Annotated in this window: 51 protein-coding genes and 2 pseudogenes (1 of these 53 running past the window's edge); 26 read left to right on the top strand and 27 right to left on the bottom strand. The window is 38.2% G+C overall.

The window, feature by feature from the left end:
* Positions 1–165: 165 nt before the first annotated feature.
* Both ligA (HC728_RS06640) and HC728_RS06635 read right to left on the bottom strand, forming a co-directional pair.
* Positions 166–1,170: pseudogene (ligA, locus tag HC728_RS06640) on the bottom strand (NAD-dependent DNA ligase LigA); the annotation flags it as partial.
* Positions 1,171–1,253: 83 nt separating this feature from the next.
* On the bottom strand, positions 1,254–1,676 hold the full coding sequence (locus HC728_RS06635; protein ID WP_190395225.1) for a hypothetical protein: 423 nt from the start codon (positions 1,674–1,676) through the stop codon (positions 1,254–1,256).
* 454 nt (positions 1,677–2,130) lie between these two features.
* Between HC728_RS06635 and HC728_RS06630 the strand changes: the two genes are divergently transcribed.
* The 3 genes from HC728_RS06630 to HC728_RS06620 are packed head-to-tail and all read left to right on the top strand — an operon-like array spanning position 2,131 to position 5,614.
* The gene (locus tag HC728_RS06630; RefSeq protein WP_065639950.1) at positions 2,131–3,348 is read left to right on the top strand and encodes a hypothetical protein; all 1,218 of its coding nucleotides are present in this window, start codon (positions 2,131–2,133) and stop codon (positions 3,346–3,348) included.
* Entirely contained in the window at positions 3,345–3,782 is a 438-nt protein-coding gene (locus HC728_RS06625) for a three component ABC system middle component (protein ID WP_065639951.1), read from the top strand. Before HC728_RS06630 ends, HC728_RS06625 begins: the two co-directional genes overlap by 4 nt.
* Complete coding sequence (locus HC728_RS06620; protein WP_065639952.1) at positions 3,779–5,614, top strand: DUF3732 domain-containing protein; 1,836 nt, start codon at positions 3,779–3,781, stop codon at positions 5,612–5,614. The genes HC728_RS06625 and HC728_RS06620 overlap by 4 nt, the downstream gene beginning before the upstream one ends.
* Positions 5,615–5,693: 79 nt before the next feature.
* Here the strand turns inward: HC728_RS06620 and HC728_RS06615 are convergent, their stop codons facing one another.
* The 3 genes and pseudogenes from HC728_RS06615 to zipA all read right to left on the bottom strand — a co-directional run bounded on the left by HC728_RS06615 (position 5,694) and on the right by zipA (position 9,871).
* Positions 5,694–7,640 (bottom strand): BRCT domain-containing protein, encoded by a 1,947-nt coding sequence (locus HC728_RS06615; RefSeq protein ID WP_065639953.1) that lies wholly within the window; start codon positions 7,638–7,640, stop codon positions 5,694–5,696.
* Between the two features lie 129 nt (positions 7,641–7,769).
* Positions 7,770–8,777 (bottom strand): annotated as a pseudogene (gene ligA / locus HC728_RS06610) (NAD-dependent DNA ligase LigA); the annotation flags it as partial.
* A 92-nt stretch (positions 8,778–8,869) separates the two neighbouring features.
* Positions 8,870–9,871, bottom strand: coding sequence for a cell division protein ZipA (gene zipA / locus HC728_RS06605; protein ID WP_190395224.1), 1,002 nt, complete (start codon positions 9,869–9,871; stop codon positions 8,870–8,872).
* Between the two features lie 284 nt (positions 9,872–10,155).
* On the opposite strand from zipA, the gene cysZ reads away from it, so the two are divergent.
* The 5 genes from cysZ (at position 10,156) to crr (ending at position 14,950) form a co-directional block, all read left to right on the top strand.
* Positions 10,156–10,908: a sulfate transporter CysZ gene (gene cysZ / locus HC728_RS06600; RefSeq protein WP_017020321.1), complete on the top strand. Its 753-nt coding sequence runs from the start codon at positions 10,156–10,158 to the stop codon at positions 10,906–10,908.
* Positions 10,909–11,038: 130 nt separating this feature from the next.
* Entirely contained in the window at positions 11,039–12,007 is a 969-nt protein-coding gene (gene cysK / locus HC728_RS06595; protein ID WP_017020322.1) for a cysteine synthase A, read from the top strand.
* 320 nt (positions 12,008–12,327) lie between these two features.
* Positions 12,328–12,585: a phosphocarrier protein Hpr gene (gene ptsH, locus HC728_RS06590; protein ID WP_005420435.1), complete on the top strand. Its 258-nt coding sequence runs from the start codon at positions 12,328–12,330 to the stop codon at positions 12,583–12,585.
* A 55-nt stretch (positions 12,586–12,640) separates the two neighbouring features.
* Positions 12,641–14,365, top strand: coding sequence for a phosphoenolpyruvate-protein phosphotransferase PtsI (gene ptsI / locus HC728_RS06585; protein WP_005420436.1), 1,725 nt, complete (start codon positions 12,641–12,643; stop codon positions 14,363–14,365).
* A gap of 75 nt (positions 14,366–14,440) precedes the next feature.
* A complete protein-coding gene (gene crr, locus HC728_RS06580) occupies positions 14,441–14,950 on the top strand; it encodes a PTS glucose transporter subunit IIA (protein WP_005420437.1) in 510 nt (169 codons plus the stop codon).
* A 138-nt stretch (positions 14,951–15,088) separates the two neighbouring features.
* Here crr and HC728_RS06575 read toward each other — a convergent pair whose 3' ends face one another.
* The 3 genes from HC728_RS06575 to HC728_RS06565 all read right to left on the bottom strand — a co-directional run bounded on the left by HC728_RS06575 (position 15,089) and on the right by HC728_RS06565 (position 16,935).
* Positions 15,089–15,994, bottom strand: coding sequence for a Dyp-type peroxidase (locus HC728_RS06575; protein ID WP_005420439.1), 906 nt, complete (start codon positions 15,992–15,994; stop codon positions 15,089–15,091).
* Between the two features lie 82 nt (positions 15,995–16,076).
* Positions 16,077–16,469: a hypothetical protein gene (locus HC728_RS06570; RefSeq protein WP_005420441.1), complete on the bottom strand. Its 393-nt coding sequence runs from the start codon at positions 16,467–16,469 to the stop codon at positions 16,077–16,079.
* A 16-nt stretch (positions 16,470–16,485) separates the two neighbouring features.
* Positions 16,486–16,935: a DUF2919 domain-containing protein gene (locus tag HC728_RS06565; protein WP_017020323.1), complete on the bottom strand. Its 450-nt coding sequence runs from the start codon at positions 16,933–16,935 to the stop codon at positions 16,486–16,488.
* A 204-nt stretch (positions 16,936–17,139) separates the two neighbouring features.
* Between HC728_RS06565 and HC728_RS06560 the strand changes: the two genes are divergently transcribed.
* Positions 17,140–17,499, top strand: coding sequence for a DUF2956 domain-containing protein (locus tag HC728_RS06560; RefSeq protein ID WP_005420444.1), 360 nt, complete (start codon positions 17,140–17,142; stop codon positions 17,497–17,499).
* An 88-nt stretch (positions 17,500–17,587) separates the two neighbouring features.
* On the opposite strand, the gene HC728_RS06555 is transcribed toward HC728_RS06560, so the two are convergent.
* The 6 genes from HC728_RS06555 to napF all read right to left on the bottom strand — a co-directional run bounded on the left by HC728_RS06555 (position 17,588) and on the right by napF (position 22,174).
* Entirely contained in the window at positions 17,588–17,719 is a 132-nt protein-coding gene (locus tag HC728_RS06555; protein ID WP_005420446.1) for a TIGR02808 family protein, read from the bottom strand.
* 9 nt (positions 17,720–17,728) lie between these two features.
* Positions 17,729–18,304, bottom strand: coding sequence for a NapC/NirT family cytochrome c (locus HC728_RS06550; protein ID WP_005420448.1), 576 nt, complete (start codon positions 18,302–18,304; stop codon positions 17,729–17,731).
* 32 nt (positions 18,305–18,336) lie between these two features.
* Positions 18,337–18,810 (bottom strand): nitrate reductase cytochrome c-type subunit, encoded by a 474-nt coding sequence (locus HC728_RS06545; protein ID WP_012533234.1) that lies wholly within the window; start codon positions 18,808–18,810, stop codon positions 18,337–18,339.
* Positions 18,811–18,885: 75 nt separating this feature from the next.
* Positions 18,886–21,375 (bottom strand): periplasmic nitrate reductase subunit alpha, encoded by a 2,490-nt coding sequence (napA, locus tag HC728_RS06540; RefSeq protein ID WP_012532927.1) that lies wholly within the window; start codon positions 21,373–21,375, stop codon positions 18,886–18,888.
* Positions 21,372–21,656: a chaperone NapD gene (locus tag HC728_RS06535; RefSeq protein WP_005420454.1), complete on the bottom strand. Its 285-nt coding sequence runs from the start codon at positions 21,654–21,656 to the stop codon at positions 21,372–21,374. The genes napA and HC728_RS06535 overlap by 4 nt, the downstream gene beginning before the upstream one ends.
* Complete coding sequence (gene napF / locus HC728_RS06530; RefSeq protein ID WP_005420459.1) at positions 21,650–22,174, bottom strand: ferredoxin-type protein NapF; 525 nt, start codon at positions 22,172–22,174, stop codon at positions 21,650–21,652. The genes HC728_RS06535 and napF overlap by 7 nt, the downstream gene beginning before the upstream one ends.
* Positions 22,175–22,361: 187 nt before the next feature.
* On the opposite strand from napF, the gene narQ reads away from it, so the two are divergent.
* From narQ to HC728_RS06515, 3 genes are read left to right on the top strand one after another with little or no spacing between them, the layout of a single operon-like run.
* Complete coding sequence (narQ, locus tag HC728_RS06525; RefSeq protein ID WP_012533876.1) at positions 22,362–24,053, top strand: nitrate/nitrite two-component system sensor histidine kinase NarQ; 1,692 nt, start codon at positions 22,362–22,364, stop codon at positions 24,051–24,053.
* A 20-nt stretch (positions 24,054–24,073) separates the two neighbouring features.
* On the top strand, positions 24,074–24,685 hold the full coding sequence (locus tag HC728_RS06520; RefSeq protein WP_005420464.1) for a response regulator: 612 nt from the start codon (positions 24,074–24,076) through the stop codon (positions 24,683–24,685).
* A 1-nt stretch (position 24,686) separates the two neighbouring features.
* The gene (locus tag HC728_RS06515; protein WP_017020324.1) at positions 24,687–25,016 is read left to right on the top strand and encodes a DUF4156 domain-containing protein; all 330 of its coding nucleotides are present in this window, start codon (positions 24,687–24,689) and stop codon (positions 25,014–25,016) included.
* 120 nt (positions 25,017–25,136) lie between these two features.
* Here HC728_RS06515 and HC728_RS06510 read toward each other — a convergent pair whose 3' ends face one another.
* Together HC728_RS06510 and HC728_RS06505 are read right to left on the bottom strand one after the other, a co-directional pair.
* Positions 25,137–25,418: a helix-turn-helix domain-containing protein gene (locus tag HC728_RS06510; protein ID WP_005420468.1), complete on the bottom strand. Its 282-nt coding sequence runs from the start codon at positions 25,416–25,418 to the stop codon at positions 25,137–25,139.
* Between the two features lie 166 nt (positions 25,419–25,584).
* Entirely contained in the window at positions 25,585–25,869 is a 285-nt protein-coding gene (locus HC728_RS06505) for a type VI secretion system PAAR protein (RefSeq protein WP_005420470.1), read from the bottom strand.
* Between the two features lie 197 nt (positions 25,870–26,066).
* Here HC728_RS06505 and HC728_RS06500 point away from each other — a divergent pair, with 197 nt between their 5' ends.
* From HC728_RS06500 to HC728_RS06485, 4 genes are read left to right on the top strand one after another with little or no spacing between them, the layout of a single operon-like run.
* Positions 26,067–26,414: an ArsC family reductase gene (locus HC728_RS06500; protein WP_012533673.1), complete on the top strand. Its 348-nt coding sequence runs from the start codon at positions 26,067–26,069 to the stop codon at positions 26,412–26,414.
* A gap of 34 nt (positions 26,415–26,448) precedes the next feature.
* Entirely contained in the window at positions 26,449–27,582 is a 1,134-nt protein-coding gene (gene dapE, locus HC728_RS06495) for a succinyl-diaminopimelate desuccinylase (RefSeq protein ID WP_017020326.1), read from the top strand.
* A gap of 58 nt (positions 27,583–27,640) precedes the next feature.
* On the top strand, positions 27,641–28,309 hold the full coding sequence (locus HC728_RS06490) for a M15 family metallopeptidase (RefSeq protein WP_012532882.1): 669 nt from the start codon (positions 27,641–27,643) through the stop codon (positions 28,307–28,309).
* Between the two features lie 2 nt (positions 28,310–28,311).
* Complete coding sequence (locus HC728_RS06485) at positions 28,312–28,521, top strand: DUF2897 family protein (protein WP_012534030.1); 210 nt, start codon at positions 28,312–28,314, stop codon at positions 28,519–28,521.
* 28 nt (positions 28,522–28,549) lie between these two features.
* On the opposite strand, the gene bamC is transcribed toward HC728_RS06485, so the two are convergent.
* Both bamC and dapA read right to left on the bottom strand, forming a co-directional pair.
* Positions 28,550–29,602 carry an outer membrane protein assembly factor BamC gene (gene bamC, locus HC728_RS06480; RefSeq protein WP_054775448.1) on the bottom strand — a complete coding sequence of 351 codons (1,053 nt, stop codon included), beginning with the start codon at positions 29,600–29,602 and terminating at the stop codon, positions 28,550–28,552.
* Between the two features lie 11 nt (positions 29,603–29,613).
* Positions 29,614–30,495, bottom strand: coding sequence for a 4-hydroxy-tetrahydrodipicolinate synthase (gene dapA, locus HC728_RS06475; RefSeq protein ID WP_017020330.1), 882 nt, complete (start codon positions 30,493–30,495; stop codon positions 29,614–29,616).
* Between the two features lie 271 nt (positions 30,496–30,766).
* On the opposite strand from dapA, the gene HC728_RS06470 reads away from it, so the two are divergent.
* A complete protein-coding gene (locus HC728_RS06470) occupies positions 30,767–31,294 on the top strand; it encodes a glycine cleavage system protein R (protein ID WP_065595200.1) in 528 nt (175 codons plus the stop codon).
* Positions 31,295–31,395: 101 nt separating this feature from the next.
* Positions 31,396–31,863: a thioredoxin-dependent thiol peroxidase gene (bcp, locus tag HC728_RS06465; RefSeq protein ID WP_161484862.1), complete on the top strand. Its 468-nt coding sequence runs from the start codon at positions 31,396–31,398 to the stop codon at positions 31,861–31,863.
* Positions 31,864–31,920: 57 nt separating this feature from the next.
* Here bcp and HC728_RS06460 read toward each other — a convergent pair whose 3' ends face one another.
* Together HC728_RS06460 and HC728_RS06455 are read right to left on the bottom strand one after the other, a co-directional pair.
* Positions 31,921–32,985, bottom strand: coding sequence for an AI-2E family transporter (locus tag HC728_RS06460; protein WP_190395223.1), 1,065 nt, complete (start codon positions 32,983–32,985; stop codon positions 31,921–31,923).
* 8 nt (positions 32,986–32,993) lie between these two features.
* Positions 32,994–33,215, bottom strand: a complete 222-nt coding sequence (locus HC728_RS06455; protein WP_012533142.1) for a sulfurtransferase TusA family protein — start codon at positions 33,213–33,215, stop codon at positions 32,994–32,996.
* 158 nt (positions 33,216–33,373) lie between these two features.
* On the opposite strand from HC728_RS06455, the gene HC728_RS06450 reads away from it, so the two are divergent.
* From HC728_RS06450 to HC728_RS06440, 3 genes are all read left to right on the top strand, one after another.
* The gene (locus HC728_RS06450) at positions 33,374–34,828 is read left to right on the top strand and encodes a M48 family metallopeptidase (RefSeq protein ID WP_065621960.1); all 1,455 of its coding nucleotides are present in this window, start codon (positions 33,374–33,376) and stop codon (positions 34,826–34,828) included.
* A gap of 15 nt (positions 34,829–34,843) precedes the next feature.
* A complete protein-coding gene (gene arsC / locus HC728_RS06445; protein ID WP_065604805.1) occupies positions 34,844–35,194 on the top strand; it encodes an arsenate reductase (glutaredoxin) in 351 nt (116 codons plus the stop codon).
* Between the two features lie 63 nt (positions 35,195–35,257).
* Positions 35,258–35,686, top strand: coding sequence for a DUF2069 domain-containing protein (locus HC728_RS06440; protein WP_190395222.1), 429 nt, complete (start codon positions 35,258–35,260; stop codon positions 35,684–35,686).
* 76 nt (positions 35,687–35,762) lie between these two features.
* On the opposite strand, the gene HC728_RS06435 is transcribed toward HC728_RS06440, so the two are convergent.
* Positions 35,763–36,938 carry a DUF2066 domain-containing protein gene (locus HC728_RS06435; protein ID WP_005420491.1) on the bottom strand — a complete coding sequence of 392 codons (1,176 nt, stop codon included), beginning with the start codon at positions 36,936–36,938 and terminating at the stop codon, positions 35,763–35,765.
* Positions 36,939–37,144: 206 nt separating this feature from the next.
* Between HC728_RS06435 and HC728_RS06430 the strand changes: the two genes are divergently transcribed.
* A complete protein-coding gene (locus HC728_RS06430; RefSeq protein WP_072055121.1) occupies positions 37,145–38,395 on the top strand; it encodes a uracil-xanthine permease family protein in 1,251 nt (416 codons plus the stop codon).
* 152 nt (positions 38,396–38,547) lie between these two features.
* On the opposite strand, the gene upp is transcribed toward HC728_RS06430, so the two are convergent.
* Positions 38,548–39,174: a uracil phosphoribosyltransferase gene (gene upp / locus HC728_RS06425; RefSeq protein ID WP_005420493.1), complete on the bottom strand. Its 627-nt coding sequence runs from the start codon at positions 39,172–39,174 to the stop codon at positions 38,548–38,550.
* Between the two features lie 225 nt (positions 39,175–39,399).
* On the opposite strand from upp, the gene purM reads away from it, so the two are divergent.
* Positions 39,400–40,440: a phosphoribosylformylglycinamidine cyclo-ligase gene (gene purM / locus HC728_RS06420; RefSeq protein WP_005420494.1), complete on the top strand. Its 1,041-nt coding sequence runs from the start codon at positions 39,400–39,402 to the stop codon at positions 40,438–40,440.
* Positions 40,441–40,566: 126 nt separating this feature from the next.
* Entirely contained in the window at positions 40,567–41,205 is a 639-nt protein-coding gene (gene purN / locus HC728_RS06415; protein WP_170618919.1) for a phosphoribosylglycinamide formyltransferase, read from the top strand.
* A gap of 58 nt (positions 41,206–41,263) precedes the next feature.
* Here purN and HC728_RS06410 read toward each other — a convergent pair whose 3' ends face one another.
* Both HC728_RS06410 and lpcA read right to left on the bottom strand, forming a co-directional pair.
* Positions 41,264–42,097 (bottom strand): class II glutamine amidotransferase, encoded by an 834-nt coding sequence (locus tag HC728_RS06410; RefSeq protein WP_190395221.1) that lies wholly within the window; start codon positions 42,095–42,097, stop codon positions 41,264–41,266.
* Positions 42,098–42,169: 72 nt separating this feature from the next.
* Positions 42,170–42,751, bottom strand: a complete 582-nt coding sequence (gene lpcA, locus HC728_RS06405; protein WP_005420499.1) for a D-sedoheptulose 7-phosphate isomerase — start codon at positions 42,749–42,751, stop codon at positions 42,170–42,172.
* Between the two features lie 342 nt (positions 42,752–43,093).
* Between lpcA and fadE the strand changes: the two genes are divergently transcribed.
* Positions 43,094–45,541: an acyl-CoA dehydrogenase FadE gene (gene fadE, locus HC728_RS06400; RefSeq protein ID WP_005420500.1), complete on the top strand. Its 2,448-nt coding sequence runs from the start codon at positions 43,094–43,096 to the stop codon at positions 45,539–45,541.
* 68 nt (positions 45,542–45,609) lie between these two features.
* Here the strand turns inward: fadE and HC728_RS06395 are convergent, their stop codons facing one another.
* The 3 genes from HC728_RS06395 to dnaQ all read right to left on the bottom strand — a co-directional run bounded on the left by HC728_RS06395 (position 45,610) and on the right by dnaQ (position 47,963).
* Positions 45,610–45,786 (bottom strand): hypothetical protein, encoded by a 177-nt coding sequence (locus HC728_RS06395; protein WP_011262411.1) that lies wholly within the window; start codon positions 45,784–45,786, stop codon positions 45,610–45,612.
* 172 nt (positions 45,787–45,958) lie between these two features.
* Complete coding sequence (locus HC728_RS06390; RefSeq protein ID WP_065597981.1) at positions 45,959–47,221, bottom strand: TIGR03503 family protein; 1,263 nt, start codon at positions 47,219–47,221, stop codon at positions 45,959–45,961.
* A 10-nt stretch (positions 47,222–47,231) separates the two neighbouring features.
* Complete coding sequence (gene dnaQ / locus HC728_RS06385) at positions 47,232–47,963, bottom strand: DNA polymerase III subunit epsilon (protein ID WP_011262413.1); 732 nt, start codon at positions 47,961–47,963, stop codon at positions 47,232–47,234.
* Between the two features lie 37 nt (positions 47,964–48,000).
* On the opposite strand from dnaQ, the gene rnhA reads away from it, so the two are divergent.
* Positions 48,001–48,063, top strand: partial view of a ribonuclease HI gene (gene rnhA / locus HC728_RS06380; protein ID WP_081248912.1) — the beginning only. 411 nt of this gene lie beyond the right edge of the window; 63 of the gene's 474 nt are visible here — the first part of the coding sequence; it begins with the start codon at positions 48,001–48,003; its stop codon lies off the right edge, out of view.

Genomic DNA, 48,063 nt, shown 5'->3' with positions numbered 1-48,063 from the left:
AAGCGGAAAGCGTCTAATCCTGCCAAAGAAAAGAAAGCGAAAACCATTTCCGCGACAAGTGCTTTATAAAGCACCGCGCTACCCTTATAAAAAAAGAGCCACTAGCTGTTAAGCGAGCGGCATTAGCCATATAAGGCTCCTTTTTAATAACTAAAATTATTAGTCTTAATTTAATAATTCAATTAACTGTTCTTCGTTCATCACTTCAACTCCAAGCTCCTCGGCTTTCGCTAATTTAGAACCAGCTGCTTCACCAGCAAATAGAATATCTGTTTTCTTAGAAACACTACCAGTCACTTTTGCGCCTAGCTCTTGTAAAGCAGCTTTAGCTTCATTACGTTTTAATTTATGTAATGTTCCAGTAAGAACAACAACTTTGCCCGCTAATGGTTGTGGTACTGATTCATCAAGCGCTTTAATCTCAGGCCAATGGATACCCATCTCTTGTAAATCATCAATAACAGTTTTGTTATGCGGCTCTGCAAAGAAGTTTAAAACGTGTTTAGCGACGATATCACCAACATCACTCACTTCAATAAGTTGTTCAAATGTAGCTACTTGAATCGCTTCTAATGTATAAAAATGCGCAGCTAAGTTTGCTGCTGTCGCCTCACCAACCTCTCGAATACCTAACGAGTATAGAAAACGCGGTAATGTCGTCGCCTTTGCTTTATTAAGCGCATCCACTACATTTTGCGCAGATTTAGGTCCCATGCGCTCTAATACTGTCAATACACCCGCTGAAAGTTTAAATAAATCCGCAGGCGTCTCCACCATTTCTTTATCTACAAGCTGCTCTACAACTTTATCGCCTAAACCATCAACATCAAGTGCTTTACGAGACACAAAATGCTTTAGTGCTTCTTTACGTTGTGCTTGACAAACTAACCCAGCTCCACAACGAGTAACAGCCTCACCTTCTACTCTTTCAAGGTTAGAACCACATACAGGGCAATGGGTTGGATAAACAATGGCTTTACTGTCTGTAGGACGACGAGCTTCTACCACTGATACGATTTGTGGGATCACATCCCCCGCACGGCGAATAATAACTGTATCACCAATATGAACACCTAAACGTGCAATTTCATCTGCATTATGCAATGTGGCATTACTTACGGTTACCCCACCAACAAAAACAGGTTCAAGTTTCGCTACCGGTGTAATAGCGAAGTGTCACCATGCATTATCTATTTCATTTATATAAAACCCTTTAAAACTTGGAGTTAGTCGAAATTGTAATCTACCCATTCCTATATGAACTGCAGCGCATTCCTAGAATAATCTAACGAACCTAGCTTCTTTGCTGCTTGATAAATAACATTCGTTCTTTCATCAGGTTGCAATTGATCGCATGAAATCCATAACTTATTGAAAACTAGCCCAACAGCTTGAACTAGAGTTGTTACTAGTTGAAATCCATTTCGATCCTCTGAATACGATTCACCTTGGTGCTCAATCCAAGCACCAAAAAACATGAGCAAATCGCTTCTCACTTCGTCAATATGCTTGGATGTTGGGATCGAACCATCAATCATTTCCCTCACGCCCCTGACTTTTGTTTGTAGTTTGTAACCTCCAACAGCCCCTAAAACGAAACGAGTGAGAGTATTTAAAGTTATAATAAAGTCACTTTTTTCAGTGACTCGACTTGAATCTTTAACACTCCCTATCATAATTAGTTTCTTCTATGGATGGCTAAATGGACTTGAGAAAGAGTTCAAGCAAGATACAAGTGGCTTTCATCGTTCGATGCAGATTTGGCAAGCTTTAGGGTTAGTGATCTTTCATGCAAGAACACGTCTAGACTACACGCTAGAAGACTACTACGAGGCTGGTTCAGCCCTGTCAAACTTGGATTACAGCAAAAAAGCTAGTCATTGGGGACAATGCTTTGCCTTTAAAAAAGATGCAACAAACACATATTGGATAAACGCCACTGGAGGCGGTAGGACTCTTCAAGACAAGGTTGCTGAGTACTTCATCAAGATACTAAACAAAGATGACAACACAAAGAGCCTACCGTGAGATTGCATCAACTGATATTTTGATTCACATATTAAATTAGTTCCACATGCATTATTGCTTAAGGTGCAGTAATATATGCATTTTTACCTTGAGGGCTAATAGATGTGTTCAGCTAGTACGGTATCAGATGCTACTTCTGCTGATAAAAGCAGTATTGGTTTTGACTATCAATACTACTTTTTTCTATGGAAGGTACTTTGTCTTCATCCAGGCCAGAGCGCAGGCTTAGAGTACAAAGACGATGTCCATACAGATTTGGATAATGACATCCAAGTTCTCTATCAATTAAAACATACGGTTCAAAAATCAAAAGCAACTGGTAAACCAAGTAACCTCACCAGCTTAGACTTAGATCTATGGAAAACGCTCTTCAACTGGGCACAACTAATTCAAGACGAGAGCGCTGGACGAGCCCTACCTAATGAGCAATTAAATTTCCTCCAAAAAACTATTTTTGTACTGGCATCTAATAAATCTGAAACTAGAAACAATACTGTCGCATCATTTATTGATGATATAACTAATGGTGAAATACATCCTTCAAATATTAAGAATAAATTTAGTCAGCTTACTAAGGACTCAAAATCTAAAGATATAGGAAAGTATTCAGAAAAAATCCTCTCACTTTCAAACGATGTTTTATATAACTTCTTTAAGTGCGTAAAATTCGAGTTAGAACAAGACGATATAATCAAAAAATGTCATGATGCTATAAAATCCAAAATGATTGAGGATAGGCATATTGAAAGTGTTTTTAAACTCATTGACTCTTCAATAAAAGAAAGCAACTTCATTACAATAAAAGCAAACAGTAAAGTAGTTATATCATTTGATGAATTTCACAAGAGATATAGAAAGTATTTTCAACAGTTCCAAAATTCCGATTTGAAAATTTATGAATTCGAAGAGAGCCTACCTAGCGGTATGGAAAGTCTTACATTCATTAAGCAATTAATAGAAATAAACGATTTTGATACAGATGATTTAGACACCATTGTAGAATTCACTTCACTAATGCTAAAGGCACAGAAGAATATTAATAATTGGTACTCTAATGGTGAGTTAACCGATATAGAGTTAAGCTCTCTAAAGCAAAATACGCTAACAGATTGGAAAAATTCATGGCGAAGGAAATATAGAAATTTTGATGAATCATCTCACAATACCCTCGCTCTAGATCTGGTTGACAGTATGCGTTCTAAAACTATTACATATGATGTGCTACCAAACGATATAACCATATCAAACGGATACCTATATTCTTTATCTGAAACACCAGATATCGGATGGAGAAAAGACTGGGAAAAGTATAAGAAATGAGAAATCAAATAAACATGGCTAATTGTATTCTTGCTATACATTCAGTATTAGCTATATCGAGAGAAATGTCGATTGACAAGGTTTTATTGATATACCCTTTTGTCTATCAGAAACCAATGCTAAGTGCGTTGGCAAGCAAGAAAAGCAATTATAAGTCATTGGAAAAGTTATTGATTGACCACCCTGAATGGTTTTCTAATTTCGACAATATATATTACAGCACCCTGTCTTTATCAATTAACTCAATTCAATACATGAATGAAATGGAGCATATTGAAGTAAATAACGGAGTTATAACTCTAAAAAAAGAAATTCAATATGATAAAAGAATGGGCTTAGATGCGGAAAAATTATTTTCTGCTTCTAGCTTTATATCCGATTTATTAACTAAACCATCCGACCACCTCTACTTAAATTTAAGGATTACTCTATGAACTACTATATAAGCAAAATAGTAATTTGGTTTAAAAATGGTACAAATAGAGAACTAAACTTCCTACCTAATAAGGTAAATGTAATAACTGGTCGCAGTAATACAGGTAAAACTGCTATCATTGATATTATTGATTACTGTTTCTTTGCATCAAAAAGTAAAATTTCAGAGAGTACAATAAATGAAAACGTTTCATGGTATGGTCTTGAAATAAAAACCAATGATGATTTAATAACCTTCGCTAGAAAAGCCCCAAAACTATCTATAGTTTCAGAAGAGTACTACTTCACAAACGAGGTAAATAATTCATTAATTTCTCCCTACGCAAACTCTGATAAGAAAACAATAAAAACTTTTTTTGAATCAGCCTTTGGAATAACTTCTAACGCAAGAGTTAAGTTTGGTGGTAGATTTTTCTCACCAAGTTCAAAAGTTTCCGTTAGATACTTTCAAATGTTCAATACAATATCTGGAAATATCATAGAAAATGACTCTGGTGTATTTTTCGATAAACAATCAGAAGATAGATATAGAGAAGCATTACCTAGGATTTTTGACCTTGCCGTTGGTATAGAGAGCATTGAGAATATTATAAAGAAAGACAGGATTGATTATCTTGAGTCAAAGTTGAAAAAGATTGAAAGAAAAAACGACAGAATTGATAGCCAATCAGATATTTTTATCGAAGAGAAAGCCGAATTAATTAACTTAGCAAAGACTTACTCACTATTACCGAATGACATCACAGGGGACGAGGCTTGGATTAAATTATCTAGTTTATCTATCGACAGCCTAGCTGACAATAGCACTGATTCCAAAAGAGAAAAGCTAGAAAATTTGCAGTTTTCAATTTCAAATAAAATCAAAAAACTCAAAAAATTCAGCAACCAGTATGATTCATACAAAAAGTCATTAAATTCTTTAGAGAACAGGTTAAAACCTATAGAGTATCTAAGAGAAATTGACAAAGACATTATAAAAACATCAATTTTTGACGAAATTACATCTCAACTTTCCAATCAAATATCAGTAATTAAGAAAGAACGGAAAAGTAAAACTCCACTTAACATTCAAGTTAACGATCGACTATTGGATCTAGAAAATGAACTACAATTAGTTACAGAAGATCTAAAGCAATATCCAGAAATTAATCAGAATTTTTCAACCTCTAGAGAGAGGTATTTTTTCTTGGGAGAAATTTCCACAAAAGCAAAGCTTTTTAGTCATTCCAATAAAACGAACAAAACCATAGATACAAGTGAATTAGAAGAACAAATAAATAGTATTCATATTGAAGATACTAGTATAAAAAAAGAGTTGAGCTGTCGAGCTATAGAAGAGTTCATTACTGGCTACATTGAAACCGTTGGTGATTCATTAGAAAACTATAAGGATTACCTCCCTGTATTCGACTATAACAGTAAAAGTTTGGGCCTTAGAAAGCCTCGGACAACGTACATAGAAAATGTAGGTAGCAGTTCAAATCAAATGTTCTTGCATCTATTTTTCACCCTGGCAATGCACGACATAATCGAACAAAACAAATCCTCTTTTGTAGCTCCTTATATGGTAATCGATCAGCCAAGCAGACCATACTATGGAGATGAATCCGAGGAAGAGAAAAAATTATCCAGCAGTGACCAATCAAAAATAAAAAGTGCCTTTAAGTTACTTAATAAGTTTATAAGTGACAAGAAGAAAAATAACAGTAACTTCCAAATGATTGTTCTAGAACACATTCCTTGTGAACTGATAGAAAGTATGGAAAACGTGAATATTGTAGAGGTATTCAGGGATGGCAATGCTCTTGTTAGAAACGAGAACATTAGCTAGTGATTTAGTAAAGCGAAACCTGTGAAGTTCTATAGCAATCTGTCGGTAAAATGACAGATTGCTATTAAGGTTCGTAAAGTTATCCTATTAAGTTTAAATATGCTTCTTCCGAGAGTACAGTAACTCCTTTAGCTTTTGCGCTATTAATCTTAGTCTCTCCAACCTTAGTACCTGCAACGAGGTAAGTCGTTTTACCAGTAACTGACTTAGCTACCTTCGCCCCTAACGACTTAGCATGTTTTTCCATGTCTCCACGTTTACCTTGTAGCATCGTACCTGTAAATACAATAGTTATACCTGCAATTGGCGAAGAGGAACCCTCTTGTTCTGACAACTTAGGCGTAATAGCTAAATTGAACCCATGACCATACACTTTATCGAATTCTTCTTTAATAATCGCTAAACCTTCAACAATAGCTTCAGCGCTAACTTTCGCGAATCCATCAATCTTTTCTATATCTTCTACGCTTGCACTAAATAGATCTTCCAATGAATAATGTTGAAGAAGTTTCTCGCAGTTACCTCCACCTAAACGACTCACACCGAACGCAGAAAGGAAGCGCCAGTCTTCAATTTCAATACTTTGACTTGCCTGAAGCTGATCATATAAGTTCTTAGATGTCTTTTCCCCGAATCCATACATAGCGAAATGATTCGGTTTTAAGTCATACATTTGATGGATATGCTTCACTCCGAGGTTTGCTAATTTTTCGATATTTTTAGGGCCAAAACCGTCGTTATTACCAAGTGTTTTAAAAAAGTGCACCAGAGTGTTCTCTGTTTGTGCAGGACAGTCGCTCTTATTTGGACACACTAAATGATCAGACTCCCAAATAAGATGAGACTTACAGCTAGGACATGATTCTGGTATCTGAGGTTCTGTTGGCTTTATAACTTTTTCAATTTTAGGGATAACCAAGCCACTTCTTACTATTTGAAGTATTGCGCCTGGGCCAACTCCATTAATTTTGACCATATTATAATGGTGTACAGTGACTCTGCTAATCGTAGCACCACTGATTCTCGTAGGTATTAGTTCAGCAACTGGTGTTACTCTGCCAGTTCTTGAAGTTTGCGGTGTAACACTGATAACTTCTACTTCAGCAGCTTCATCATTAATCTTAAATGCAATTTGCCAGCGATGGAATTTTCTTGTTGCCCCCATATGTTCCTTTATCAAGGAATCTGTAGCCTCCAAAATCACACCATCTACATCATATCCAACAGCATTCCAGATCTTATCGATGATGTTTTCGAAGTCAGCTATCAAGTCCATATGACTACCTACCCAATCATCAATTAAGGTAAATGGGTAGAACACGCAAGCACCATCATTAATAGCTTCTAAAACTCGTTCATCAACATTCTTTTCTGCGATAATGGCAGCTTGTATATTTCGCGAGTTTTCGAAAAGTTGACTTAAATTTGCCTCAAAATATGCTTTGTCGATAACGATCTCACCAGCACCTAAGCCTCTATCTCCATTTTTAGCTACTTTTAGACCACGTTCAAATGCTCTTGATACATCCTGACCTTTTACACCATCGCCACGTGTATAGAGCCTTTCTCCGTCATCGTAGGCAGCATAACCATCTAGTTTAGGAGTAACTCTAATCTCGATAGCTTTTGTATCAATGTTTAGCTCTTCAGCGGATTTTAGGATTCTATCGAGCCACTTCTCAATTTCTTCTTTTGAATATGCCTTATCTGTGGACAACATCTTTTGAGGTAAAGCTACTGTTTTGCTCGAGCTCAATACTTCAGACTCTACTGAAGTAATGTATGGGTGATTGGGATTTTTAGAGGCAAATGCTTCTCTGTATAAATCGTAAAGAGAGTCTTCAACTACAGGAAAACCTGAACGATACAAAGCATTCGCAACCTTAAGCAAGGCAAGTAACTCTTCATCGTCAAGTTCTTCGATACTATTGTTACTAATAGCAACTTCTAACCTGTTTAAATCAATATCTACTTCCAGATCTTGTATGATGGATAGTTGAGTATCGTTAAACTTAAATTCTGTCATTATTTACTACCAATTGGTTCTTTATTCTGCTTTAGAAATGAGCTGAATATTTGTAATATTATTTCTCGGAAAGGATCAACTTAGTAAGTAAAGCTACCTATTTGAAACACTACTTACTAAGGTGACACCTATTGCGCCAGTACGGCCGACTTGGAATTCCACATCATTTAGAACGGTTAACTCTTCTTGTGCAGGAAATTTATAAGCAATCGCCCAACGAGGTGCTCGTGCAACAAAGCCCAGTTGTTCTTGAAGCGCAATGTCATCAACTTTTATTACTACACCGTCAATTTCATATTTCAGAGCATCACGACGCTTAAGTATGTCTTTATAATACGCTTTAACTTCTGTCAATGAATGACATTGCTTAGTTTCTTCACACATTGGAAGACCCCAGCTTTTTAATTGAACAAAACGCTGGTAATGGCTTGTTTCTAATTCACCACCTTCAATCACCCCAACACTGTATGCATAAAAACTAAGTGGGCGGGTTGCTGTTATTTTTGAATCTAATTGACGCAAACTGCCTGCTGCAGCATTACGTGGATTTGCAAATGGTTTTTCACCACGTTTTAACGCTCTCTCATTTAGCGCTTCAAAACCGGCTTTAGGCATAAAGACTTCACCACGCACTTCTAAACGTGTTGGCCAACCTTCACCTTGCAGAGTTAATGGAATACAACGAATAGTTCTTACGTTTTCAGTAATATTTTCACCTGTTGTACCATCTCCACGCGTACCAGCTTGAACTAACTTACCATTCACATATAAAAGGCTAACCGCTAAACCATCCAACTTAGGTTCACAACAAAATAGAGATACAGGTTTTGAAATAAGGCGGTCGTTCATTCTTTTTTCAAATGCTTCTAGCTCTTCATCACTAAACGCATTATCCAAAGAAAGCATAGGGATCTCATGTTGAATCTGAGTAAAGCCATCTAAAGCCTCTCCTCCAACTCGTTGACTTGGTGAATCAACAGTAACTAATTCAGGATGTTCAGATTCAATAGATAACAATTCCTGCATCATTCGATCATATTCAGCATCTGGTAGCTCAGGGCTATCTTCTACATAATAGCGATATGCATGGTAATTAAGTTGTTGCTTCAACTCATCTAATGTCTGTTCAATACTCATGATTCATCAACTTCTTTTTTCGGTTATTCTTAAAATAAAAAAAAGGCTCATGATGAGCCTTTCTCATTAGTTCTAATTCTATAGCAGATAGGCTATTTACGGCAGAATACTTTTACACGCTGCTTATATTCATCAATTTTATTTGGTGTCAGCATATCGCGTTTCTCATCCAGAACGTTACCACCTAATTCTGAACTTACCATTTGGGCCGTTTGTAGCATCAACTTAAAGTTATGCTCCGCATCACCATAGCATGGAAGCGGTAAGAAGAAAGAAATCCCTGGTGTTGAGAACTCTTCACCTTCAGGTACTTGGAAATGTCCAGGTGATACCATATTCGCGACACTAAATAAGACTTTTCCAGCGCCAGATAAATCAGAGTGACGGTGATAAATAGCCATATCACCAAATACAAGACCATTTTGCTCTAAACTATTAAAGAGACGATTACCACTGAATCTATCACTTCCCATACCATGGACATTAATTACAATAACATCCTCTTCTGGTTCTGGTTCTGGTTCTGGTTCTGGTTCTGGTTCTGGTTCTGCAATAATAATTTCAGGTTCTAAGTAAGTCGATGTTTCAGGAATATCGACCTTAGCTTGCATAGGCTCTGGTTGAGTTAACACTTCGTCATCAATAGCAGAAAAAGAGATGGTTGGTTCTTCCCTTTTAACTGGTGCAGCAACAGGCTTAGCTTCTGGTTCAATACGACCTACTGCTGGCTCTTGTACTTGCTGTACAACCGGTTGTGGTTGAGCTTGCTGTACCGTTGGTTTTTCTTGTTCTGTAAACTTATTTGATTCAGACGAAACCGTACCTTCAAATAATGGGTCATCAGAAGTAGGAACCTCTTCTCGAGCAAAAGCAGGCTCTTTTCGTTCTTTCTGAACAACCACGTCTTCTTTTGGCTGATCAAACCCACGCATAGGAGCAGCTTGTTCATCATCAACGTCTGAATCAAAATCTATGTCTACTTTCTTTCCAAATTTTGAGCTCGTTTCTTTTCGACTTGTCCACAAGCCATGAAACAATAATGCCGCAATGGCCAATGCTCCAACAAGTATCAACACTAATCGCAATTCTTGCATCGTTAACTCTCTGCTCTTCTGCTTTATTGAGCTTTCTCTTAAATAAAAAATAAGAAAGCTTATATCAACTATCATATGAATGTAGTTTAGTTATTATCACTAATCTACCACTACTTTCCTGTAATGTACCAAATAATAACCCTATTGTTGAATAACAAAATGAAAGTGGTGACATAAATCTTACATTTGAACTGTTTAGTGGAACTTTATTTGCTCATATTTCATTTATTTGTCTCAAATTTTGAGTATAGTGAACTCAACATCCACACAGTAAAATACAAATTATGAATTCGTTTAAACAATCTCAATCTGGGGTTCAATACTTTTTAAAAGGCATTTCATTAGCAATGACACCAGGCTTGCGTCGATTTGTTTTTATCCCTTTATTAATTAATTTCTTATTGCTTGGTGGCTCTTTTATTTACTTATTTAATCAAATTGGTAGTTGGATTGACCAAATTCTAGCTCAGATTCCAAGTTGGTTAGATTGGTTATCTTATTTATTGTGGCCTTTAATTGTCATCAGTATATTGGCCGTCTTCTCATACTTCTTTAGTACATTAGCGAACTGGATTGCCGCTCCTTTTAATGGATTACTTGCTGAACACCTTGAAGCTAAATTGACAGGTCAACCTGCACCAAATGGCGGAATATTAGATGCTGTGAAGGACTTACCTCGCATCTTCAAACGTGAATGGCAAAAATTGAAATACTATATACCTAAAGCATTAGGTCTATTTATTCTCTTTTTTATCCCTGCAATAGGTCAAAGTATTGCACCTGTTTTATGGTTTTTATTTACCGCTTGGATGATGGCTATTCAATATTGTGATTATCCATTTGATAACCACAAAGTGCCTTTTGAAACAATGAGAGATGAGCTAAAAACAAAACGTGGCAAATGCTTATCCTTTGGCTCTCTTGTAACACTTTTTACCATGACGCCAATCTTAAACCTATTTGTTATGCCAATCGCAGTTTGTGGGGCAACCGCTATGTGGGTTGATGTTTACCGTGATACACATAAAAACCGTTAATCCATAACTTATAACCTTTTGATCCTTTCTCATTTTAGAAACTCTTCGTATTCTAGTTGTGTTGAGTTACTCAAATTGAGTTAAAAATAATTTATATAATCACGCTGACCGTGAAATGAAGGAACAGATCATGACAAAGATTTACGAAGATAATTCTCAAACTATTGGTAATACCCCACTTGTTCGCCTAAATCGCGTAAGTAAAGGTAACGTTTTAGCCAAAGTAGAAGCACGTAACCCTAGCTTTAGTGTTAAATGTCGTATTGGCGCAAACATGATTTGGGAAGCTGAAAAAGCGGGCACATTAAAAGAAGGCATTGAATTAGTTGAACCAACATCAGGTAACACAGGTATTGCTCTTGCTTTCGTAGCTGCCGCACGTGGTTATAAACTAACACTAACAATGCCTGCCTCAATGAGCCTTGAGCGTCGTAAGCTACTTAAAGCATTAGGGGCTAACCTTGTATTAACAGAAGCACCTAAAGGAATGGGTGGTGCCATTGCTAAAGCAGAAGAAATTGTTGCAAGCGATCCAAGTAAGTACCTACTACTTCAACAATTTAATAACCCAGCAAACCCTGCTATTCATGAAAAAACAACTGGTCCAGAGATCTGGGAAGCGACTGAAGGCAATGTTGACGTATTCGTCGCTGGTGTTGGTACTGGCGGTACATTAACAGGTACAAGTCGTTACCTAAAACACACTCAAAATAAAGCCGTTCTGTCTGTGGCAGTAGAGCCCGCTGAATCACCGGTAATCGCTCAAGCGTTAGCTGGTGAAGAGATCAAACCGGCACCTCATAAGATCCAAGGTATTGGTGCTGGCTTCATTCCTGGTAACCTAGATCTAACACTAATTGACCGTGTTGAAGCAGTCACATCTGAAGATGCTATTGAAATGGCACGTCGATTAATGGAAGAAGAAGGGATTCTTGCTGGTATTTCTTCTGGTGCAGCAGTAGTTGCAGCTAATCGTATCGCGGAGCTACCTGAATTTGCTGATAAACAAATTGTTGTTGTGTTACCAAGCTCTGGTGAGCGTTACTTAAGTACAGCATTATTTGCAGGCTTGTTTACTGAACAAGAAAATGAGCAATAAATTTGTAACATCTATGTGTTCAAATCAATTTTTTATCCAAAAAAGCCCCTTCTGGGGTTTTTTTGTTGATTTCATTTCCCTCCTTAGTAATAATCAAGCCACTTTATTTTTAGGTGTAAAATAATTACACTCGAATACAAAGTAACAATTTTGAACTAGCTTAATATTACAAAATAAGAAAGAATGTATAAATTACTGTCGTTAACTAATTTCGTTGAAGATAGATTGTTTCTAGGTCTATGATGTGCGAAAGTACGTGCGCAAACCGAATTGGTTAACGACACTAATTTCAACATAAAATATAAATCGGGGTATACACAATGTATTCACAAGACGTAGTAATCACTGCAGAAAACGGCCTTCACACTCGTCCAGCGGCTCAGTTCGTTAAAGAAGCAAAAGGTTTTGATGCAAAAATCACTGTTACTTCTAACGGTAAAAGTGCAAGTGCTACTAGCCTTTTCAAACTACAAACTTTAGGTCTAACTAAAGGTACTAACGTAACTATCTCTGCTGAAGGCGCACAAGAGAAAGAAGCTGTAGACCACCTAGTTAAACTAATGGACGAGCTGCACTAATCAGCTTTTCTTTATTATTTTCATTCTCTAATTTGATCAATTTTAAGGTAAAGCTATGATTTCTGGCATTCTAGCATCTCCAGGTATTGCTTTCGGTAAAGCACTACTACTTCAGGAAGATGAAATTGTCCTAAACAAAACTCCAATCTCTGATTCTCAAGTAGAAACAGAAGTTCAACGTTTCTTTGATGCTCGTAATAAGTCTTCTGAGCAATTAGAAGCTATCAAAGCAAAAGCGCTAGCAACTTTCGGCGAAGAAAAAGAAGCTATTTTTGAGGGGCACATTATGCTTCTTGAAGATGAAGAGCTAGAAGAAGAAATCTTAGCCCTTATTAAAGATGATAAAATGGCTGCAGACTTTGCTATTCACTCTGTAATTGAAGAGCAAGCGTGTGCACTAGAGTCATTAGATGATGATTATCTAAAAGAGCGTGCTACAGATATCCGCGATATCGGTAGCCGCTTTGTTAAAAACGCACTAGGCATCAACATTGTTTCACTAAGTGACATCAATGAAAAAGTAATCCTAGTTGCTAACGACCTTACTCCTTCTGAAACAGCACAAATCAACCTAGACTACGTTCTTGGTTTTGCTTGTGACATCGGTGGTCGTACATCTCATACATCTATCATGGCGCGTTCTCTTGAGCTTCCTGCTATCGTTGGTACTAACGATATCACTAAGCAAGTGAAAAATGGCGACATGCTAATTCTTGATGCGGTTAACAACAAAATTGTTATCAACCCATCAGAAGCTGAACTAACTGAATCTAAAAAAATCCGTGACGACTTAGTTGCAGAAAAAGAAGAGTTAGCAAAACTTAAAGACCTACCAGCTATCACTCTAGATGGTCACCAAGTAGAAGTTTGCGGTAACATCGGTACAGTTAAAGACTGTGACGGTATCATTCGTAACGGTGGTGAAGGTGTTGGTCTGTATCGTACAGAATTCCTATTCATGGATCGTGATGCACTTCCTACTGAAGAAGAGCAATATGTTGCTTACAAAGAAGTAGCAGAAGCGATGCATGGTGAGCCAGTGATCATCCGTACTATGGATATCGGTGGTGATAAAGATCTACCATACATGGATCTTCCAGAAGAAATGAACCCGTTCCTAGGTTGGCGTGCGGTTCGTATCAGCTTAGACCGTCGTGAAATCCTACGTGACCAATTACGTGGTATTCTACGTGCATCAGCACACGGTAAGCTACGCATCATGTTCCCAATGATCATTTCTGTTGAAGAGATCCGTGAACTGAAGAAAGCAATTGAAGAATACAAAGCAGAACTTCGTGCTGAAGGTCATGCATTTGACGAAAGCATCGAGATCGGTGTAATGGTTGAAACTCCTGCAGCAGCAGCGATTGCACACCACTTAGCTAAAGAAGTGAGCTTCTTCTCTATCGGTACTAACGACTTAACACAATATACTCTTGCTGTTGACCGTGGTAACGAAATGATTTCTCACCTATACAACCCTCTATCTCCAGCGGTTCTGCTTGTAATCAAGCAAGTAATCGATGCTTCTCATAAAGAAGGCAAATGGACTGGTATGTGTGGTGAGCTAGCAGGTGATGAGCGTGCAAGCCTACTTCTTCTAGGTATGGGCTTAGATGAGTTCAGCATGAGCGGTATTTCAATTCCTCGCGTTAAGAAAATTGTTCGTAACGCAACGTTTGCAGACGTTAAGAAGATGGCTGATGAAGCTCTTCAAATGCCTACTGCAGCAGAAATTGAAGCACATGTTGAAAAATTTATCGCAGAAAATACTAAGTAATAGTATAGTTGCAAAGAATTAAATATAGCCACTAAGTTTAGTGGCTATTTAATATAAACTTTAGGGAGCTACACAATGGGTCTGTTTGACAAAATTAAAAGCGCATTTTCTTCTGAAAGCGCTGACGCTGGTGCAATCGACATCATCGCACCTCTTTCTGGTGAAATTGTAAACATCGAAGATGTGCCAGACGTAGTGTTCGCTGAAAAAATCGTTGGTGACGGTATTGCTATCAAACCTGCTGGTAACAAAATGGTTGCTCCAGTAAACGGTACAATCGGTAAAATCTTTGAAACTAACCACGCTTTCTCTATCGAATCTAACGACGGCATCGAGCTTTTCGTTCACTTCGGTATTGATACAGTTGAACTTAAAGGCGAAGGCTTCACTCGTATCGCTGAAGAAGGTCAAGAAGTTAAAGCTGGTGACACTATCATCGAATTCGATCTAGCGGTTCTTGAAGAAAAAGCTAAATCAACGCTTACTCCAGTTGTTATCTCTAACATGGACGAAATCAAAGAGCTTACTAAGCTTTCTGGTGCTGTTACTGTTGGTGAATCTCCAGTTCTTAAAGTAACTAAGTAATCGTTAATAGATAACTTTAGTTAATTAAAGACAAAAAAAGGCCGCTGTTTTCTAAAGATAACAGCGGCCTTTTTGTATCTATTCGGCTAATAATAGTAAGTACCATTAACGTCAACAGTACTTACTTTAACCCACAATTTATTTAACCGTCAGCTCTGCAAACATCTCTTGTGATGGAGCAAAGAAATAGCCGCCAGTTACTGCATCTGTAAAACGTAATAGTTGATCAGTTTTTCCATCGACTTCTCCGTACATGCTATCAAGCATTACTTGGAAATTATGAACGGTTTTACAGTAAGCGATAAACAGTAAGCCATGATCGCCAGAAACCGAGCCGTAAGGCAAGCTGTGACGTAAAATCTTCACACCCTTACCATTCTCCTTAATATCAACGCGACCTACGTGTGAGGCTGCTGGAACATCATCTAACTCGATTGAATCTGGTTTCGTGCGGCCAATAACTTTTTCTTGTGCAGAAACAGACAAACGATTCCATGCTGGTAATTTATGTACAAAGCGTTGGCACATCATATAACTACCGCCAGCAAACTCACCATCAGCAATCAATGCCACTTCAGCGCGAGCTTCATTTTTTGGGTTCTCTGTACCATCAACGAAATCCGTCATATCGCGTGAATCAAGGAAACGAAAGCCCGATACTTCTTCTTTAATTTCTACATGCTCAGAAATCACATTCATTAATTTACGTAAGATATAAAAATGTAAATCATGACGATTTGAGTGAAGGTGAATTAATACATCACCATGCGTTGCAGGGGCAATAATATCGCCTTTTCCTAATTGCTTAAATTTAGCCAATTCAGAAGGCATAGGTGCAGATAACGTTGACCAGAATTCAGCACCAAAAGAAACTGCGCTACTTAAGTTCGCGTCTGGCTGATTTTCATTTAATTCAATGATCAAAGCGGGAAGCGTTTGCAGCTGTTCCAATACAAGCTGAGGATTACTTTTAATATTTAATGTAACGTATAATGCAAATCGATCTGGTTCTGGCAGTAGAGCCGTTTGAGGAGTGTAAGACATGAACTCAGTTCCTTTCTATTTTGAATTAACTGAGTCCATTATATGCAATAAAACATAAGATTGTTTGATAAAAAATAAGAGTTTATGAAGAAATTACTTCCACTGAAAGTTTCACTGTTTCATTTACTGATGAATCAGAGACCATATATGACTCCTGATTATTTAACTTCGTAATAATCGTTGGTGCACATAGTGTTCTGATCTTACCTTCACCCTCTTCTTCTGTTACTCGAAAAGCAATTTCTACATTTTCAGCATCAATGTTTTTTAGCTCCGCCCAAGCCTGCACTTGAGATTGCTTATCTATTGAATTGAAAACTAATGTCTCTTCACCTAAAACAAGAGAAGCCGATGAATTTGTTATGCGTTGTAAATCTGGTCGATTAATTTCAACCCCTAAATCCAATTGCCAATCCGCCATTGCTAGCGGGCTTAATAACGCACTAAATAATAATGCACCTGTTGATAGATCCATTGTCTGCCCCCTCTCATTAAGTCAGACTAAAGCATATCTTTACTCGTTTACTGCGACATAAAAATATAAGAAACCAGCTAAGAAGTAAGATAATCATTGCACTTCCTGGCTGAAACTCTCCTCGATTAACAATAACCGATTGAATTAACATTGAAAGGTCAATTACAACCATCACAATGGTTAGCCACCTGCCTTGCTTCCAAAGAGTCAGCATAAAAGGCCGTGTGGGCTTTTTGAAACTGCTTAACCACATATAAAATAATATAGGTAGACTTAAGCATAAACTCGTATACAAATGCGCATGGCTAGGATAAAACAAGGCTAATAAATCGGTACCTTGCTCACGACTCGCGCCAGCCATAACAAAAACCACAACAGAACGAATTAAAATCGCCCATCCAAACCACAACCAAAGAGGTGGCTTTAACCACCCATTTTCATCATATGCATCAAAAGAATACTGCATATTTCTACCTTAAAATTAACTAACAACCTTCTCAGTAGACTTGTTCAGCTTACTGAAATGTTTAAAAATAACGATTGGATAAAATTAAAACTTTGAGCTAGATACACCTCAAAGATCAAAATCTATATTGCCGTCACACTTTGTATCGTTTACCTTTCAGTAATGTGTGAATATAAACTCAAATAAAAATAGTTAAGAGCAAATATGACAAACTACAAAAAAACAAAAGATTCCGTCTCAATCGAGTCTCAACAAGAAGCAATGAAGATAGCTAAAGCTACACAAAAACCAGCTCAAACAAAAGAGCAAACTAAATTGATTGCACAAGGAATCGAAAAAGGCATTGCTCTTTATAAGAAACAACAGAAGGAAAAGGCAAGAGAAGCGGATAAGCAAAAGAAAAAAACGCAACGAACCAAGCAAAATAACGTAAAACTGTCCGATATAGAAGATAAACAAGCACAACAAGAATACATTAATAACGAATCAAACAAAGCGCTACCATGGATCTTACTTGCTGTCAGTTGGGCCGCCTTCATTTATTATACGGTTTTAGGATTTTAATCCTGCCTCAAATTTCGACATATAAAAAAAGAGATGGGCATATCATACCCATCTCTCTATTCATCGAGTTGATTCGTAATTTAAACGATTACTCTTTATCTGATTTCAATGACAATAGCCAAATTGAAAACACAGATACCGCAGCAAAACCGCCTAGAATAATAGCTGGCATCGCAGCGTAACCTAGAGTATGCCAAATCACTGATTCTAATGTACTCATGCTATCTCCTTACCAACCTTCAATACCAGACATATCAGGTAATTTATGTGCGATGCCTTTATGACAATCTACACACGTTTTTTCACCTGATGCTAACGCCGTTGAGTGTTGTTTCGCACTGCGTGGGCCTTGCTCTGAGAAATCCATATAATCAAACTCATGACAATTACGACATTCTTGAGAATTATTCTCTTTCATTCGATGCCATTCGCGCTCAGCCAAGTGAGCTCGACGTTCTTTAAATTTCTCTTCAGTATCAATCGTTTTCGTCACATAGTGAGCAAATAACTCTTTCGATGCCTGTACTTTACGAACAATCTTATCTGTCCAGTTATGCGGAACGTGACAATCAGAACAAATAGCACGGACACCTGAACGGTTTGAATAGTGAATCGTCTCTTGGATTTCCTTAACAATTGGTGCGTGACAACCAGAACAAAACTCTTCTGTATTGGTTGCTTCCATACCCGTGTTAAATGCGCCCCAGAAAAGCAAGCCGCCCATAAAGCCCATAAATAGAACAATGCCTACTGCTGCTTTACTAGGAGACGAAAAACGCTTCCAAAATGCTTTTAATAATTTCATGTATAGCCTCTCTTAACTTTATTGGCTATCGACTAGCGCAATGAGTCCACACGTTCAAATTCGTTCTCTACTAGTGGTTTTGCATCCGCTTGAGGAACGTGACATTGTAGACAGAAGTAACGACGAGGAGATACATCAGAAAGCACTGCATCTTCACGGTTTACGTAATGAGTCACACTAATCTTAGTTGCCCCCATTTCTTTTGCATTTTTCCAACTATGACAAGACAAACACTTATTGGCATTCAACGATACTTCATAGTTACGAATCGTATGAGGAACCAAAGGTGGTTGATATACATAATCACTATCTAAAGCGTGATCACGTGGAAAACGCTTAAAATCATCAGCTGGACGTGTTGTTTCTAACTCTGAAGCACCACGTAATGATTCAACACCACCAATGCCACCTGGATTATGCAGCTCAGAACCTTGTTCTGCTTCTGCTTGTACTGCGCCAGTGAACAATAGTCCTGCTGACATAAGCGCTATAATGAACTTTTTCATTCTAATTTCTCCGCCTTAAGGCAAACTCTAAAACAAGTCACTAGCCAGTAGACTAGCAACTCATCAATTTATTAATTAAGCAATTTTAGTGATTTTAACTGGACACTTCTTAAAGTCTGTCTGCTTAGATAGCGGATCAGTTGCGTCTAGAATCAACTTGTTAATTAAGATGCGAGCATCAAAGAATGGTACGAATACCAATCCTTCTGGCGGACGGTTACGGCCACGAGTTTCAACACGAACTCGTACTTCACCACGTTTGTTTGAGATTAGAACTTCATCTCCACGACGTAAATTACGTTTTTTCGCATCTGCAGGATGGATATAACAAAGCGCATCAGGAACGGCTTTATACAGTTCAGGAACACGACGAGTCATGGTACCTGTATGCCAGTGCTCAAGAACACGACCTGTACATAACCACATATCAAACTCATCATTTGGTACTTCAGGTGGCGCTTCATATGGTGCAGAGATAATTAAGGCTTTACCATCAGGTTTACCATAGAAATCCCAGTCTGATCCTTTCTTCGCATATGGATCTGAACCTTCTTTAAAGCGCCATAGCGTTTCTTTACCATCAACAACAGGCCAGCGTAGACCACGAACTGTGTGATAGGTATCGTACGGTGCTAAATCGTGTCCATGACCACGACCGAAACTTGCATATTCTTCAAACAGACCTTTTTGAACATAGAAGCCTTGAGCTTTAGCATCATCATTAAGCTCTTGCGCTTCTGATAATGGGAAGGCATCAACTTGACCATTTTTGAACAAAATGTCATACATTGTTTTACCACGGTATTCAGGCGCTTTTGCTACTAGCTCTTCGCCCCACACTTCTTCAACTTTGAAGCGTTTTGAGAACTCCATGATTTGCCATAAATCTGATTTTGCTTCGCCTTTTGCTTGTACTTGTTGATACCAAGCTTGAGTACGACGCTCTGCGTTACCATAAGCACCTTCTTTCTCTACCCACATTGCGGTTGGTAGAATCAAGTCAGCCGCTTGTGCAGTTGCTGTTGGGTATGGGTCTGAACATACAATGAAGTTTTCAGGATTACGATAACCCGGTAGACGTTCAGTGTTGATATTTGGACCGGCTTGCATGTTGTTGTTACACATAACCCAGTAAGCATTGATCTTGCCATCTTTTAGCATGCGATCTTGAACTACAGCATGAGCACCAGGCTTACCATTTAGAGTACCTTCAGGTAGTTTCCAAATTTTCTCAGAGATAGCACGGTGTTTAGGGTTAGCAACCACCATATCAGCAGGTAGACGATGCGAGAACGTACCAACTTCACGAGCAGTACCACACGCAGATGGTTGACCTGTAAGAGAGAATGGGCTGTTACCAGGAGTTGCAATCTTACCAGTAAGTAAGTGAATGTTATAAACAAGGCTGTTCATCCAAACACCACGAGTATGTTGGTTCATACCCATTGTCCATAAAGACATTACTTTTGTTTTTGGATCTGCATATTGTTTAGCTAGAGTAATCAGATCCTCTTCCGATACGCCTGACATTTCAGATGCTTTTTGTGCCGTATAAGGAGCTACTGATTTTTTATACTCTTCAAAGCTAATTGAAGACATTGCACCTGAGTTAGGGTTTGCCGCTTCCATTTGAATAGGATCATCATCACGTAAACCGTAACCAATATCCGTCGTCGCTTGTTTGAAGTTCGTATGTTTATTAACGAAATCCCAGTTAACTGCATTATTTTGGATAATGTAGTTAGCAATGAAGTTAGCAATAGCAAGGTCAGATTGAGGTTCAAAAATATAGCCTTTATCTGCTAATTCAAATGAACGATGGTAGTACGTTGATAATACATTAACTTTTACATGAGGATGGCTTAAACGACGATCTGAAATACGAGTCCATAATACTGGGTGCATTTCTGCCATGTTTGAACCCCACAGAACAAACGAGTCTGCGTTTTCAAAATCATCATAACAACCCATAGGCTCATCGATACCGAATGTACGCATAAATGCACCTACAGCAGATGCCATACAGTGACGAGCATTTGGATCAATGTTGTTTGAACGGAAACCCGCTTTCATCAGCTTAACCGCTGCATAGCCTTCCATTACTGTCCACTGACCAGAACCAAACATACCAACACCTGTTGGACCATGTTTTTTCAAAGCCGCTTTCCATTTTTCAGCCATGGTATCTAGAGCAACATCCCAAGATACGGGAGCAAAGTCACCATCTTTGTTATATTGGCCGTCTTTCATACGCAACATTGGCGTTTGAACACGATCTTTACCATACATAATCTTAGAAAGGAAATAACCTTTAATACAGTTAAGACCTTTGTTTACTGGTGCTTCAGGATCACCTTGAGTCGCGACTACGCGACCATTTTGAGTACCAACAAGTACTGAACAACCTGTACCACAAAAACGACAAGGCGCTTTATCCCATTTAATTTTTGTTTGGTCAGAACTAACGATTAAATTTGTTGCTGAAGCAGGTAGCGTAACCCCTGCAACAGCTGCAGCCGAAGCTGCTGCGTTTGCTTTAACAAACGCACGTCTTGTCATTTTCATGATTCATCCTCACATTGCGAATCAAAGTGCTCGATTTGGTGAAATACTAAAGCGACATTTAGTACGTCTTCGAAGTCATTTATTTTATCGATTGAATCGGTGATATATCCTTGGTTTTCAGTTTCAAGAACAACAATAATCTTGCCCTCTTCACTTTCTCCATATATTTCCGTATTCGGCAGTGCTAATATTTTTTCTTTTGTTATTTCAAGTGACTCAGGTCTTACATGAACCACTAAGCTTGAAATATGAACTTCATTTTCAGGCAAATTCTCTAACATGATGTGCTATCTTCCAGTGTCATGCTGATAGCAGATGTAGGGCAAACAGCAACACAGCCACCACATCCATTACAGGCATCAAAATTAATTTTAGGTTGAGCTACGCTGCCCAACTGAAGTTGAAAACGAATGGCTTGTGTTTCACACATATCGCTACAACTTCGACATTCCACAGATTTTTTCGCTAAACAGTTTTCATTTATAGATATTTTATGAGAGAAAACAGGCTCAGCAGTTAAATCAAATAAAGCTTCAGGACAGCTATTTGCACAGCCTTCACAAAAAGTACATTCACCTTTTGTAAAATCGACGATAGGAAACCCACCATCCCCTTTAACAATAATATTTTCTTCACATGCATTAATGCACTTTTCACATCGAGTACACTTTGACGTAAAAACTGATTCATTTTCTACCCAAGGCAATCGCTGTTGTGTTAACGGATTTATTTTTTTTTGAGAAGATAAACGGCGAAAAAATCCTCGCTTAGAATGGTCAATTGCATTATCTTGACTCATCTATTCATAACCTCAGTTATTCATTAACATTTTTATATGTTGAATTTTAAATTTTGTCATATTTATTGATATACCCCATAATGGTTAAACATAGGTAAATTTTGTTTTAGATCAATTTTTAAAATAAATAAAAACAACAAAATAGATCCCATTTGCTTCTTTTAATCATAGGTCACAATTAACAAACATGAAACATACCAAGACCTCAATCTTAACAAAGACCATTGCTCAAGTGATGTTGTTGATTGTTATGATCTCCATAATTACAACGAGCTTAGCCTTAATTACACTTTCCTCTAGCTTAAAAGATGCAGAAGCGGTCAATATTGCTGGCTCATTACGTATGCAAAGCTACCGTCTAGCCTATGATATTGAAACAGACTCTCCAGAACTGATTAAACATTTAGATAAATTTTCACAATCGATAGAATCACCTTCGTTTAAGTCACTAGACCAATGGTTCGTTCCTGATGATATTGAAGATTATTACGAAGACATCCGACTACAATGGCTTTCCTTACAGCCATCATTATTAAGCGACAACAAACAGATTTATTTAAACAAAGTCTCCCTTTTCGTTGATGAAATTGATCATTTTGTTTTTCGTTTACAAGAATTTTCAGAAAGGAAGCTTCAATTACTTTCTCTTATTGGTGCTCTTGGCTTATCACTGATTGTCTTCTCAAGTGTTTTCATTATTTTTTTCACTCAAAGAAAAATCGTGAGTCCATTACATCACCTAGTTGCGGCAAGTCATGCCATGACAAAAGGAAACTATTCAGTTCAGGTGGATTTAAATAGTGATAATGAATTAGGTCAGTTAGGGAATGCATTTAATCACATGACAAGACAAGTCGATTTGAGCTATCGCGAATTAGAAAATCGAGTTGAAGATAAAACCAAAAAACTCAGCCAAGCCAATCGCTCATTAATGATCTTGTATCAATGCTCTCAACAACTCTCGGCATCACAATTAGATGAACAAGCGTTTAAAAACATTCTTGATACCTTTACGAATATTGAAGGGGTTATCAGTGCTCGTCTGATTGTTGAAGAGGAATCCGGTGGCGATTGGGAGATAACAAGCGGTGAACCTGACGAATCCCCATGGAGTCTTCAGGAGTTATGTATTGATGGTGAACAATTAGGATACTTATTATGGCAAGTGTCATTGCCTTGCCCTGATCAGAAATTAATCATCAATATTTCAAATATTCTGGCACGTGGTATTTTCTATAACCAAGCACAAAAACAAACACACCAACTCATTTTATTAGAAGAACGCTCAACGATAGCTCGTGAACTTCATGACTCTTTAGCTCAGTCTCTTTCTTATTTGAAGATTCAGACAACCCTATTAAAGCGCCAGTTAGAAAAGTGTGATTGTATAAATACAAGTACTACACTAGTGGAATTGGATGAAGGCCTTAAAAGTGCATATAGTCAATTGCGAGGCCTATTAAACACATTTAGATTAACCATTAATAAAGCTCACTTTGGTGAGGCCTTACAAGAAATCATGACAACCTTAGCCTCACAAACTAAGATAAATATTCATTTAAATAACGAGCTTCCTTCTTTACCTATAAATGCTCAACAACATGTTCATTTACTACAATTGATAAGAGAAGCGACATTAAATGCCATCAAACACTCAAAAGCTGATAATATTATCATTACGTGTTTTCAAGAAGGTGAGCAAGGCTGTATTAACATTGAGGACGATGGCGTAGGATTTGATCCTACAGAAGAAAAAATAAATCATTATGGATTAAGGATCATGCAAGAACGTGCAAACTGCGTTCATGGTAAGCTATCCATAACTTCAGAAATAGACAACGGTTGTACAGTGAACGTTATGTTTCCACTAAACCAATAAAATAATAGAGGTAAAAAATTATGTGGAATGTCGTTATCGTTGATGATCATCCGTTAATGCGTCGTGGTATTGGCCAACTTCTTTCTTTTGATGAAGAATTCACACTCACTGGCGAAGCAAGTAATGGCACTGATGCTGTAGCTCTGATTTCACAAGATGAACCAGACCTTGTTCTTCTTGATCTAAATATGAAAGGCATGTCAGGTTTAGATACGTTACATGCGCTAAGAAATGAAGGGGTAACCTGCCCGATTGTCATTTTAACCGTGTCAGACAATAAACAGGACATCAAAACATTAATTAAAGCTGGCGCTGATGGTTATCTATTAAAAGACAGTGAACCAGATGAACTAATCGCATTGTTAAAAGAAGCGATGAAAGGCGGCAAAGCCTACTCTGAACAAGTTAAAGCGTGTTTAGAAGAAGACGCTCAAGGCGACGACAAATTATCTCAATTAACGGCTCGTGAACTAGAAATATTACAACATGTTGCAAAAGGCATGAGAAATAAACAAGTTGCAGATCAACTGTTTATTTCTGAAGCGACCGTAAAAGTGCACATGAAAAGTTTATTGAAAAAATTAAACGTAAAATCACGTGTTGCAGCCACACTACTCTATTTAGATTCGTAATATGAAAAAAACGTTTTATTCACTCCTATTTCTATTGGTACTAAATGGTTGTGCATTAACAACAGAACCAATGACGCCTGAATCAAGTGCTATCAACTTATATTATAATGATAGTGTCGTAGAGGGGTGCCAAGAGGTTGGCACTGTGACAGGAAGTGAGGGCCATTGGTATACCTTCTTCTTTATTACGAATAAAGATCTAACCATTGGTGCAATTAATGACATTAAAAATGAAGCTCAAGCTTTAGGTGCAAACAGCATAGTGATTCACACACCGTCGCCATTTAATACATCAGTAACTATGTTTGGCTCTGCTTATATTTGCCCTTAATAACTTTTAACCTTAATAACTCTTAACTCGGGTTAATTAATCACTTCATTTTACAAACAAAAAACGCCAACTTTTACGTTGGCGTTTTATTTTATCTGCACATTAAAGAAGCACATATTTTTAATGGTGCAATGTTGATGCAATTTCATCTTCTCGAGAACATACCCACTCAGGATCATAAGGCCCCCAATCTGAAAGACGGTAATAACCATCATTATGACGACGGCCATCTTGAATAAACATCAATTCAATCCCAATGCCAGGTAAAGCCTTCAATACATCTTGAATAGTACGACGAGGCCAACCAGTTAACTCTACAAGTTTAGGAACATTCGGCCTTTCTATATTATGTACCAATAACGCCAAATATAAGCGTCTGGCAAACACTGGATTCAACTCCATTGATACCTCCTGAATTAATAAGAGTAATTATTAATCATTCAATAAAAATGATGTTGAGATTGATCAACTAATTACGAAAATAATCTCATATTTATGTAAATGGGTCATAAAATCGTATTTTTTGTAATTAATTTTCACAATAAGATCGGCGATATTCTCTAAAGCATTATCCAATATTAACCGTACCACCACCTTTTAGTGTGCCACCACACCCAATGGCATCGCCATCTCTTGCTGCAGGCTTTCCATCAATAAATACAGAACTTGAACCGGCAGAAATGGATCTTGGATGAGGTGGATGTTTAGGTTTAGAGTGAGGAGCAAGAGGATCTCCTTGCCTTGCTGCTGGAATTCCATCCACTTTTACTGTCCCAGAGCCAGCTAAAACTGGAGTTGGATGAAAACCGTCATGATCACTACCAATATCCCCCACTTTCACTGCATTTCCCATATAGCCTCCTTTCAATATTGGGTTGAATCAGAAGTGTATGTGTTATTCCGCCTCTTTAATATTTGCCCGAAAAGAATGGCGAGTCACTTCAAATAATAATCAACAGATTACTAAATAACCTTCAAGACTGGCGTATTTGTTCAATAATCGTTATAACTAGACAATAATTAATAACATAACTAAAAATGAAGAAAGTCATGACTACAATCTACGGAATTAAAAACTGCGACACCATCAAGAAATGCAAAAAATGGCTTGAAGCAAATAACATTAACTTTACTTATCACGATTATCGTACTGATGGTATTGATAAAGAGATGGTAACTACATTCGTAAAACAACTTGGTTGGGAAAATGTATTAAATAAACGTGGTACCACGTATCGCCAACTAACTGATGAACAAAAAGCATCTCTAAATGAAGAAACAGCAATCGAATTATTGCTAGAAATGCCAGCTATGATTAAACGCCCTGTACTTATTCATAATAATGAATACCACTTAGGCTTTAAGCCAGCTCAATACGAGACCTTGTTTGATATCTAATGCCATTAATAAAAAAGAAGTAAAGGAATACAGAATGTCTGATACACCAACATTAGCTCTTGCTAAAGATTTACTAAGCCGCCAATCCATCACACCTGAAGATGCAGGTTGCCAAGAGCTAATGATTAAACGACTAGAAGCTCTTGGTTTTACCATTGAAATTATGGTGTTTGAAGATACAACCAACTTTTGGGCTCGTCGAGGCAATGAAGCACCATTATTTACTTTTGCAGGACATACGGATGTTGTTCCTACAGGTGATTTAACGCATTGGAATACCAATCCATTTGAACCAACAATCATTGACGGAATGCTCTACGCTCGTGGAGCAGCAGATATGAAGGGCTCTTTAGCTTGTATGGTGGTTGCCGTTGAGCGTTTCGTCGCAGAGCACCCGAATCACAAAGGTTCAATTTCATTTTTAATCACATCCGATGAAGAAGGTCCATTTATTAATGGCACGACTCGTGTTGTAGATACCCTGCAAGAACGTAACGAAATCATTGATATGTGTATCGTAGGTGAACCATCAAGTACCTCTCATGTTGGTGATGTGGTTAAAAATGGGCGTAGAGGATCATTAACAGGTAATTTAACCGTTAAAGGTATTCAAGGGCATGTTGCTTATCCGCATATAGCTCGCAATCCAATTCACCAAGCGATGCCCGCTCTGTCAGAGCTAGCAACGACCGTTTGGGACAATGGCAATGATTATTTTCCACCAACAAGCTTTCAAATCCCAAATATGAATGGTGGCACAGGCGCTTCAAACGTTATTCCTGGCACAGTCGAGATCATGTTTAACTTTAGATTCAGCACCGAATCAACAGTCGATGAGCTACAACAACGTGTCGTCGAAATTTTAGATAAGCATGATTTAGAATACGACTTAGACTGGATTATCAATGGTCTCCCTTTCCTAACTGATACTGGCGATTTATTAACAGCCGTTGTTAATGCTGTCGATACGGTTAATCAACAAAAACCACAACTATTAACGACGGGTGGAACGTCAGATGGGCGTTTTATTGCTCAAATGGGTTCCCAAGTTATAGAGCTTGGCCCAGTTAATGCGACCATTCATAAGGTAAACGAGTGCGTAAATGTAGAAGATTTAGAAAAACTGACTGATATGTATCAAGAAGTCCTAAATAATCTACTAGCATAAGGATAAATTAGGGTTATGATGAGAGAGCTTTTGTTCTCTCATCTTTAATTGGTGCCCTATGACATATCAAGAACTTACTGGTCAATCATTTCAACACTTGTCAAAGCTATCACCACATCGTCAGCTTCACCACGATTGTATTCTTCCATTTAAAGCCTTATCAGATGCGGCGCATCAAGCAGGGTTCACTCTAACTATTGCAAGCAGCTTCCGTGACTTTGAACGTCAACTTCTCATTTGGAATAATAAATTTTTAGGCATTCGTCCTATTTTAGATGATAACGGGCAAGAGCTTGACCCTAACACTCTCAATGATCTCGAAAAAATTCACGCCATTATGCGATGGTCAGCCCTTCCAGGTGCGAGTCGTCACCACTGGGGAACAGAACTTGATGTTTATGCATCAAATACCTTACCCGAAGATACACAATTACAACTTGAACCATGGGAATACAACACAGGGCATCAAGCAGAATTCAGTTCATGGTTAAATAAAAACGCCCCAAAATTTGGGTTTTTCTTTCCATATAAAACCGATAAAAAAGGGGTTGCCATTGAACCTTGGCACATCAGCTATCAACAAAATAGCAGTGAATATATGTCACAATTAACACCTGAAATGTTACTTAAAGCATGGGAGGGGGTTGATCTGGCTGGGAAAGAGACCATCATTAAACACATAGATACATTATTTGTTCGCTATATAACAAACATAGACAAGGAGTAAATATGGAATGGTTAATGAACCCTTGGGTCATCATCATCATTGTTGTAAGTGTTGTTATTGGTAATCTTGCTGCATTAAAAGCAACGGCCAATATGAAGTTTGGTCAATCAAAAAAAATGAAAAACCTTCAAGAACAAGATGATATTGACGCTGAAAAACAAAACACAGTAGATAAAACAGAAAGTTCAGAACAAAAAAAAGACGCTCAATAACGAGCGTCTTTCTTCATCTTATTTTAGCTTATTCTTCATCTTGCTCAGTCTTAGGGGCGTTGTTTGATTTTTCAATCATCGCCGCTAACACAGGAACTAATGAATCTAACGTATCTTCGTCAACAGGTTTACCACCGGCATCTGTTACGTTAATTGATGTTCTGTTGCCTAAGTCGCCAAGTAATAAGTTATAAGTACGGCCATCAAAAGACAGTGGTTTAGTACCGATCTCTTCCCAGAATTCATCATCAGGTTCTTTGTACTTAACTTCGATTGTACCTTGAGAGCGGTTTCTGTCTTCTATTGCTAGTCCCATCATAGGCAATAACTCGCCTAAGCGTTCCCAGAAAATATTGTATGGTGCACGAGCAATGATAACTGGCAGTCCACTTCTATCTTGTCCCATAGAAATAGGAATACGCTTAACTAACTCTTCTGCACGGATACGAGCTTCTTCACGTAACTGCTCATCATAAGCTGACGTCACTAAATTCGTCATTAAAATGTTATAACGCGCTTTGTTTGCAGGTGTCACTTCGGCTTGATTACCATCTACTTGCCAATCAATTAATAAGATTTGAAAGCCTGCACGATTATTTTGATTTAGCTTGCTAATTTGATAACGAGCACCGAACTCATGATCTTCATCTTCTGAGCTCCATTTTAACCAATCAGTCTCAATTTCTGAGGGCTCTTCTTTAACAATACCGATATCTTTCTTCTTCATTAAAGTTAATACCGTTTGCCAAAGCTTATCAACATCTTCTTGCTTAACAAGCCAAACCGTGACTTCTCCATTCTGCTCTTCAATACGAGCACCAGGGATCAGTTCAAGTACTTGTTGAGGAGGACGAATATCCACTTCTTTACCGATACCACCTGTAAACTCCCCCTTAGGAATATCATATTGAGGGTAGAACTCAGGTTTAGCATCTGCAGGTTCTTTCCACTCAACTAAAGGGGTTGTCTCTAGATACTTGAAGTCTTGTTTAGCTTGGCGACGCTCTGTTGGACTACTTGAACATGCCGATAAAACAGCAATCATTAATGATCCAACAACAAAGCGAGTGTTCACTTTCATTTTCTATCCTACTACTTCAACAAACCCGCACTTTTCAGCGCTTGCTCTACCGTTGGCTGTGCTGACAGACTTAATTCCGTTAATGGTAAACGAATATCCGAATGAGTAATCATACCTAAACGATGTGCCGCCCATTTAACCGGAATTGGGTTAGCTTCAACAAATAAATCATTATGTAACGGCATTAAACGTTGGTTAATGATTTCAGCTTCTTCAAACTTACCTTGAGCAGCTAAAGCAAACATGGTCGCCATGTCTTTTGCTGCAATGTTTGACGTTACAGAGATAACACCATGGCCACCCAATTTAACAAAATCAAGCGCAGTAGCATCATCACCACTTAGTTGGATAAAGTTTTCACCACAAAGTTCACGAGTAATCGCCACGCGATCTAAATCACCTGTCGCATCTTTTAATGCAACAATGTTATCAAGCTCAGCAAGACGAGCAACCGTTTCAGGAAGAAGGTCTACTGCAGTACGTCCTGGTACATTATAAAGAATTTGAGGGATATCTGTTGCTTCAGAAATCGCTTTATAGTGCTGAAACAAGCCTTCTTGAGTTGGTTTATTGTAATAAGGCGTTACACTTAAACAACCAGCAACACCAGAATCATGGAAAAGTTTACTGAACGTTACGGCTTCATGAGTTGCATTAGCTCCTGTACCTGCTATTACAGGAATTTGACCATCAGCGAACTCAAGGGTCTTCATTACTAATTTGACATGCTCTTCTACACTTAATGTCGCTGATTCCCCTGTTGTACCAACAGCCACAATGCCATTTGTGCCCGCTTTAATGTGGTAATCAACTAGGCTTTTTAAACTGGTGTAATCTACTTCACCATCAGTATCCAATGGTGTAACTAAAGCGACAATGCTACCTGAGAACATATCCTTCTCCCTTTCTATCTGCTGCTACAATATTGGTTCTGTTACTCAATTAACTTCATCGTAAAGAATCATCATCCTTGATCATGATGTGTTATTTGGTTTTCATCTTCTTACACAATGAGCAGAACCATTCAATCTATATAACTCAAGGATATTACATTAGAGCCTATGTTGTAGAGTCTTTTTTTTGACGATTGTTCACTATTGCTTGCTTATCACACAATCACTTGCGTGTTAGTATGTAGATATCTTTTTCAACAACGAGTTTTTTATGTCTCAATACCTTGTAATTACTGCGGTCGGAACAGACAGACCGGGTATATCGAATAAGGTGACTCGCCTTGTCACTGAGTCAAGCTGCAATATAGTAGATAGCCGTATCGCCTCATTTGGTAATGAGTTCACATTAATCATGTTGTTGTCAGGCACAGCAAACGCTATCTCTCGAATTGAAAATACATTACCACTATTAGGTCAACAGCATGATCTAATTACCATGATGAAACGTACTTCACCTCATCAAGAGAAAGACATCTTTTACACCATTGATGCATTTATTGAATCAGAAGACCGTCCTGGACTGACTGAAAAATTCACCGATTTTCTTGCTAATCGAGATATCGATTTAAAAACTCTTAGCGCTCAAACATTAAAAAAATCAGAAGATCAAAATACATTTCAGATCCAAATTACGGCCGAAATATTTAAAGAATGCCATATCATTGAGATTCAAGAAGAATTTGAATCCTTATGCGCTTCATTAAATGTCAGTGGTAAAATCAATTTCTATAAAAATTAAAGGCAAATAGACCTAATACCATTCCGGATAAATAGTTGAACAAGCAAGAATGAGCAACTAGCTATGTGGATTGGTATAAACCCATAAAAGGAAAGAGAATGATCACACCATTAGCAGCAGGCTCAACTGCACCCAATGTATCGCTTTTAGATCAAAATGGAGAAAGCGTCTCGATTTCTGATTTTAAAGGTAAGAAAGTACTGTTTTACTTTTACCCTAAAGCGATGACGCCAGGATGTACCGTTCAAGCTCAAGGTCTTCGTGATATTAAATCAGAACTTGAAGCCCATAACGTAGTTACACTTGGTGTCAGTATTGACGCTGTAAAACGTCTTGGTAAATTTATCGAGCGTGATAATTTGAACTTCACTTTACTATCAGATGAAGATCATGCGGCAGCAGATGCATTTGGTGTTTGGGGTGAGAAAAAATTCATGGGTAAAGTGTACGATGGTTTACATCGCATCAGTTTTCTAATTAATGAAGAAGGTGTTATTGAGCACGTTTTCACTAAATTTAAAACCAAAGATCACCATGAAGTAGTATTAGATTATTTGAATAATAAATAATTTGAACTTATAAAAATTAAAGGCGATACCACGTGTATCGCCTTTTTTATTGCCGTATTAATAATTCGCTTCTATTTCTGTTGCAGGAAGCGCTTTCCACACCGCTTTCACTAATGTTGCTAATGGAATTGCAAAAAACACGCCCCAAAAACCCCATAACCCACCAAAGACTAAAACAGAAACAATAATCGCCACAGGATGTAAATTAACCGCTTCAGAAAATAAAACAGGAACCAATACATTACCATCCAGAGCCTGAATGATGGTATAAGCTAACAATAACCAATAAAAAGCTGGCGTTAACCCCCATTGGAACAAGGCAACAATCGCAATAGGAACCGTTACCGCCGCTGCGCCAATATAAGGAATAAGCACAGAAAAACCCACCATTACGGCTAGTAATAAGGCGTAACGTAAATCCATAATAAAGAAGGTTAAATAGCTAACAGTACCTACAATTAAAATTTCGACGACTTTACCTCGAATGTAATTACTTATTTGTTCATTCATCTCCAACCACACTTTCGTCGCCAGACGACGATTTTTAGGTAAAAGATTACTCATAGTGCCAACCATCTCATCTTTATCTTTTAATAAGAAAAACACTAACAGTGGTACAAGAATAAGGTAAACACCAAGCGCTGCTAAACTTACTAATGATGATAGCGAGCCTTTGACTATGCTCTCTCCCATTCCAAGTACTTTAACTCGTATTGTTTCTAATAGAGTCTCGATTGATTGAGGTTGAATAAATTCAGGGTAACGCTCAGGTAAACTTGATAAGAAACTATTTAAACCATTAAACATGGATGGCACATCATTAATTAAATTACCTACTTGCGTCCAAATAGTCGGAACTAAACCGAAAACGGCCAATAACATAAGACTAATAAACAAGATAATAACCAACATTACTGAGAGTACTCTTGGTAAACCAATGCGAGTTAGTTTAGCAACAGGCCACTCTAATAAATACGCCAATACTATGGCAACTAACAATGGCGCAATTAAGTGACCAAAAAAGTAAATGGTAATAAAGCCAACAATAAGAATAGCAGCCAAACTAACGGCATGAGGATCTGAAAAGCGGCGCTTATACCACTGGGTAACCATATCTAACATAACAATTTCTACTTTTTAATTACGGTTAAAAACGAATAAGCATCTGCATGCTCTAGGCGAACTTCAAATAATTGGCGTTCAAAATAAGCAATCATATCGACTAGAGAAGCTTTGTCGACGACTTTAATTTGTAAGATTTCATTAGTCACCAAAGCCTGACTTGCTCTTTTAGCCAAAAGTAACGACATTGGGCATCGATGTTGGGTTAAATCAAGGCTTTGGGTTTCCATTCCACAACTCTATATATATGATAGATTTCATTTAAGAGTATAAATCACATAATTAATACAAAAAAGAAACCTATTTTAATTTTGATACTCTTATTCGACAGGTTTACGTTATCATCAATTAATAGCAAAGTGTTATTAAAAGGATTTGTTAAAAATACATGTTCAAACTAAAAAAACTGGCCAATGGGTTACTTATTGCATCATTACTAACAAGCTCTGTTCCGAGTTTTGCAAAAAATGATTTAAATTTACCTGATATTGGTACAACAGCGGCTTCCACCTTAACCATAGATCAAGAGTTAATCTATGGTGATGCTTATATGCGTATGCTACGAGCAAGCCAACCTGTTATTAACGACCCAGTTTTAGCCGAATATGTACAAGACTTAGGCCATCGATTAGTCGCTAATGCCAATGATGTAAAAACGCCTTTTCACTTCTTTTTAATTAATAACAGAGAAATTAATGCGTTTGCCTTCTTTGGTGGTTATGTCGCTCTTCATTCTGGGTTATTTTTGCATGCCCAATCAGAAAGTGAATTAGCTTCTGTTGTTGCTCACGAAATTGCACACATTACTCAACGCCACTTAGCTCGTAGTATGGAAGAACAGGCACGTCGCTCTCCAGCCACCGTCGCCGCTCTAGTTGGTTCATTATTACTTGCTATTGCCGCACCTGAAGCAGGGATTGCAGCTATTCACGCCACCACAGCTGGAGCGATGCAAAGCTCAATAAACTACACTCGAAGCAACGAAAAAGAAGCGGACCGATTTGGTATTGATACGCTTGCAAAATCAGGATTTGACGTCTCTGCTATGCCTCGATTTTTTTCTCGTTTAGCCGACCAATATCGCTACGCAAGTACGCCTCCAGCAATGTTATTAACTCACCCATTGCCAACCTCTCGAATTACCGATAGTCGAGAAAGAGCGCAACAATATCCAATGAAACGAGTGAATACCTCATTGCGTTACCACCTTGCTCGTTCACGTATTGTTGCCCGATTTGCAGGTATTGATAGCAGTGCAGCCTTAGATTGGTTCTCTAGAAAATCTAAAACACATAATACCGATATAAAACAAGCATTAGAATATGGAAAAGCCTTGGTTTATATCGATTCAAAGCAATACGATAAAGCACAACCATTAATAAATAAATTATTAAAAAACGACCCGTTGAATACGTTTTATATTGATGCAGCAACAGACTTAGATCTGTATACGAAGAAAAATGCACAAGCACTAAAACGTTTAAAAGATGGGTTGGTACAACTTCCTAATAATCCAGTACTCACCATTAATTATGCACATGCATTAACAGAGTCTAATAAACCTTCTGAGGCAGTGCGTGTATTACAACGCTATACACACGATCACCCAGATGACCCCACTGGATGGCAACTCCTTGCGAAGGCTTACCATGACGATGGTAGCTCTGATGGTGAGCTTGCAGCTCGTGCTGAAGTGTACGCTTTAAAAGGGATGTGGAACAAAGCATTAAATAATTATACTCAAGCCAGTCAACTGGTTGAATATGGTAGTTTAGATCAAGCTAGATACGACGCAAGAATCGATCAGCTTCGTTTATCAAGAGAGCGTTTTAGCGCCTTATAATAGAAAGGAAAGTATATGTCTGTTGTTATTTATCATAACCCTCGTTGCTCAAAAAGCCGCGAAACCTTATCTCTTCTAGAAGAAAAAGGGGTTACACCAGAAATCGTAAAATACTTAGATGAAACACCAAATATCGATACATTAAAAACGATTTTCGCCCAACTAGGTTTTAGTTCTGTTCGCGATATGATGCGTACAAAAGAAGCGGAATACAAAGAGCAAGGTTTAGCTGAAGCATCGATTACTGATGAGCAATTATTCGAAGCTATGGTGGCAACACCGAAACTCATTGAACGTCCAATTGTTACCAACAACAGCCAAGCAAGAATTGGACGCCCACCAGAGCAAGTGCTAGAGATTTTATAAGGAATACCAACCTAAGTAAGTAGCCACACACTTACTTAGGTTGCATAAAAACAAGGAATGAACATGGAATCAGTTACAATGAGCGCAGAGACTAAGCGCTACCGTTTACTTGCTTTATTTTGTAATTTATCTCTACTTGGCTTTATTATCCTTTGGCATAGTCTACTTTCACCGCACCCTTTAATTAACTCATATAGCGTTACGATTGCTTGGGTCATTCCCATGCTATTTCCATTAAAAGGAATCATTGAAGGAAAGCCATACACACATGCTTGGGCGAACTTTATTTTAATGTTCTACTTCCTGCATGCGTTAACAATCTTATGGTTAGACGAAGGGGAACGCTACCTAGCGGCTATTGAATTGGTTTTAACCACAGGCGCCTTCTTAGGCAATATTTACTACGCTCGTCTAAGAGGCAAAGAATTAGGATTAAAGCTTAAACGTTTATCTGAAGTCGAAAAGCTAGAAAAAGAAAAGTTCACAGAATAATACCAATCACAGTAAGTGATCAGAGATAAAGAAAGAAAAAAAGGTGACTATGCAGTCACCTTTTTTATCATCAATATTATTTGCTGCTCAACTGATAAGCATGAATAACAGGCATTGTTTCTTCTGATTGTTCAGTTGTTTCAGATTCTTCAATAATAGGCTCTTCCATTGTTTGCTCTTCAGCAACAGGAGTAACTTGCTCTATTGCAGCATCATTAACATCAAGCTCTGCATTTTCAATCGCTTTATCTTCTTCAATTACTTCAGGGATAAGAGAAAGCGCTTTATTTTTACTTAGTAACTCTTGATTAAATTGCTCAGAATCACCGAGTAAGTTTAGCGTGTAAGTCACTTTATTGCCTTGAATCGTATCAACTTGAACACTTGCTACAGAATTTAATTGCTTAAGTTGTTTTTCAATCGTAAAAAACGCTCGTGTTGAATGAATTCCTTCAATTGAGATCATTTCAGACTGACTAACTACAGCACCTAAATTTTTGGTGTATTTCTTAGCAAAGTAATCACTGACATTATTTACCATATCAGCAAGTTGAACCGCTCCAGATTCTCGACCTTCTAACGGTTTTGTTGATGTCGTAGGCAAATACTGTGGTGTCGTATCAAACAGTGTCCAAGATGAACTATTACCACGCACTTTTACCACAAGAATAGCTTGAGGGTTATAACGTTCACTTGCATCTGCAATTGGCTTTTTGAAATTACCCCATAAGTCTGGAATTTCAATTGATGTTACATCATCAAAATCACCAACAGGGAACATAACAGGCAATCCACGCTCATTTGCCGCTTCTTTAATTCGTGTAATTAACGAATTATTTGATTGTTCCCAAATAATGCTTCTTTGATAGTTATATTCATTAACAATCCAAACCAATACTGACTTACGAGGCGTTTCCCAAATACTTTGCTCAGATTGAGTCAGTAGGTTAAGTACCATTTTTGAATTATAACCAAGCTTCATTGCACGAGGTGCATCGTCATATTCAACAAAGCTCATTTGTGTTACGTAGCGATCACTTTGTGCTAGCGCTTTTTTTATCACCTCATTTTGAGCAATATCAGTTTGCCCTGATACCTTGATAAGCACATTCACTAAACCTTCTTGTTTAGCAATATTTTCTGCTTTATCAGATCCTGTTAATTGCACTTCAGTATGATAAAGATCGTTTTGCTGTTGAGCAAAAACCGGTCCTGCAACCATACACATTAATAAACACAAAATACGTAACATCAAACAACCTATAATTACTTTTATAATTTACCGCCGATAATAAGGGCTATCCTTTTATTCAGCAAGGAATTGAGTTGACCAAGATCTAAATTTCATACCATTAGAGAGCAACTTTTATAAAAAGTTTTATTTTTTCACGACCGAAATCAAGATATTTTTGTTTCTAATAATGATAGAATCCCTCAAATTCACTACTGGAAATGGAAATGCTTTATAATTTATTTCAGGGATTTCAAATGCTATTTGTTGCATTTGGTGCACTTGTGCTTGTCCCCCTCCTTACTGGCCTAGATCCCAATGTTGCTCTATTTGGTGCTGGTGTCGGTACCCTACTCTTTCAATTAGTTACACGTCGCTCTGTTCCTATCTTCCTCGCTTCTTCCTTTGCTTTTATCGCTCCAATTATCTACGGAACCCAAACATGGGGGATCCCAGCTACAATGGGTGGCCTAATGGTCGCTGGTTTAGTTTATGTTGCTTTGGGCGCTGTAATTAAAGTAAGAGGTGTGGCTTTTATCCATAAATTATTACCACCAGTTGTCGTTGGCCCAGTTATTATGGTAATTGGTTTAGGATTAGCACCAACAGCTGTAAATATGGCACTAGGTAAAACAGGCGATGGCGCTTATCAACTTGTTGATGGTCAATTAGCGATGTGGATTGCTGCGGCTTCACTATTTACTACGATTGCTGTTAGTGTTTTTTCAAAAGGATTCTTTAAGCTTCTTCCAATTTTATCTGGCATCGTAGTTGGCTACTCTCTTAGCCTTATGTTTGGTGTTGTTGATTTTACCCCAGTTCATCAAGCCGCTTGGTTTGCACTACCAAACTTCACTTTCCCTGAATTCAACATTAATGCAATTCTATTTATGATCCCAGTTGCAATCGCACCTGCCGTTGAACACGTAGGTGACATGCTTGCAATTTCAAACGTGACAGGAAAAGATTACCTTAAAAAACCAGGATTGCACCGCACTATCACAGGTGACGGTATTGCAACAATGGCCGCTTCTTTCATTGGTGCACCACCAAATACAACATACAGTGAAGTAACGGGTGCTGTAATGCTGACTAAAGCTTTTAACCCTGTAATCATGACATGGGCTGCTGTGTGTGCCATTGTTCTTGCGTTAGTTGGTAAATTAGGTGCAATACTACAAACCATTCCAGTTCCGGTAATGGGCGGTATTATGATTTTATTATTTGGTTCTATTGCGACAGTAGGTCTAAATACGTTGATTAAAAACCAAGTTGACTTGCATAAGGCTCGTAACCTTACGATTGTTGGCGTAACGCTTGTTTTCGGTATTGGTGGTATGGCGGTAGGTATTGGTGACTTCAACCTTCAAGGTGTAAGTCTTTGCGGTATCGTTGCTATTACTCTGAATTTAATTCTTCCAAATGACTTAGGTGAAAGCCACGTTGTTGATAATGCACAAATGGAAGAAGATAAATAGATTAAGGGTCTAGGGTCTAGGGTCTAGGGTCTAGGGTCTAGGGTCTAGGGTCTAGGGTCTAGGGTCTAGGGTCTAGGGTCTAGATAATAAAAAAGCTTGATGATTAACACATCAAGCTTTTTTTAATTCTTCTTTCTGGTTTCTAAACTAAATTATTTAGTACCAAAGATCTTATCACCAGCATCGCCTAGACCAGGTACGATGTAACCTTTGTCATTTAGCTTCTCATCAATAGCTGCTGTGTAAAGCTCTACATCTGGGTGCGCTTTTTCTAATGCTTCAATACCTTCTGGAGCAGCAACAAGCACAAGAACTTTAAAGTGCTTACAACCTTTCTCTTTAAGAAGATCCAGAGTTGCAATCATAGAACCGCCAGTAGCTAGCATTGGGTCAACAACAAGAGCAATACGCTCATCGATGTTAGAAGCCAATTTGTTGAAGTATGGTACAGGTTCTAGTGTTTCTTCGTCACGGTAAATACCAACAACACTGATACGTGCGCTTGGGATATGCTCAAGAACACCATCCATCATACCAAGACCAGCACGAAGAATTGGAACAACAGTTACTTTTTTACCTTTAATTTGGTCAACTTCAACAGGGCCATTCCAGCCGTTGATAGTTACTTTTTCTGTTTCAAAATCTGATGTTGCTTCATAAGTAAGTAGGCTACCTACTTCCGTTGCTAATTCACGAAAACGTTTAGTACTGATCTCGCCTTCGCGCATTAAACCAATTTTATGTTTTATTAGCGGGTGTTTTACTTCAACAACTTTCATTTCTGACTCCAGATACATTAATCAAACCTTCTAATTATACATACTTTTTCATTAAAAAATTAAGTTATATGAAAATAATTCACTAGCATTGAAATCGTTTACCGAGTTTATTATTTTTTATTACAAATATTATGCAAAATTCCTTACGCAAACGTTTCCCTTTTTACATTGTGCTGTTAGAATGGCGCGGATTTTTGAAATCCAACCTATGGCGAGGACACCTCCGTGAGCGACAACAAAACTTCTCTTAGCTACAAAGATGCTGGCGTAGACATTGATGCTGGTAATGCACTTGTTGATCGAATTAAAGGCGTAGTGAAACGCACTCGTCGTCCAGAAGTAATGGGCGGCATTGGTGGTTTTGGTGCGTTATGTGAACTTCCGACGAAATACAAGCAACCACTTTTAGTTTCTGGTACCGATGGCGTAGGTACAAAGCTTCGTCTAGCACTCGATTTAAATAAGCACGATACCATTGGTATTGACTTAGTTGCTATGTGTGTAAATGACCTAATTGTTCAAGGTGCTGAACCACTGTTCTTCCTTGATTACTATGCAACAGGCAAACTTGATGTTGATGTTGCTGCTGAAGTAGTTACAGGCATTGGTGAAGGCTGTATTCAAGCCGGTTGTGCACTTATTGGTGGTGAAACCGCTGAAATGCCAGGTATGTATGAAGGCGAAGATTACGATGTTGCTGGCTTCTGTGTTGGTGTTGTAGAAAAAGAAGACGTTATTGACGGAACTAAAGTTGCCGCTGGTGACGCTCTTATCGCTGTAGGTTCAAGTGGCCCACACTCAAACGGTTACTCATTAATTCGTAAGATCCTTGAAGTATCAAATGCTGATCTTAACGAAGAACTAAATGGCAAAACTATTGCTGCTCACCTAATTGAGCCAACGAAAATCTATATTAAATCAGCGCTTAAGATGATTGCTGAGCATGATATTCATGCTATCTCACACATCACTGGCGGTGGTTTCTGGGAAAATATTCCACGCGTTTTACCACAAGGCACAAAAGCTGTCGTAGATGGTAACAGCTGGGAATGGCCTGCTATTTTCAACTGGTTACAAGAGAAAGGTAACGTTGATACCTACGAAATGTACCGCACTTTCAACTGTGGTGTAGGTCTTGTTGTTGCACTTCCAAAAGAGCAAGCTGAACAAGCGGTTGCTTTATTAAATGCTGAAGGTGAAAACGCTTGGGTTATCGGCGAAATTGCAGCAGCAGAGCAAGGCGAAGAACAAGTAGAGATCCGTTAATCGTTCTTTAAACTTTGACCTGGTTCATAAAGAAAAAATAAAAGGTGATCATTTAATCGATCACCTTTTTTATAGCTATTATTTATGTTCGAATAGTTCTCATTACAAATTAAAAAGATAGGTATGATGAAGAATATTGTTGTTTTAGTTTCAGGCAATGGCAGCAACTTACAAGCCTTTATTGATGCTTGTGGTAATAAAATCCCTAATGCACGTATCGCTGCTGTTATCTCAAACAAAAGTGACGCTTACGGATTACAGAGAGCCATTGATGCTGATATTAATGTGCATTCTTTAAATGCCAAAGCATATGACAGTCGTGAGCTATATGATGACGCTCTAGCTACTCTAATCGACCTTCACAAACCCGATGTCATTATCCTTGCTGGATTTATGCGAATTTTAAGTGAAGCATTTGTCACTCGATACCAAGGAAAAATGCTCAATATCCACCCTTCTCTTTTACCCAAATACACGGGATTACATACTCATCAACGTGCTATTGATGCAGGAGATAAAGAGCATGGAACAAGTGTGCATTTTGTCACTCCAGAATTAGATGGTGGACCTGTTATTCTTCAAGCTAAAGTTCCTATCTTTGAAAATGATAATACAGAAGATGTAGCATCTCGTGTACAAGCCCAAGAACATGTCATTTACCCTATGGTGGCGAATTGGTTGGTAGAAGAAAGATTAACCATGGTCGATGGGAAAGCGATTCTTGATGGTACCGAATTAGGTCTATCCGGTCTAGAAACGGAATAGATGCAAAAAAGCCGCTTTAATAACTAAGCGGCTTTTTAAGTTCTACGTACTTTTAATGCTAAAGAGCACTATTTACTGGACATTCAGATGGAGGTGGTGCCATATCAGGAACCGTATCGTAGTTTCCTGCACTCAGCTCTCCAAAATGAAACAACGCGTACTCACCGACTTTCATTTTACGCCACTCTTCATTATCCGTCAGAGGTTGCGTAGCTATAATCGAAACAACATCGTTTGGGGTTGTCTCTTTATGAAAATCAATCGTTACGTCTTCATCAATTAAGGAGGCTTGACCAAAAGGTGCTCTTCGAGTTATCCAATGCAAATTATTTGAACAGTAAGTCATCACATACTCACCATCACTTAATAGCATATTGAATACCCCTAAGCTTCTTAAATGATCACTACACTCAGAAACAAACTCAAACATCAGCATCATATCTTGAGGTGGTTCAGGATACTTATCTTCTAATTGATTTAATAACCAACAAAAAGCGCGTTCACTGTCTGTCTCACCAACAGGCCGAAAACGTCCTGTAGATAATTGGTCAAACCCCGTTAGTTGACCATTGTGAGCAAACGTCCAATACTTCCCCCATAACTCACGAGTAAAAGGGTGTGTATTTTCAAGGTTTACATCACCTCGATTCGCTTGCCTAATGTGACTGACTACCGCTTTGCTTTTTATTGGGTAATCTTGAACAAGTTCAGCTATTTTTGAATGACAACTTGGCGTAGGGTCTTTAAATGTACGAAATCCTTTCCCTTCATAAAAAGTAATTCCCCAACCGTCACGGTGTGGTCCTGTATTACCACCACGCTGAACTAATCCTTTAAAACTAAAACAAATATCTGTTGGTACATTAGCACTCATTCCGAGCAGTTCACACATACTTGCGTTACTCCTTTATGCGCAAAATAGCCCATCTCAACATATGAATATCAAGATAGGCTGCAAGATGGATTATGCTTCCATCTCTTTTTCAATCAATTGAATCACAATATGGATAATTTTAATGTGAATCTCTTGAATACGGTCAGCGTAGCCAAAATGTGGTACACGGATTTCAACATCCGCAAGACCCGCCATTTTGCCGCCATCTTTACCCGTTAATGCAATTGTCTTCATGCCTTTTTCTTTTGCTGCTTCAATTGCTTTAATAATATTGCCTGAGTTACCTGATGTAGATAAACCAAACAATACATCGCCTTTTGAACCAACCGCTTGTGTATAACGAGAAAATACATGGTCATAACCAAAGTCGTTACTTACACAAGATAAATGGCTAGGATCTGAAATCGCAATACCAGGGTATCCTGGGCGATTTTCACGGTAGCGGCCTGTTAACTCTTCAGCAAAGTGCATTGCATCACAGTGTGAACCACCATTACCACAAGACAGTACTTTACCACCTTGTTTAAATGAATCAGCAATCGTTTTAGCAGCTAGCTCAATCTGAGCAATATTTTTATCATCAGCTAAAAAGTCATTCAGTACTTGAGCGGCTTCTGTTAATTCAGAACGGATCAGATCTTGATAAGACATAGGATACTCTCTTTTATTATTTTCCCTAATTGGGGCTAATCTCAGTGTACCTATCCCCTTTTATCTTTAAAAGAGATTCACTCTATATTTCTTCTCTCTTCTCCAAAAATATCACTCTTTCCCCTGCAAAAAAGCAGATATCACTCACTGAAAAATGAATATTGTTTATTAATTACTCAACCTAGATCACTTTTTAATCACGAGCATTATTTACTTTTCATTAACATTAGAGCTACACTTAATTTAACTGGTTAGACCTCTTACCTAAATAATAAATTTACGACATGTAATCGTAATACCTCTGTTCCTACAAACAGAGCAGCGCCGGAAAAGGAGAATCACATGGCCCTGACACTATTAGCAACAGTAATTGCACTTGCTGCATTAAGCTATCATCGACAATCTTTGAAAACCTCAACCTTGGTTATTGCAGGTATTCTTGCCATTAGCTCTGGGTTAGGTTACGCAGGTTTTATTTCTTGGGCTGTCTTTTTACTGGTCTCAGTTCCACTAAATATTCCTTCAATTCGACAATCTCTATTCAGTAATAAAGCACTTTCTCTATTCAAAGGCGTTATGCCAGAGATGTCACAAACCGAAAAAGATGCGATTGAAGCCGGTACAGTTTGGTGGGAAGCCGAATTATTTAAAGGTAACCCTGATTGGAAATTTCTTCATGGTATTCCTAAAAATACGCTATCAGATGAAGAACAAGCTTTTATGGATGGTCCAGTAACAGAGGTCTGCCGCATGGTTAATGACTATGAAGTCACCCATGAGCTTGCCGATCTTCCACCAGAAGTATGGCAATACCTAAAAGATCATAAATTCTTCGCTATGATCATTAAAAAGAAATACGGTGGATTAGAGTTTTCTGCCTACGCTCAGTCTTGCGTACTTCAAAAATTAACCAGCGTATCTGGTGTGCTCTCTATCACTGTAGGTGTTCCTAATTCATTAGGTCCTGGTGAGTTATTACAGCATTACGGTACAGAAGAACAAAAAAACTATTATTTACCTCGTCTAGCTGAAGGTAAAGAGATCCCATGTTTTGCACTAACAAGCCCTGAAGCAGGTTCTGATGCTGGTTCGATCCCTGACTATGGTGTTGTGACTAAAGGCATGTGGGAAGGTGAAGAAGTCGTAGGTATGCGTATTACTTGGAACAAGCGCTATATCACACTAGCCCCTGTCGCTACCGTTTTAGGTTTAGCTTTCAAACTTCAAGATCCAGATGGTTTACTTGGTGATAAAAAAGATCTTGGTATTACTTGTGCTCTTATCCCGACGGATTTAGATGGCGTTAAGATTGGCCGTCGTCATTTCCCATTAAACGTACCATTCCAAAATGGTCCAACTCAAGGTAACGATCTATTTGTTCCGCTGGATTACATTATTGGTGGAGAAAAAATGGCAGGACATGGCTGGCGTATGCTGGTGGAATGCTTGTCAGTTGGTCGTGGTATTACACTGCCATCTAATGCCACAGGTGGAGCGAAAACAGCAGCACTTGCAACAGGAGCTTACGCTCGCATTCGTCGTCAATTTAAGCTTCCTATTGGTAAAATGGAAGGTATTGAAGAACCATTAGCACGTATGGCAGGTAATGCTTATATGATGGACGCTGCGAGTAACTTAACCGTTGCAGGTATTGTTCAAGGCGAAAAACCATCGGTTATCTCTGCAATTGTGAAATACCACTGTACACATCGAGCTCAGCGTGTCGCTATTGACGGAATGGATATTTCTGGTGGTAAAGGGATTTGTTTAGGTAATTCCAACTTCTTAGCTCGAGGCTATCAAGGTTCACCGATCGCTGTCACGGTTGAGGGAGCAAACATTCTCACTCGTTCAATGATCATTTATGGCCAAGGGGCTATTCGTTGTCACCCTTATGTTCTTGCTGAAATGGATGCCGCTTATCTCGATGATAAAAAAGCATCATTAGAGCAATTCGATTCCGCAGTCTTTGGACATATTGGTTTTGGTATCAGTAATTTCGTTCGCAGTTTCTGGCTTGGCTTAACGGATGGTTATGGTTCTAAAACACCATTTAATGATGAAACCAAACGTTATTATCAACAAGTGAACCGATACAGTACAAACCTTGCTTTATTATCTGATATCTCAATGGCTGTACTAGGAGGAAGTTTAAAACGCCGTGAGCGTATGTCAGCACGTCTTGGTGATGTATTAAGCCAACTTTATTTAACTACATCAACATTAAAACGTTTTGATGATGATGGTCGTCAAAAAGAAGATTTAGCTCTGGTTCATTGGAGTGTTCAAGACTCTCTGCATCAAGCAGAACAAGCGATTGATGGATTACTGTCTAATTTCCCAAATCGATTTGTTGCTGGTGCGATGCGCTTTATCCTATTACCGACTGGACTTCGTCGTCAGAAACCAAGTGACAAACTTGATCATAAGTTAGCACGTATTCTTCAAGAACCGTCAGGCGTTCGTAGTCGAATTGGTCGAGGGTTATTCTTGGAAGCAAGTCGCTTTAACCCTGTAGGAAAAATGGAAGAAGCATTAATTGATATTTTAACTGCTGAACCAATTTATGACCGCGTATGCAAAGAATCTAAGCAACGTTTACCATTTATGCAGCTTGATCGTGTGGCGAAAGTTGGATTAGAACTCAATATAATTTCTGACAAGGAAGCGCTGCTATTACGTAAAGCAGAGAAGAGTCGATTAGCAACGATCAACGTTGATGACTTTGATCCAAGCGAACTTATCGTAAAACCACAAAACCACAGTGTTGAGCACAGTAAAATTGCATAACCCTTAAAATCAAAAAAGGCCAGAGTAACTAACATTACTCTGGCCTTTTTCATAATATCTCTATCTTATTAAGGTAAAGACATTACTAATTTTAAATAAATTATTTCTTCAAGTGATAAGCAATCAATCGTTTTATTGCATGAACCTAATTCTTGAGCAGCTACTGTTAGCTGTTTTTGTTCATGATGATGTGCTTCTAGCGCTTGCTTAAATGCAGCTTCTAACTTCGACTTACATGTAATCAAAACATACCTCACTTAATTGAAGCGAGGAGTATAAATAAGCCGTATCGATAATTCAATTTTTATAAAAAAGCAAACGTTAACTTTGGGCTAAATGTAACAAAACACTACAAAAGAAGGAGTTATAATGAGAAAAACCGCAAAAACTGCGGTTTTAATCTTAACTAACGTGATTTTATACTTTTGGTGGCGGTGGCATGGATAACTTTTCCGCTTTTGGCGCTGCATCTTTTACCGCTTTTGTTACCTTAATTTTTTTCCAAGCTAAAATACCTGCAAAAATAAGTAAGATAATCAACAAATTACCAGCAACAACATAAATCCAGAACCACTTACGAGCCTCTGCTCGCTCTTCTATTATTCTTTGCTGCTCTTCGAGCTTTTTCTTCTCAGCGGCTGCTTTTAGTCTCGCTTCATGTGCTGCTTTTAAATCAATCGGTTCAGTAACACCATAATTATGAGTTCCTAAATTAAATTGCAATGGTCTATCTGTTGCCATATCCGTTGCATACACCCATCCAAACCATGAGTTTTTACCCGGTAAATAACTATTTGGTAAATCAAAATACAATTTAGTTTCGTCTTTTTCTGACTGAGCTTGAGTAATCGTTACTCTTTCTTTTGGATCAACTTGTTCAATATGAGCCGCAAGTGAACCTGCTTTTATTGCGCCAGCTTCCGTATCTATAGTCATGGTATGTTTACGGTTTTCATTACGTGCTTGCGTAAAGCTTGCACGAATAGGCGCTGGGTATACCAATACATCTTGCTCAACGGTTCTTAAGAAAACACCATTACGAGATTGAATGCGAACCCAATATTTTCCTGGTTTAATATTAACTGGTAAGTTAACCGTAAACACACCATCACCAGCAACTTCATCCAACCCTTCACCATCATCCTCAAACGTTCCTAGAACTTCAGGTAGTGGGCGCGCTTCTTTTACTAGCTCCTTTTCATTGGCAAGATAAGGCGTAAACGTCACATTTAATTTAATACGATTTAAAAAATCTCTTAAAACTAATGGCTTTCCATCTTGCTCTAAACGTGCAGTAAACTTGAGCGTTTCAGATTGGTACAATTTCTTTGGTAAGGTATCAACGCTTAACGTTAAGTTAGATAAAATCTTCACTTTATTTTCAGGAGTGATCTTACCTATTGCTTGCCATGGCCCAGGCATTGGATTTTCAATGGAAATAATATCCATGCCATTTTCTTCATACCAAGCAACATTCTTAGGATGTTCCCAAGCGTAATATTTGGTGCCATCAGGGCGAACAAGTGTGACAGCTTGAGATGCTTTCTCACGATAAACTAAAAAAGAAACTTGTTTAATCGTAGGATCAACACGAAAACGGTTATCCAACCAAGACATCTCCGTACTTTTCGCCCAAGAAACCATTGGGACAAAAAGTGCAATTATCAATAACCGCCACATACTCAAACTCCTAACTACGCCACAAACAGGCATCACCAACAATATCCAAACGCTTTTCATGCGCTTCTAATTCATCGGCCGTTGCACGTAAAACCTTTAATCCTTTTCTACCTGAATTCAGTCTTTTAATGGTTTCTTCGTCTGAATCAGATGAATTTTCTCCAGATGAAAAGCTCAAACTTGTCTGCCCACCGGTCATTAACAGGTAAACATCAGCTAGGATCTCGGCATCCAGCAAGGCGCCGTGAAGAGTTCGGTGTGAGTTATCAATACCATAGCGTTCACACAAGACATCTAGGTTATTACGTTTACCTGGAAATATCTTTTTCGCCATGGCCAAGGTATCGGTAATTTTACAATACTGATCCGTGGTACCAATTAACTTATTGAGTTTACTGAATTCATAATCCATAAAGCCAACATCGAAGGGCGCGTTATGAGCAACTAACTCAGCCCCTTTAATGAACTCAAGGAATTCATCATGGATGTCTTTATACTCAGGCTTATCATATAGGAATTCGTCAGTAATACCGTGAACATCAATCGCCTCTAAATCGATCAATCGATCTGGCTTAATGTACACGTGGAAGTGATTACCGGTTAATTTACGATTAATGATCTCTACGGCACCGATCTCAACGATACGGTGGCCTTCATAAACAGGACCACCGGAGAAGTTCATACCAGTGGTTTCTGTATCGAGAACTATAATTCGATTCGAAGAATTGTTGCTAGCATTCATAGGTTCATTTGTGTCAGACTATTTCTAAATTCCTCTAATGATAACAGAGATAATGAAACAGGTTGAAATTTTCACAGATGGTTCTTGTTTAGGTAACCCA

Origin of the sequence: Aliivibrio sp. S10_S31 (assembly GCF_014694495.1) — a bacterium.
Lineage (GTDB): Bacteria > Pseudomonadota > Gammaproteobacteria > Enterobacterales > Vibrionaceae > Aliivibrio > Aliivibrio fischeri.
This window is presented reverse-complemented; position numbering and strand designations above follow the sequence as displayed.

Coding starts and splice junctions, on each gene's coding strand:
- HC728_RS06635 (WP_190395225.1), bottom strand. CDS start 1,676: ATGATAGGGAGTGTTAAAGATTCAAGTCGAGTCACTGAAAAAAGTGAC.
- HC728_RS06630 (WP_065639950.1), top strand. CDS start 2,131: ATGTGTTCAGCTAGTACGGTATCAGATGCTACTTCTGCTGATAAAAGC.
- HC728_RS06625 (WP_065639951.1), top strand. CDS start 3,345: ATGAGAAATCAAATAAACATGGCTAATTGTATTCTTGCTATACATTCA.
- HC728_RS06620 (WP_065639952.1), top strand. CDS start 3,779: ATGAACTACTATATAAGCAAAATAGTAATTTGGTTTAAAAATGGTACA.
- HC728_RS06615 (WP_065639953.1), bottom strand. CDS start 7,640: ATGACAGAATTTAAGTTTAACGATACTCAACTATCCATCATACAAGAT.
- zipA (WP_190395224.1), bottom strand. CDS start 9,871: ATGCAAGAATTGCGATTAGTGTTGATACTTGTTGGAGCATTGGCCATT.
- cysZ (WP_017020321.1), top strand. CDS start 10,156: ATGAATTCGTTTAAACAATCTCAATCTGGGGTTCAATACTTTTTAAAA.
- cysK (WP_017020322.1), top strand. CDS start 11,039: ATGACAAAGATTTACGAAGATAATTCTCAAACTATTGGTAATACCCCA.
- ptsH (WP_005420435.1), top strand. CDS start 12,328: ATGTATTCACAAGACGTAGTAATCACTGCAGAAAACGGCCTTCACACT.
- ptsI (WP_005420436.1), top strand. CDS start 12,641: ATGATTTCTGGCATTCTAGCATCTCCAGGTATTGCTTTCGGTAAAGCA.
- crr (WP_005420437.1), top strand. CDS start 14,441: ATGGGTCTGTTTGACAAAATTAAAAGCGCATTTTCTTCTGAAAGCGCT.
- HC728_RS06575 (WP_005420439.1), bottom strand. CDS start 15,994: ATGTCTTACACTCCTCAAACGGCTCTACTGCCAGAACCAGATCGATTT.
- HC728_RS06570 (WP_005420441.1), bottom strand. CDS start 16,469: ATGGATCTATCAACAGGTGCATTATTATTTAGTGCGTTATTAAGCCCG.
- HC728_RS06565 (WP_017020323.1), bottom strand. CDS start 16,935: ATGCAGTATTCTTTTGATGCATATGATGAAAATGGGTGGTTAAAGCCA.
- HC728_RS06560 (WP_005420444.1), top strand. CDS start 17,140: ATGACAAACTACAAAAAAACAAAAGATTCCGTCTCAATCGAGTCTCAA.
- HC728_RS06555 (WP_005420446.1), bottom strand. CDS start 17,719: ATGAGTACATTAGAATCAGTGATTTGGCATACTCTAGGTTACGCTGCG.
- HC728_RS06550 (WP_005420448.1), bottom strand. CDS start 18,304: ATGAAATTATTAAAAGCATTTTGGAAGCGTTTTTCGTCTCCTAGTAAA.
- HC728_RS06545 (WP_012533234.1), bottom strand. CDS start 18,810: ATGAAAAAGTTCATTATAGCGCTTATGTCAGCAGGACTATTGTTCACT.
- napA (WP_012532927.1), bottom strand. CDS start 21,375: ATGAAAATGACAAGACGTGCGTTTGTTAAAGCAAACGCAGCAGCTTCG.
- HC728_RS06535 (WP_005420454.1), bottom strand. CDS start 21,656: ATGTTAGAGAATTTGCCTGAAAATGAAGTTCATATTTCAAGCTTAGTG.
- napF (WP_005420459.1), bottom strand. CDS start 22,174: ATGAGTCAAGATAATGCAATTGACCATTCTAAGCGAGGATTTTTTCGC.
- narQ (WP_012533876.1), top strand. CDS start 22,362: ATGAAACATACCAAGACCTCAATCTTAACAAAGACCATTGCTCAAGTG.
- HC728_RS06520 (WP_005420464.1), top strand. CDS start 24,074: ATGTGGAATGTCGTTATCGTTGATGATCATCCGTTAATGCGTCGTGGT.
- HC728_RS06515 (WP_017020324.1), top strand. CDS start 24,687: ATGAAAAAAACGTTTTATTCACTCCTATTTCTATTGGTACTAAATGGT.
- HC728_RS06510 (WP_005420468.1), bottom strand. CDS start 25,418: ATGGAGTTGAATCCAGTGTTTGCCAGACGCTTATATTTGGCGTTATTG.
- HC728_RS06505 (WP_005420470.1), bottom strand. CDS start 25,869: ATGGGAAATGCAGTGAAAGTGGGGGATATTGGTAGTGATCATGACGGT.
- HC728_RS06500 (WP_012533673.1), top strand. CDS start 26,067: ATGACTACAATCTACGGAATTAAAAACTGCGACACCATCAAGAAATGC.
- dapE (WP_017020326.1), top strand. CDS start 26,449: ATGTCTGATACACCAACATTAGCTCTTGCTAAAGATTTACTAAGCCGC.
- HC728_RS06490 (WP_012532882.1), top strand. CDS start 27,641: ATGACATATCAAGAACTTACTGGTCAATCATTTCAACACTTGTCAAAG.
- HC728_RS06485 (WP_012534030.1), top strand. CDS start 28,312: ATGGAATGGTTAATGAACCCTTGGGTCATCATCATCATTGTTGTAAGT.
- bamC (WP_054775448.1), bottom strand. CDS start 29,602: ATGAAAGTGAACACTCGCTTTGTTGTTGGATCATTAATGATTGCTGTT.
- dapA (WP_017020330.1), bottom strand. CDS start 30,495: ATGTTCTCAGGTAGCATTGTCGCTTTAGTTACACCATTGGATACTGAT.
- HC728_RS06470 (WP_065595200.1), top strand. CDS start 30,767: ATGTCTCAATACCTTGTAATTACTGCGGTCGGAACAGACAGACCGGGT.
- HC728_RS06460 (WP_190395223.1), bottom strand. CDS start 32,985: ATGTTAGATATGGTTACCCAGTGGTATAAGCGCCGCTTTTCAGATCCT.
- HC728_RS06455 (WP_012533142.1), bottom strand. CDS start 33,215: ATGGAAACCCAAAGCCTTGATTTAACCCAACATCGATGCCCAATGTCG.
- HC728_RS06450 (WP_065621960.1), top strand. CDS start 33,374: ATGTTCAAACTAAAAAAACTGGCCAATGGGTTACTTATTGCATCATTA.
- arsC (WP_065604805.1), top strand. CDS start 34,844: ATGTCTGTTGTTATTTATCATAACCCTCGTTGCTCAAAAAGCCGCGAA.
- HC728_RS06440 (WP_190395222.1), top strand. CDS start 35,258: ATGGAATCAGTTACAATGAGCGCAGAGACTAAGCGCTACCGTTTACTT.
- HC728_RS06435 (WP_005420491.1), bottom strand. CDS start 36,938: ATGTTACGTATTTTGTGTTTATTAATGTGTATGGTTGCAGGACCGGTT.
- HC728_RS06430 (WP_072055121.1), top strand. CDS start 37,145: ATGCTTTATAATTTATTTCAGGGATTTCAAATGCTATTTGTTGCATTT.
- upp (WP_005420493.1), bottom strand. CDS start 39,174: ATGAAAGTTGTTGAAGTAAAACACCCGCTAATAAAACATAAAATTGGT.
- purN (WP_170618919.1), top strand. CDS start 40,567: ATGAAGAATATTGTTGTTTTAGTTTCAGGCAATGGCAGCAACTTACAA.
- HC728_RS06410 (WP_190395221.1), bottom strand. CDS start 42,097: ATGTGTGAACTGCTCGGAATGAGTGCTAATGTACCAACAGATATTTGT.
- lpcA (WP_005420499.1), bottom strand. CDS start 42,751: ATGTCTTATCAAGATCTGATCCGTTCTGAATTAACAGAAGCCGCTCAA.
- fadE (WP_005420500.1), top strand. CDS start 43,094: ATGGCCCTGACACTATTAGCAACAGTAATTGCACTTGCTGCATTAAGC.
- HC728_RS06390 (WP_065597981.1), bottom strand. CDS start 47,221: ATGTGGCGGTTATTGATAATTGCACTTTTTGTCCCAATGGTTTCTTGG.
- dnaQ (WP_011262413.1), bottom strand. CDS start 47,963: ATGAATGCTAGCAACAATTCTTCGAATCGAATTATAGTTCTCGATACA.